Raw genomic sequence first — 42,408 nt, 5'->3', positions numbered from 1 at the left:
GCGGTGAAGAAGGTTTCTGGGTACCAAACTACCTTGTTGAACAGTACCCAGAGCTTACAACCATTGAAGGTGTGATTAAAAACGCAAAGCTGTTTGAACACCCAGAAGATGATGAGAAGTTTGCGTTTTATAGCTGCCCTGCGGGTTGGACTTGTCAGATTACCTCCGGTCACCTGTTCGATGCGCTTAAGTTAGAAGATCACAATTTTGAAATGGTTGATCCCGGCTCAGGCGCCGCTTTAGCAGGTACGATAGCGAAAGCTTACGAACGCAAAAAAGCATGGTTTGGATATTACTGGTCGCCTACGCCTGTGCTAGGTAAGTATGAAATGGTGAAGGTTGATTTCGGAAGTGGTACTGACATTGAGGAATTCCGTAACTGTACGACACAACCTGATTGTGAATCTCCTAAAGTGACCATGTATCCACCAGCACCGGTTCACACAATCACCACAGAAGCCTTTGCTAATAACGAACCTCTTGCCTACCAATACTTTGAAAAGCGTGGTTTTACCAATAAACAAATGAGTGAGTTGCTGGCCTGGATGGAAGACAACCAAGCCGACGCCGAAGAAGCCATGTATTACTTTCTAGAAAGCTCACCACAGGTATGGAAGCCTTGGGTGTCTGAAGACATCGCAAGTAAGGTTCAACAAGCCCTTTAGAGTGAAGATTCAAAGTCAGAGGCCTAGCCTCTGTTTTCGCATCTAAAGCAAGTTCTTACCGGACAGTAAATAGATGGAGTTTGAGAAAGGTTACTAAAAATTAAAGAAATGCGTTTAGCTTAAACTCTATGCAGATACAAAAAGACCACGCTAGGCGTGGTCTATTGCTTGGCTACTTCTCGATTTTAATATTTTCGACACGGGCCTTTAGTTTTTGTCCCGGTCTAAAAGTAACAACACGTCGAGCAGAAATTGGAATGTCTTCACCAGTTTTCGGGTTACGACCAGGTCGCTCGTTTTTCTCGCGAAGATCAAAATTACCAAAACCAGACAGTTTTACCTGTTCGCCATTTTCGAGCGCTTTACGAACTTCTTCGAAAAACACTTCCACCGTTTCCTTGGCATCCCGCTTGCTGTATCCGAGTGTCTCAAACAGGTTCTCAGCCAAATCGGCCTTCGTGAGTGCCATAAAACTTTCCTCAAAGCTATGTTAAACATTGCTACCATCGCCAGTAGCGCCAAAGCATTTACCCTATTCAATCAATGAGATAAGGTCATTTACAAGGAAAGTGTATGCCAAGCTTCTGATTTTCGCCAACTTTTTTATCTTAACTATTTAATTATTCTTTCAAATCAGAAAGATAACTCGCTTCAAATTTCACATATATAGCTAAAAACCATCTACTCAACAGTAACGAAATGGAGTTATATCCCATACAAACAACCATTAATAGAATTTAAAACTTTAGCGAACTAAATAATAATTTTTGAGACTTTTCTCCGATACCCAATAAAATCAGCCACTTGATTTGATATGGGACTCAACAAAGGTTACTAAATAAGCGTTATTAAATATAAGGTTTGTATCATTTCAGAATTTAATTCGAATTCACTTATAAAAGCCTATGTTCCTTTGAGGTTTTCGGTTACAACTTAACAGAGGATGGCTTGACGGAATCAGAACTCGATGAGTGTATCGAAATCAGAATAGAAATGATCGGTCTAGAAATAGAATATGATCTTGAGAGCCAGTTACTTGCGTGTATGGTTAGTTGATTGCTTAGTAAGTTGGTTATTTAAATAACTTCACTTCTTCGACATAGAATAAGACCTCACAAGTGCGAGGTCTTATTTGTCATTCAAAGCTGCTCATGCAATATCAGCTTTCTTCAATCATTTTTGTTCAGCAAGTGTTTGTGTCGCTTTGGTATTCGTTACATTCGCAGGTTTCACAATCAAACCAATCCCGACAAGAAACAGTATTGATGCAACAACCTGAGCCACAGACAGCACCTCATCATACATAAAGTAACCGCTAATCAATGCGAAGATAGGCACTAACAAGGTTAACGGCGCGGTCGTGCTTAAAGGGTATTGGATTAGCAGCTTATTCCATACCCAATAACCAAATAGCGTGGTTGGGTAAGCTTGAAACAGCACCGCAATCGTCGTGTTCCAATCCCATTGTTCGATGCCCTGGCAGATTATTTGGTCACCGTGTAACATCACGGAAAATAACACTAATGGCACTGGAGCAAACAGCATCCCCCAGACATTGAACGCAAAAGCTTGAGTGGTTTTCGATGCCTTAACAATCACGCCCATCAAGGTCCAACTGCACGCCGCAATCATAATCAAGATCACGCCATTAACGGTGACATTACCCGTAGCTGCAGATACCAATACCGCCAATGCACACATAGCTAGCATCGCACCCAATAATTTACGAATAGAAGCACTCTCCTTGAACAACCACACGCCAACCGCCATGCCGATTAATACGTTGGTTGAAAGCAAGACCGATGAAAGCCCAGACGATAAACCAGCAGTGATCGACCATGAAGCCATACCCCAGATACCCACACCGAACACAAAGCCATAACTGACTAAGTAGCGCCAAGCAACAGGCGATCAGCATGTCGACCGTGGTGAGCTGCTACCAAAAACTGGAATCACAAGGTTGGATTCATTCTCGACCGCAAGCGGGATATTTGTTTCTCCTCATAAACCTGCTCACTCAACCCCAGAGTGGGCACAGTTTGAGAGTAAGATATCGAGTGTTAAGCAAACCTCTTCGACCCACAACTCAATCAGCGGACCTTTAGGGGTTTCGAGCACCACCAATGATGAGCAGTCGATCGTAGAATTGGAACGAAGTTTTCGTCGCGCTATTAAACGGATGGGAAGTAGGCTCAACCATTACCCAGATACACAAGGCGAGCCGATTTTACGACAGGCATTATCCACTCATTTTGCCAAGCTCGATGTGCACTTTTCACCTGAAGAGATGGTGATTACGGCTGGCTGTATGTCTGCGATTAAGGCCGCACTTGAATCTTGCACTAAAGAAGGCGACACCATCGCTATTAGCTCGCCATGTTTCAACGGTATTCTGGAATTGCTCGGACAAATGTCGCGAAAAATCATCGAGATCCCGTCTCTAGATGATGGTGTCGACTTGCAACAACTGGAAGCGCATTTGAAAAATAAACAAGTCGATGCCGCGATCTTTTGTACCTCTCATATGAACCCTCAAGGGATCAACATGTCAGCCACTCAAAAGCAGAAACTGGCTGAATTAGCGAATCACTATCGAGTGCCGATCATTGAAGATGATGTGTATCTGGAACTGTCCTACTCCTCACACACGCCGCTCCCCGCGAAATACTACGACAAAGGCGGTTTTGTCTTATGGTGTGGATCAGTATCGAAAAGTTTGTCACCGAGTTACCGTTTAGGATGGTGCTTGCCGGGCAGGTTTATCAACGAATACAAGGCTCAGTTCTCAGCTGCGAGCTACGGCGTTGCCCTGCCCACTCAGCTTGCGGTTGCTGACTTTATTGGATCTGGTCAATACGCTAAGCACGTGAGGAGAAGATGCACTCAGATCTTGTCTTTGCGCCAACAATACCTAAGTTATTTGGCTCAGCACCTTCCTCAAGATGTGAAGATAAGTAATCCACAAGGTGGCATGGTGCTTTGGCTGCAAATCCCAAACTTAAACCAAGCAACCTTTGCTCAGGCAGTTGCCGACCAGAACATTGATATTAGGCTTGGACACCTGTTCAGCACTCTCGACCTTTACAGCAATTGCTTACGCATCAATATTGGGTATTCGTTAGAGGGTGGAGCCAAGCAGCAATTGGATGCCTTAATCGAGCTTATCCATATTCACAGCTAACAGCACGTAGCACGTAGCACGTAGCCTTTCAAAATCCGCTTTTTTAAATGCCTTCGAACACCGAATTTTAATAGCCTTTTATCATAAAAAAGAAGGCTATTATTCCCATCTGAACTAGGTTAAAGCCCCGAACCGTAAGGAAAATCACTCGCCTCAAAACCCTTAAATACTGAGTTTGCAAGCACGCACAAAAATATGCAACTTGGCTAATGACACCTCACTTTTAATCGTCAATATACAGCCGTCAGCGCTGGCGTTTTCCTGTATTTGAAGAGAACTATTATGAGTGATAAAACAAAAACCAAACCACTACCTTCCTTTATCGAAGAACGCTTGAACTTCTATATTCAAGACCTAATTACCCAGAACCAAAGCCAGAAGCATTTAGTATTGGGTAAACGCCCCCAGCGTAATTCCGTTGTGATGCAGAGCAATGATTACTTAGCGCTGTCACACAACAAACAGATCCAACAAGCCCATCAAGCGGCGATCTGTGAGCACGATGACAACGTGGTGATGTCTGCCATTTTCTTACAAGATGATCAGTCTAAACCTGCGTTCGAAACTGAGCTTGCGAACTATGTTGGAATGGAGAGCTGTTTGCTTTCTCAATCGGGCTGGGCGGCCAATATTGGGCTATTGCAAACCATCTGCCCACCGGGCACACCTGTGTATATTGATTTCCTTGCACACATGTCGCTATGGGAAGGGATTCGGGCTGCCGGCGCAGTTGCCCATCCGTTTATGCATAACAATATGAATCACCTACGCAAACAGTTAGAGCGCCACGGCTCAGGTGTCATTGTTGTCGACTCTGTTTACAGCACAATAGGCACCATTGCCCCACTACGCGACATCTACGAAATGGCGCAAGAGTTTGATTGTGCGGTCGTCGTTGATGAATCCCATTCACTGGGTACACATGGAGAAAATGGTGCAGGCTTAGTACAAGCATTAGGGCTCACCAACCAAGTAGACTTCATCACCGTTAGCTTGGCAAAAACCTTTGCTTATCGCGCCGGGGCAATCCTTGGTCCTAAACAACTGTCTAGAACCTTGCCGTTTGTCGCGTACCCTGCGATTTTTAGCTCGACGGTGTTACCACAAGAGGTGGTTCGTTTAGAGAAAACGTTGGAGGTGATCAAAGGTGCGGAAGACAAACGAGAAGCCTTATTCAATCGGGCAAAATCGCTGACTACGGGGCTAAAGCGAATTGGCTTTAATATCCGCAGTGAGTCTCAAATTGTAGCGCTAGAGTGCGGCAATGAAAGAAACACTGAACGTGTGCGTGACTTCCTAGAGCAGCGTGATGTGTTCGGTGCAGTATTCTGCCGCCCTGCGACTGGCAAGAACAAAAACATCATCCGTTTTTCAGTGAATGCCGATATGACACCAAGAGACATTGACCATGTGCTCACGGTTTGTCACGAAGCGTACCATCACCCCGAGTTAGAGTTCGTGTAACCTTGTTCAAACCATATTTATAACCAACACCAACGGCAGGACTGAATGGACGCTATCATGTCGCGATACAAAAAGAGCCCAGCAATTCGCTGAGCTCTTTCTTGAATCTATGTCTACCCAATGGCCGTGAACTTCAGACTATTACACCCGCTAAATCCAGTGAGCAATTTTATCAAACAGTCGGTTTTTATCGGCAGGTTTAACAATAAAGTCTGACATGCCTGACGATTCCATTTTCTCTAAAGTGACTGGCGAGCTGTCACCCGTGTGAGCAATAATTGGCACTGAAGAGTATGCTTTGTTAGCGCTTCGAATTCGACGAGAAGCTTCAACACCGTCCATGATTGGCATCTCGATATCCATCAGAATTAAATCAATATCATCGCTATCCAACGCGTCTAAGGCTTGTTGCCCATCTTCTTTCTGTACGACATCAAAACCCTGCTTTTCCAATAACATCGCGGTAAATCGGCGCAGAGATTCGTTATCATCGACCACCATGATCGTGCGCTTATTGGTAGCCTCTAACGGTTTTACAGAAACTGATGGCATCACATAGTTGGAGTCGAAAAGTAAGCGTTCGATGGTCGCCTTGGTATTCAGTAGCCAAACTTGTGTTTCCACCCAAATAGGTTCAAAAGCAACGTTTCGGACACGTTTAATTGGGTGATGTTCATACAAATAGATGATTCGAGCTTCAGTGAATGAAAGTAAAGATTCAACCCTATCGAGGCAACTTGCTCTTAAATCCAAGCTCTCCATGTCAACGAATATCAAGTCGAATTCGAACTGGTATTCCTTATTTTTAAGCGCTGATGCTACATCCAACACCGTGAGCTCAAACCCCATAAAACGGGCTACCTCAGTCATTTTATTGGTGAGAACTTTCTGGTCACTCACCATTAGCACAGTCTTAAGTTTAGTCAGTTCATTCTTGATTTCTTTCACCGAATGGGAAGACAAAGACGGAAAAGTCATCGTGAACTGTGTCCATTGATCCACTTCAGACTGACATTTAATTTCACCACCAAACGAGCGCATTACCTTCTGACAAAATGGCAAACCTAAGCCGTAATTACCCGATTGGCCAGTAGTATAAAAGTCCTGAAAAATGCGTCGAATCACATCATTTGAGATGCCTGATCCGTTATCGGTAACCATTATTTGATTGGCCACTTCATCACTACACATGGTGACATGAATATGAAAATCTTCAGGGCTGCGATGGTGGAATGCGTTCTTGAACAAGTTATACATCACGTACTTCAACAAAGTGTCGCTACCCAAGAAATCAAAGTTACTCTGTACGTCTAAAGAGATTGCTGATTTATCAGCAGAGCGCTTGTAATTGAAACTGTCTATCGCATCCTCAACCACCGCTTGCGCTGAATGCTTCTTAAACGTAGATCGAGAGACTCGGTTTTCATCAATTGAAGTCAGTAACAGATCTATCGTTTCGTTACCGGAATGAATGATCTCCATCGCTTCATCGCCCACTTCACGCAACTGAATCACTTCTTCATTGCTTAACGCATATTGCCCTTTTTGATCGCCACTTTTAGGGTTCGGCAATATGGACTGCATGACATCAATAGAGGTAAGTAATCCGCTTAGAGGGTTTCGCATCTCATGGGCAATACCCGCACCAAAAGACTTCGCCAATGACACCTTGTTTTCATGTTCCACCTGATTGCGGAAGTAGAACAAGTTGCCGAATAAGTAGATAAACAAAAAGATTGGCACATGCGTCCAATCCATTGTGAGTTCGAGGTAGAAGCCTTGTGCAATCCAAGCGCACAAGGTAGCAATCCCAATACCGGCAAAGGTTTGTGCAAACATCACTCTCGTCACGTGCACCAATAAAATATGGAGGAAAATAGCCGACATGAATGACATAACCCAAACGTTGGACCAATTATTCATTAGCAGCATGTAGAAGAAGAAACCTGGCAAACAGATAGTTACGGCAACTTGATAATAAGCCGGAAGGTATTTTCGCCATTCAAATGGGACGCGATTGCGAAATATAATGCCAAAGAACAATACCGAGCAAAACAGGCGAAGCGCTAAGTTTTCGTAGGGTTGCGGGAACAAAAACTCCCACACAATGTAGTAAATTGGGAAGCCGACAAAGCCCATCCAACCCACGAGGGTTAAATTCGGTTCTGCGTACTGGTAAACTTTACGAATCGCGTTCATACGAAATACTTTGCTCTCTAAGCCCTGACGTTTATTAATTCTATGATTTGGTTTTTATACTTATATTTTGGCGCCGATTATATTACACATCACGTCCGAGCAGTGAGGTTTCAATCAAATATGTACCAACGCATTTGTTTTTATTATTAAGCGTAGATGAATGATGCACCCTGCTGACGCTTAAATTTAAGTACGAGTGCTTGGTTCAGGGATGGGCATGCGCGGTGTTCTTTTGATAACTGTGTTCAGCTTACTGCTATGTCACTGTTACTCGATGCATTTTTCTTGGAGTATCCCCGTAATCTATCACTGCGTAATGTTGCGTTACCCTGTTATCCCAGATCGCCATTGAGCCGTTGTCCCATTTGAAACGAACTTGAAACTCAGGGCGCCTCGCAATTTCAAACAGTTGGCTGAGTAAAACATCACTCTCTTTGCGGTCGAGTTCGTTGATATAACGAGTAAACTGTTCATTGATACAGAGCGTTTCTTTATCCGTTTCAGGATGAACTTGAACAACAGAGTGAACCACTGGCGGATTCTCCTGTGCTGTTTTAATCAAGGATTTGTGCCAATCGAGATCAATGTCTTCTGATTCTATACCTTCAAAGGCCACAAGCGAATGAGTCGCCGACAACCCTCTCAACTTAGCTTTCATATCTTCATGTAGAGATTCAAAAACCGCAGTCATAGAACACCAGATAGTGTCACCACCAATGCTTGGAATGTGTTGAGCATGCAACAGGGAAGCTTTCGACGGCAAGCTGCGCCACGTTAAGTCGGTATGCCAATAACTTTCCTTTGGCGCATTGCCACGGGTTGTTTCAATCACACTCACCTGTGGCGCACTTTCCACGTGAGGGAAGAAAGGATGTGCAGGTTCTAACGTTCCAAAGCGCTGTGCAATCATCAAGTGTTGTTCTGGAGACAAAGTCTGCCCGTCGAGAAAGATCACTTGATGGGCAATAAGTGCCTGATACACCTTATCGAGTTCATCAGCACTGCATGTAGAAAGCTCTAGTTCGTGAATACGAGCGCCGATGTGAGGAGTAATGGGTTATATTTTCAACATACTTTCGCTTATTGGTGATATTGAGTTGCAGGGCGGATCTGGCTACTAGGCTAATCTGACTACTAACAGTAAACCGGGTAAATGCTGATTTTCTTTCTCACTTGAAATAGAAAGTCGTCTCTCCGAAACAAAAAAAGAGCTCCTAAGCTGGAGCTCTTTTCGTTTTTTGATACTTCCTGTATCCATAGACAAGTCCAATCTGTAGTACTTTCACTGAAAGCCAGATCATCGATATCTCCAGTTGTGTATCACCAATAAATCTAGCATACAATCTTCAGACTGTTCTGGGACACAACCGAGATAATCAACTCTAGTGCCAAGCCATCTCGCCGCTTAGCACTTTCGCGCCAAGTTCTAAATCGCCTTCCGTAGCCTCAAATTTCGGGTAGGCTTTCTTCATGTAATCACTGATCTCGACCGATGTTGGATTACTTTTGCTCGCCAACGCTTTTTCAATATCAGCCACATAATCCTTCGTGAAGTGAACTGCATTTATTCCTGTTGGCATTTCACCTAAATAGTGACCCGGAATTACAACCTCTGGCTCTAGTGCTTTCATACGCTCCAACGATTGTGACCACTGGCTACGAATCTCTTTCGATGCAGTATCTGCCATCCATACATGCACACCGCTATACACCGACACGCCACCAAACACCGTTTTTTCAGACGGAACCCATAGGTAAGCTTGGTGTGTATTTATCTCTTTCACTTCGATGGTTTCACCTTCGATGCTTAATGTTGTGTCGTTCATCACCATTGGAACAATCACCTTAGAGGGTGCGTTGCCTTCTAATATAGGCCCCCAGTATTCAAGCTTTGCATCTTTGGTGCGTTTGATATGCGCGACAACGGCTTCACTGGCAACGACTTTAACGTTAGGAAATGCCGAAACTATCGGTTCCAAACCAAAGTAGTAATCTGGGTCGCCGCTACTGATGTAAATCATCGATAATTTTTTGCCAGTCGCTTTGATTTGCTCCACCAAATTTTGTCCATCAGCCACACTAAATTGCGCATCAAACAGAATCACTTCTTTCTCACCCGAGACCAATACCGAGCTTGCCGGGAATATCGCGTTCTCGCCGGGGTTATAGTGAGTAATGTTCAGTTCTGTCGCTAGCGCAACACTTGATGCCAGCACGGTTCCTAGGCTTATGGTTCCTAAAAGCATGCTTTTTGATAACAGGGTTTTCGATAACGTATTCATGGCTTTATTCCGATATTTGGAGTTGAACACCTGCCAACTCGCTGAATGTCCAAATATCTTATTTGATTGTTTTTAGATGAAATAGACATCAAATTAACTTTAACTGTTGCAGTTTTCGGACATATACTGAGGTCGGTTTAATTCTCTAGGCAATAAAACAATGGATAAACTCGAGGCAATGAATGTCTTTGTCACCATAGTGGAACGTGGCAGTTTAAGCGCAGCGGCAGAGCACCTTGATCTCTCACGAACCAAGGTCACTCGTTATTTGGGTGAGTTAGAAGCATGGATGGACACACGCTTGCTTCACAGAACAACACGAAGCTTGAGTTTAACCAGCGCAGGTAAAGAAACACTTGAGGTCGCCAGAGAACTTTTGGCACTGGAAACATCCCTAGCTGGGATCAGAAACCAAAACCGAGAGCATTTAAAAGGTCAGCTGCGTATTACTGCGAGCTACTCGATTGTCGATAGCTTCTTGATGGAATCAATTAGTCGCTTCATCGCCAAATGGCCAGAGGTTTCTATCGACATTATCTCGACTGATCAGACCGTCAACCTGGTTGAGTCACGCATCGATTTGGCCATTCGCATAACCAACGAACTGACGCCCAATATTGTCGCGAAGCAGATCGGTGAATGCCGCTCCGTGATTTGCGCATCGCCTCAATATCTAAAAGAGAAAGGCACACCCACAGAAGCCCAAGATCTAGCGCACCACAACTGTTTATCGTTCAGTTACTTTGGCAAAACCGCTTGGACGTTCAATGGCCCCAATGGGCTCGAATCGGTTCCGATTAAAGGGAATATCAGTGCAAACACCTCAGAGGTTCTGCTTTCTGCCACACTCAAAGGCAACGGTATCTGTTTACTGCCCTTCCCTTCAGTGGAAACCTTGATGCGTGATGGTCTATTAGTGCCACTGCTTTCTGAATGGCAACCTAAAACGCTCGGTGTTCATGCTATTTATGGAACGCGTAAACAAGTCACACCGCTGTTAAGAGCCTTTATCGACCATTTATCTGACGAGATGGAACAATCGACAAGTTGGTAGAAGTACGATGCCATCACTAAGGAGGAAAACTTGCCATTAGTAAAACTGATGCAGAATTAAAATCATTAATTTTACTTAACTGTCAGTTGCTTCTATCGTGACTGCATACATCATCAATTAGCTTATTAACGCAGGGAAACTGACTATGACTGCCATTACCGATTTAGACATTTTGTTAAAGTCCATGTCACCAGAACTCATTGAAGGCAACTATGTTTTCTGTACTGTCGACGGAGCGTTAACAGACTATGTTCAGCTCAATCCAATCTCAACTTTTCGTGAGAAAGAAGGTTTAACGCTGGTTCTGGAAGAAGACGTTGCGACCAAAGCTCAGCTAAACTTCGACGGTGTATTTAGCCTTATCACTTTATCGGTACATTCGAGCCTTGAAGCGGTTGGATTAACGGCGGCGTTTGCGACAAAGCTTGGCTCTTACGGCATTAGCGCTAACGTGGTTGCGGGCTACTATCACGACCACATCTTCGTTCAAAAAGACAAAGCAGAAGCTGCAATGAGTGCGCTGAAAGAGTTTTCAGAAGTAGATTAGTAAAGAATTCGATTACTCACAAATACAAAAAAAGCGACGTAATCTACGTCGCTTTGGCTTATTGCTTAACGTGCACTCACTGATCAGGCATCAGTGAGCGAACCTGTTAAGCAAGCTTAAAAGTCGCCACTTTGTCACTTAAGCCAGCGGCTTGGCTCTTAAGTTCGTTCGACTCAGTTAAGCTGTCCTGTGCGCCCACAACTAGGTGGTCGGTAACATCTTTAATGGTCGTCACGTTCTGGGTAATTTCACCCGTCACATGTGTTTGCTCTTCAGCAGCCGTCGCGATTTGAGTCGCCATATCGCTGATCAAAGCAACCGCCGTGTTGATCTCTTCAAGCGCATGCGAAGCTCGATCGGCATCTTCTACTGAATGTATTGCCAACTTAGAACTGCTCTCCATCAGCTCTACCGCTTGCGCCGTTGTACGCTGCAGGATATCAATTGTTGATTTGATCTCTTCCGTTGAAGAGTGGGTACGCTGTGAAAGCACACGTACTTCATCCGCTACCACAGCAAATCCACGACCTTGTTCACCAGCACGAGCCGCTTCAATCGCTGCATTCAAAGCAAGTAAGTTGGTTTGTTCTGCAATGCCTTGAATCGTTGCGAGTACAGTCGAGATCTCTTGAGCATGCTTGTTAAGTTCGCTAATCACACTACCCGCTTCATTAACTTCATTGGCTAGGTTATTGATTGAACCTTTGGTATCCACAACCAGAGCGTGACCACTGTTAGTGCTTGTCGCTGAATCTTGCGCCGCTTTTGCTGTTTGCTCGGCATGCGATGCTATCTCTTGCGTGGCGCTCGCCATTTCAGTTACGGCCGTCGCGACCATAGTGATTTCTTGCTGCTGATGATTAAGCTCATCCACCGAACGGTTCGCACGCTGAGCACTTTGCTCTGACTGGCTGTTTAGCTGTTCTGACTGCCCACGGATATGGCCAATCAACTGCTGTAAGCTTCCAACAAAGGTATTGAAGTTATGAGCCAACTCGCCCACTTCATCTTGGTTTTCAACATGAATGCGTTGAGTTAAATCACCACTACCATTCGCGATTTGCGCCAGTGCTTGAGAAACGTGGTTCAACGGGCGGAATAGAATCGTACACAACAGGTTAAACAGTATGGTACATACGATCACCACAAGTAGCGTCACCAACACTTGACCAATCACTGCATCAAATAGTGGCGCAACCAGAGAGTCATGGTTAACAACGCTCACAGTAATCAGGCTCGTTCCATCAATCGCACGTGCGTACAGAACATAGTCGCTGCCATTCAACTCGATAGAAGTGTCTTTACCGCTAGTCAGCGCCTTTTGTACGTCCGCAAAATCTAACCCAAGTGAGCTGATGTTTTTGTTCAGTAACTTGGTGTCAGGGTGCGTATAAACCGTGCCTTTATTGGTCGCGATGAACATGTAACCTTCACCTGGAAGAATCACCTGCTCTAGACTGTTTAAGATGTCTGTAATTTCTACATCAGCACCCAACACAACCTGTTGCCCATGCAGTTGCATTGCTGTTCCTAATGAAACAACGTTCGCCCCAGTTGCTGCAGCAACCGTAGGGTTATCCATGAACACCTTACTAGGGTTTGCTACCGCGTTGGTGTACCAACCCCATACGCGTGGATCATCATTGCCCGGTGGCAACACAACACCGTTCGCGTTCTTTTGCGAACCATCAGGAAATGCCAAGAAGACATTATCAAAAGAGGCTGAGTCACGAACCTGTTTTAGATGAGTCACCAAGCTTTCTTGTTTGGACTCTTTCGAAAGAGAAGTAAGCGCACGCTCTTTGGATAAGATCCAATCCGATACATATTGATTGTACGAAGCCGATGCGCCCTCTAAGCGCTGTTCAACTTCAATATCCAACCTTTGCAGTGAAGCACGAAAAGACAATGCCTCGACCAAAATCCCCCCCAGGATAATGGCCATACTGGCTGAAATCGCCAGCTTATTTTTAAGCGAGAGTTTCTTGAACATAGGAAACCTATAATTTGGAAGTAATAAACCGTGGCGAACAAATTGATTGCCAAAGCGGTTTGCAAGCGGGATATATTTTACGCTTTAAAATAAATTAAGAAACCGATGAGGAACTGAAATATTGATATATGTGAGTAAGTGCACGCATCGTAACCCATTGATTTAGAGAATGGTAAACTCTAAATTTTGAATTAATGTGCTAAACATGGTCAGCTGATGAGTGTCTCTGTTTGAGAATAATAACGGCACAGATCGCGCTATACCGTTAGATCATTAGGAAGGTATTTAAACGTGTTGAACGTCTGAATAGAAACAGGTTGCGGACAAAGTAGTCAAAAGTTGATCAACCAAAGTCCAACGTTAACAGCAATCGTGTTTCGTCAGATGAAGTGACTGGTGAACGGTGAACAAGGCCTCTATTCTCATTGCCACTCCAACGCTCCCCTTTTAATAACGCAACATCACCACTAGCCATTTTCTGGATGTCAGATTCGTCGTTGTACAGGCCTGAAACAGAATCAGGCTGTCCGTTAGCCCCTAGCCCTAGCTTAGAACGGTCGACTAAGTCGTTTGGTAACCATTGAGTCGCAACACCATGATAAGTTGTCACCAAGCGGCAAGGCACTTGATCAAAATGGAAACGTGGGCACATCGCTTGATTCAGAACGGCTAAACGCAACCCGACTTCTTCAAGCTCAAACAAACAACAGAACATATCCACCAGCTCTGCCATGTTTTCTAACAGCGCTTTAGAGGCGGTGCCATCGGTGGCAAATTCCAACTTATCGAAAGCATTTTCAGGTGACACGCTAACAGACTTACTAAAGTTTGGATTCAAGGCGATAAATTCACTAATTGCCGTCGTTAAGCCTTCATCAAACTGTCGCTGCCATACCGCTATATTAATATCACTTTGGTAGATATCCGCAAATACCGTTGGCTGCTCAGAAGCACTCAAGCTTGGCTTGTGATTTGCCTTATCCTGAATACTCACAGCTGAACTAATGTTGAGTGGCTGGCTGCTATTGGTAGCCAAAGGCTTGGTTAACACGGCATTCATTACGTCGTCTCCTTGATACATGCTCATCGCTTCCCTTTTACCAACAGAATAATTATTCTTGGCAAGAGTAATTTCGGTTATGTTATAACATAGCTAAAAATAAACAAGTCACTTCGTCGATCATGATTCCAGTAATACAGCGACGCTCTTCTTTTCCTGCGGTAATTTTTCGAATGCTGAACTAAGCTTCTCTCAATCACTCTTTCCAAAAAGTCATTTTAAAAACGTACGACTCAAGAACGTAAACCTGTGAATTCATCAATCTGGTGACAACTTATGAAAAAACTAATCTCTACATTCGGCCTCCTATGCACCGTTATCTCCGCTCAATCTTTCGCGGAGTCGGGCTACACATTAGATCCGAAGTTATCGAACATCACATTCGCGACCATTAAAAAGCAGTTTGTTGTCGAGCCCGCATCCATCAAACCTATGTCTGGAGGACTTACCGAAGAGGGTCAGTTTTCAATAGTATTGGACTTGAAAAGCGTGAGCACCGGAGTCGCTATTCGTGACCAGAGACTGAATGAACTCTACTTTGAATCGATGACTTTTCCTGAAGTGAAGATCTCTGGGAAGGTTGAACCGTCGATGCTATCTGGTGATCCAAAAAGAACAACAGTAGCAGCGGAAGTTACTTTACACGGCGTAACCAAAACGATCGACTTCCCAGTTGTGGTGGTTCCATCCTCAGGGTTTGTCATGGTTAGCTCAGCTTCGACAATCATCGTCAACGGCGCTGATTTTGGGATCTCGACAGAGAATCTAAACAAACTTTCAGCGACCGTGGGTGGATTAGCGATTTCCGACCAAATCCCTTTAAGCTTTAACCTACTTTTCGACCAATAATGGACTTATAACTATTCCTTTCTATTCTCCCTCATTTCACATTCATCGATCGTTTGAGAGCGGTGAATGTGAGTAAGAGTACGCGACAACGCAATAAACTGAATTAGGTTTGAATAAACTAAACCAAAATTTCCACTCGATTTCCCCAAGTCGGCCAGATAAACATCCCTCACAAAGTATTAAATTGAGCGTTATATAGGCTCAGAGATGTCGTTGATGTCACATGTCGTTACACAGCATGACGCCTTAAGGCTTTACATCTTGGGCGAGGTAAACAACAATCCCTGAGAACAAATCCATAACATAATGTATTTAGAAATTATGAGTAACACAGAAAACAAAAAATCGAGTCCTCTTTTCGAAGTCGTGTTTAACGTCTTTCTTCCTTCATTCATTTTAATGAAGTTCAGTGGAGATGAGCATCTCGGAACAGGCTTAGCTTTGCTTGTTGCCCTTGCCTTCCCTATTGCTTATGGTGGCATGGAGTTAATCCGCAATAAGAAGTTCAACTTCATCGCTGCGCTCGGCTTTGTAAGCGTGCTATTGACGGGCGGTATTGGTTTCTTTGAGCTAGACACTCGTTGGTTAGCACTAAAAGAAGCATTAATCCCTGGTCTAATTGGTTTGGCGGTTCTTGGCTCAACCTTCACCCGCTACCCGTTTATCCAGAAAGTTATCTTCACACCGGCCCTGTTAAATATCTCTCTTATTGAAGAGCGCCTAAAGCAGTTCGGTAACCAAGCAAAGTTTGATCGTTGTCTAATGACATCCAACTACCTATTCGCGAGTACTTTCGCATTTTCTTCAGCTATGAACTACTTCCTAGCGACTTGGATTGTGACTAGCCCTGCTGGCACCGCTGCCTTTAATGAAGAACTTGGCAAGCTGACACTTTACAGCTACCCAGCAATCGCTATCCCAAGCATGCTGATGATGTTAGGTATTTTCTACTACATTTGGCGTCAAGTTCGCACGATGACATCACTAGAAACAGAACAAATTTTTATTACTAAATAGTTCTGAATTAACAAATCGCTCTGACTGCACAACAAAGAAGCCCAGCAATTAAGCTGGGCTTCTTTGTTTTTGCAGTTTCGTTTGTCAACGTGATAGATGACAGCTTCGATTTGGATTATGAATCGAACGGGCAACCCTAATGCTCTTTTCTCAAGTAAATTTGGGCAACATGTCTATAAACCAATAATAATCAATGAATTGCATTGATTGAACCGACAGATGCTTTTATAGTCAATTCTGTTGGTTACTTTACAAAGCTCTACCCGCTCACTGACATTATTTCAATTGCTGTTGATAAGATCGCATAAGCTAGGTGCTAAAGGTAGACGCCAGCCGTACTCAATAAGGAATATAGATAATGAACAAATCTCAATTAGTTGAACACATCGCGACTTCTGCAGACATCTCAAAAGACCAAGCAGGCACAGCACTAAATGCGCTAGTTGAAGGTATCTCTACTTCGCTTGCGAACGGTGATGACGTATCGATCCTTGGATTTGGTAGCTTTAAAGTTAACTCTCGAGCTGCTCGCACTGGTCGTAACCCGCGAACCGGAGAAGAGATTCAGATTGCCGCATCAAAGACGCCAGCATTTAAAGCGGGCAAGGCACTAAAAGAGACGTGCAACCTGTAACACAAAAAACACAAGGAAGATTACGATGACGACTAAGGAAAAAGCGAAAACGAGCCGAAGCAAAAAAGCAGGCAAGTCGACTAAAGCGCAAGCCGAAACGCCTAAGACTCGTCAACGCATTGAAGAGCTTCTCGAAGAGCGTGAACTGGCTAAACTGTTAGAACTTTAGTTTATATAAGAACTAATGTTTAGGTTTAAGCAAGGTGATAGTTTGTTATCGTTCTAATGCCACTGCAGATTTGTAGTGGCATTTTTGATTTAGGAGCAAGCGCCTCTAATAAATAACATTGATACCCCTCCCCACTAAAGCGACAAACACATCTGTCCAAAATCTGAACGCTAAGTAACTGATTGAGTTACATAGCTATACATATCCATACTTACCCAAATCACCTTTTTCACTATCATCATTTTCTTGTTATTGGTGAGATTATTGGAAGGGTTCATGACACGACTATGTTCGAGCAATCCTTCTTCTTTGAGGTGATTATGAATGTCGTTCGCATGGGGATTGAAGCAAATACCCATAAAAATAAGGGTAAGTACAAAGCGATAGTTAAGTTTACTATTCGAGCCCTGTTTTATTATTCAGCTACTCGAAAAATGAGTAATAATTTCAACTCTGAAGAGAGAAAGTTATTATTTATCAAGCAACCCAACTTCCTTTCTAAATTTGTGACTCCCTACTTATGTACTGGCTTTAGCAATAAAGAAAAGACCGATATCTTATCCAAACACTACGACTGGTTTGAAAACACCTTCGCAACAGAAGCTAGACACCAAATCTATAACGAAAGGCTCAATCTTTTAAAACTTGAGATAGATGACAACGTTTATCTGGTTAATCTCAGCTTCGAAAGAAACGCGAGAAAAGAAGGTGAACTGACAATTTCATTGACCAACTCTCAACTCGAAAAAATGTATACCATTTCGTTTACTGTTTTCGACAACAACATCTACATCGGCGGTATACAGGGTGGCGCCAATGACAATGGATTTAGTCGCACATTCACCAAAGCTTTTTACGGTTTAAGACCTAAATCCTTCATGGTAGAAACACTACGACTGCTCGCTATTAACTTGGGTATCGACAATATCTATGCGGTAAAAGAGTCTGGTCATGTCTCGAACTCATTACGCTACGGTAAGAAAAACAAAGACATCAGCCTTAAATACGACAGTCTGTGGGAAGAGCACGATGGACAGGTGCATGATAACTATTTCTATCGTCTCCCGACAAACCCGAACAGGAAAGATCTTGAAGCTCTAAAACGTCAAAAGCGTAAGTTGTATCGCGAGCGTTATGCCTGGCTAGATCTGTATGAACAAGATCTGAAGAACGTAATCAGTCAGCACATCCGTGATCCTGTTCATTATGCTCATGACAGTTAATTTGGCTAACCTGTACTCGACTCGCTAACGCGTATTACCTTTACTAGCGTGCTTTAGTCTAATCACAGCCCTTGGACCAAACGCTCAATCCCGAGGTGATAGCTTCAAAATAAATATTAGACAATGCTAATTTACATCTTTATAGTATCTAGGTATTTCGAAAACTACTCAATCGCCGGCGACCAGCCAGTACTGATCATTAAGAAGATACAAGCTCTATGCTCGGCAATTTGTATAGTTAAACTTAGAGACAGTAATAGGTAAACGTATGACTAAAATTGTAATCATCGGTGGCGTAGCTGGAGGTGCATCCGCCGCCGCGCGGGCTCGTCGCTTGAATGAAGATGCCGAAATCATCATGTTCGAAAGAGGAAGTTTCGTCTCGTTCGCCAATTGCGGCTTGCCATACCACATAGGTGGCGACATTAAGGACAGAAGCAAGCTCCTCCTGCAAACTCCGGAAAGCTTCTTAGCTCGATTTAACGTTGATGTTCGTGTGATGAACGAAGTCATCTCCATTGATCGACACAACAAGCAGGTTACTGTTAAGAACCTATTGGATAATAGCGAGTATACTGAAAGCTACGACTTCTTGCTCCTTAGCCCAGGCGCAGGTCCTATCGTACCGCCAATCCCTGGTATTGATAACCCACTAACCCATTCGCTACGTAACATTCCAGACATGGATCGTATCATTCAAACGATCCAGATGAACAAGCCAGAACACGCAACGGTTGTCGGTGGTGGATTCATCGGTCTAGAAATGATGGAAGCCTTCCACCAATTGGGAATTAAAACCACGCTAATTGAGATGGCAGATCAGGTGATGACACCTGTCGACCGTGAAATGGCTGGTTTTGCTCACGCTGAAATTCGCGAGAAAGGTATTGACCTTAAACTAGGCGTTGCTCTTCAAGCGATCGAGTACATGCCGAATGAGCAGATAGCCAGCATCGGCTCTGGTGAAGATACTGAACATCAGCATATTGAAGGTGAACTAAATCTTACTCTCAGCAATGGTGAATCGCTAACCACTGATATCTTAATCATGGCTATCGGTGTGCGCCCTGAGACTAAGTTGGCCAAAGAAGCAGGACTTCAAATTGGTGAACTAGGTGGTATCTACACCAATGAAATGATGCAGACCAGCGATTCTAGCATCTACGCTGTGGGTGATGCGGTGGAAGAAAAAGACTTTGTAACAGGTGCACAAACTCTAGTTCCGCTTGCTGGCCCTGCTAACCGTCAAGGTCGTATGGCTGCCGACAATATGCTTGGACGCAGTGAAACCTATCAAGGTACACAAGGCACGGCTATCTGTAAGATTTTTGACCTCGCCGTTGCCTCAACAGGGAAAAATGAAAAACAGTTGAAGCGCGAATGCGTAGACTATGAAAAAGTCTATGTGCATACCGCAAGCCACGCTAGCTACTATCCTGGCGCTGAGATTGTCTCGTTCAAGATGTTGTTCGATCCAAAAACAGGCAAAATCTTTGGTGCGCAAGCAGTGGGCAAAGATGGTGTCGATAAACGAATTGATGTGATGGCTGTTGCCCAACGTGCAGGCATGACTGTAGAGCAGCTTCAACACCTTGAGCTCACTTACGCGCCGCCGTATGGCAGTGCCAAAGATGTGATCAACCAAGCCGCATTTGTTGCCAACAATATTATTAAAGGTGACGCGACACCTATTCATTTCGATGAGATTGCAACATTAAGCGACAACCAACTCCTACTCGATGTTCGTAACCCTAGCGAACTAGAAAATGGTGGCTTTATTGAAGGCGCAATCAACATTCCTGTCGACCAACTGCGTGATCGAATGAGTGAGCTCCCAGCAGACAAAGAGATTGTAATCTACTGCCAAGTCGGGTTACGTGGTAACGTGGCTTATCGCCAACTCGTCAACAACGGCTTTAAAGCACGCAACTTAATCGGTGGTTATAGAACACTCATGTATGCAAAAGCTTAAGGATTAATACTTAGTCGCCGGTAATGGTGCGCGGACACTTACGGGCTAGTTGCTAGTTGCTGAGAGAAAGTCGCTCATAAATAGATGCGAGTAGTTAATAGTAAACATTGAAAAACCGAGCTTGGCATTTAAGTAAGTGCCAAGCTCTTTTATTATTCGTAGGAGTCAATAAAAGCTTGCAGTGCTCGCTGATCGACAATTTCTAACCCTTGATCTCCTTTTCTGATGAAACCCTTGTCTAATAGGTCTTTAACCGCTCTTCGATACACTCTGCTCGATGTGCCAAAACGTTCCGCTTCTTGATTCACTTTATCGAAACCGCCTAACACAGTATTTGTCTGACTTTGAACCAATAAGTCGTAGGCAATGTTGTAGGTAATTGAGTGTAAAAGACGATTAGTGTAAATGCCCATAGAGTCTTGATAATCTTCCGCTAATGCAGAGGCGAAAAAGAACATCATCTCCGGATTTTCATGTAGCGCTTCTGATAGTTTCTGGATACAAATAACATCAACTTGCATGTGTTCATCAGCCACTACGTTCCACTGACAAGGGGTCTGCGTGAAAAACTCCATCTCACCGAAGATATGGTAATCACAATTAACTTCGCCCAATTGAAAGCGTCGCCCATTAGCCGCGGAAATACTCATAGAGACTCTTCCTGCGGGCACTACATAAAGATACTGAAGCTGCTCACCTTGACGTAGGATTTCATCATTTTGATTGAAGTAACGAGAGTTAACTTGGTGTTGGTAGATGAGATCTCTAAATTCAGAGCTTTTTTGTTCTAAGTAGTTTTTAAAGCGTCCGCTTGAGTATGGTGCAATCTTCATACTTACTCTCTCATTGCATTACTGCTGTTTATATTCAAACGATTGTAACCACTTAAACCACAGGAGAGAACCCAATAAAAGCGACGGTCTCCCGTCGCTTTTATTGTTGTTTTTCGCCAGAACCTTATTGTGCAATTAATGCTTCCAGTGCCGCTAAAGATGCTAGCCGCTCTCCTTGCATCATTACCTCTGCCTCATCGACATATTGCCCAACGCCCTCCTTTACATCTTGTTCGTACAAGACAACATTGTTCAAGATAGAAGCGACATTAAGCCCTCTCAAGCGTCCCACGGTAAACAGCGCGGATGTTTCCATGTCTGCACCTAAAATGCCTTTGCCATTCCAGTACTGACAAAGCGCCTGCTCGTCATCGGTATAAAAACTGTCGTGTGAGCGTACCGTGCCCAAATAGTAAGGTGTTGTTTGCTGCTGCAAGAACTTGTCTAGCTCTTTAAGCAGAGAGAAGCTTGCATAGGCGGGATACGACGGCTTAACGTAAGCGGTAGAACCACCCTCATCGCGAACCGCGCCCTCTGCAATAATTAGCTCACCAAGCCCGATATGTGACTGCATCGCACCTGCAGACCCTACTCTGATGATATGAGTCACACCACAAAACTTAAGTTCTTCTACCGCAATGATCATTGAAGGTGCGCCAATACCAGTGCTGCAAACTGATATCGCTTTCCCTTGATATTGACCAGTGAAGATTCGATATTCACGGTTTTCAGAGACCAGTTCAGCATGTTCAAGCAAGTTAGCGATTCGATTCGCTCTATCTGGCTCACCACAAACAATAACTAACGGAGCAATTTGCGTTTCATCAACGCAGATATGAGGTTGCTTTGCCATCTTCACTCCTAAGAAGCCGTTGCTTGAGTTAACGATTTATCACTGTTTCGTTTAGCCGTGCGTGCCCACTCACGAGTACCGTTTGCCGCAATAAACATTAAGATTGCGTATTGAACAGACATTGCGTACACACCCTGCGTCGCATAAATACCAACGCTGATAATGTTAATCACAATCCACAGTATCCAGTTTTCAACATACTTACGTGTCATAAGAACTTGAGCAACAATAGATAGAATGGTCATCGTGGCATCCCAGAATGGGAACGCATCCGGTTCAAGCACTGGCTCCGCTAAATCCGCACCAAATAGATTCAGGCTATCTACCGCGATGTTTGCTAGCGCAAAAAAGAATGGGTCGATGTACATAGTTAACAAAGCAATAGAAATCGCACACGCTACGGCCGTTGCTACTAGTTTATTTTGGCTCAACCAACGAACTTCTAGCGTTTCACCTTGCTCATTAGGACGTGTCCATGCGTACCAACCGTAAATGTTGGCGCAAAAGAAAAAGAGTTGTAGAAGTAACAGTCCGTATAACTGAATTTGGAAAAAGATAACCGCGAATAAGGTGACATTCAGCAATCCGAACAGGTAGTTAATGGTTTTTTCTTGGCTTGCAAACCAAATACACAACAAACCAAACACGGTGCCGAATGCTTCAATCCAGCTCATTGCGTAGCCATCCCCTATTGGGATATTGACTAAAGTATTGTTGATATCAAGTAGAGCGAATAGGTCCATAGATGTGTCCTTTATTATTTGTTTTAGTGGCACCTATTTTATTGCGCCTCTCCAAATAAAAAGGAGGACATTTGTCCCCCCTAGAATGCATGCGGTCATAAATCAGAATATTAAATCCGGAAAATCAATTTCACGGGAAGATGTCATAGCCCTCCCACAGTCTCGAACTCGAAACTCCAGCACCAGAACAGCCCCCTTCCAAAAACGAAATTTTAGCTTACTGGCTTAACGCCGATATCGCATTGACGGTTACGTTTGAGAAGCGCATGATTTTATTTCGAGCAGAATCGTTGTCTGGCGTGTTAACCGTGTAATCGCCCCAAAACTCGTTCTGTGCAACGTACTCAATTGAATGGCAGGTCACATGAATAAAGTAATTATGTTAGTAATGGGGCTGCTTTTTACCAGTCGATTGTTTGCCAGTATTGTTCCTCATGTTGGTCAACTTGAGCATGATGCGCCTATTCTCCTTCGCTCGGCATTGATTGTAGGGGTTGCGGCTTACGCGGTTTGGAGTGCATTTAAATACTTCAAAAAGATCAAGGCCTCAGATTCAGATCAACTGTAACGGCGAAAGTCCAAAAGCTTTTGAATAAGCCTCTAATTTCGATTACTGATCTGCGAAATAATCGACCAAGATTTTACGCCACTTTCGTGACTCACGAATCTTCGACAGGGCGCGGTTAATCTCTTCTTCGTACACGTTATTTTCAGTGATTATGAAACCGTAGTTGGACTTTTATAACTGATAAAACAACACCGCTATACCAAGCTTAAGTTTGATAGCTAGAAACTGACATAAACTGACTTTGTGCCGACGAACATAACTTTCCGCACTGAGTAATTTGGCTTTCTAGGAAGTAGATATTACGTCTACTTTTCACCCACTGGGCACGAACTTCCAGTTCTTGACCAATCAAAATCGGATGATGAAAACGAGAGGTTAAACTCACCGTCATCGCCTTGATATCATTCTGAAATAGACAATGCAACATCGCGCTGTCATGCAGTGTAGTGACAATGCCACCTTGCATGATGCCATCGTAGCCCTCAGCTTTATCTGTTGGTACAATCTTGGCTCTGGTTTTATATTTAGCTACTGCCTCATGCTTAGTTAAAGTGTCATGCTCGCCAATAGCTTCAAAACAAATGGCGCTGTCGTTGAAAAAACCTTGGCTGCACACTTGGCAACGCCGATGATTGTGTGGAATGAAAACCTTCATACTTACCTTTACCCATAGATTGCTAGAGATTGATATGGCTCGACCAAAAAAACATCGCCAGTTGTGTACCCGTACGGCTTACTCTTGTTTTAAGCCCAATGGTGTTCCTATGGATGAGCTTCATAAAGAAGAATTGCTATTGGAAGAGCTCGAAGCCTTGCGCTTGGCTGATCAAGAAGGCCTGAGCCAGCTTGAAGCCGCTGAACAAATGCAGGTGTCTCGCCAAACGTTCGGCAACATTATCAAGCGTGCACGAGCTAAAGTCGCCAAGTGCATCGTCAATGGTCACGCGTTGGTGATTCAAAGTAGTTAATTAACGTGTTAGCCAGAAGTTATTTAACTCAGTGAGCGAGAACTCTGATGCTTACTTCGATACTTAGCTTGATGGCTCAGTAATCTGATACAGCTTTTTGCTTTGCCCTTCACACACATCCTTGCAATTGCATTCACGCTCAATATCTAACTGCGCCAATCCTCCACAGCTGCCTTTGATTGGCTTGCGCGAAAAAATCACGCCTATCGCCATCAATGTAACGACTCCGACAAACCCCAATAGCGTCAACAAAAAGGTCATTGTCGGAACCCTCGAATAGCACCTAGCTGATTAGGCTGTACCATTAGAATCGAAGCTTGTTTTTTGTGCCCGTTTTCGCCGCACGTTTTATTGCCACACCCACTATTTCTCGGCTCGCGACCATAATCGAGATCGGTCACTTCCCGTAGATTGTCGAAATCCAAAGCCCCGATTTCTGCCTTACCTGTCGATGCCAAGACTCGAATATCGTTATTGAACAAGTGCGCCAGCATCTTCTTACCAATATAACGAACCACCACAGATTTCACATCGTAAGAACGGAGAACCGAAATCCATTGCTTCTTTTTATTGCAAGAGGTGTCGGAGTCAATCAAAGGAACAATCTGTTTTATCTGTCGTTGTTCATCGACAATCGCGATCTGTGGGGAACGAGCAAAGTGGTTGCCAACATGAAGGTCGCGACAAGGTACTGCGTATAACATAGTAACTTCCTGTTATTGATGATCAGGAGTTCAGCATACGCCCCATTATTGGCATATGCCAATAACTATCATGTGAAAAATAAGATTTACTGGATCGATAACTAAGATCACAAGCACCCAAACTTAGCGTCATCTTCAGCCTATCTCAGTTACCTTTCAAATAACCATATATACTAGGGGGTAGTATTTTTACTGGGGGTATTTTTTGCGTTGTTAATGCCTGTTATCAAGAGCCAAGCTCAAACCCATTACAAAAAGGCCTCGCACAACCGAGAGCTTAATCGACTATTCAACGTCACACACTAGTCTGAATAATGTCGAATTAGGGACCAATCAAAGATGTTTATAGGAAAAATAGGTTGGATTGAAAATCAAGAATTGCAGTCGGCTTCAATGTAAACAAGCTTATAATTTGAAGTGAACAACGCATCGGGTTGTTATAATATAACATCACACTAAATTACCATCATTTCTCATGAAACAGCCACTTATTCTAATCGATGTCATCAATCGCCTCTCCACACGCTATGTAAGCCGTTTCTCGACATGCTTTCGCTCTCTCAAGGGCTTGACTGTTGGCCTAGCATTATTGTGTTTTGCGCCAAATCTATATGCCCACCCTCACTCTTGGATAGAGATGAAAACTCATATTGAGGGAGAGAATGGCATGATCACCGGTCTCTCTATGGAGTGGTCTTTTGATGCAATGACCTCGATGTACATGTTGGATGGAGAAGACGTCTCTGCCGATACAGAAACTGAAACATTCAAAAAGCTCGCTGCGTCTGTAATCGAAAACATTATGTACGAGCACTACTTCACGTACTTTTATGATGGTGAAGAGCCCATCAAATATCAGGTGGTTGAGAACGCAAAGTTTGAGCGTGATAAAGCCAAGATGGTTCTAACATTTGACCTACCACTTTCTAAACCTAAGCCTGTGACACGAAACTCGCTTCGCGTATTGATTTTTGACCCTAGTTACTTTGTCGACATGTCGTGGCTATCCAACAGCGACGTGACATTGTCACCTGAACTAGCAAGACAATGCCATTTAGAATTAATCGAGCCTAACCCGACGCCAGAGCAAATGAGTTATGCAATGTCTTTACCTGTCGATGCAGATCCAGATAACACGCTAGGCCAACTGTTTACACAATCGGTTGAGCTTCATTGTGCGGCGGTTCCCGCTTCTTAGTCGCAGTGATTCGTTTCAGCCTTTAAGTCAGCGTCTAGCTGATTAAGCATGGCAACTAATTAACAGAAAGATTTCAGATATAGGTTCTTGTTAAATGAAGAAAAATCAATCCAAAATCAATCACTACCTCATTGGTGCTGGCGCGTTCGTGCTTATTGCTATTGGTGCGTATCAACTGTGGTCCATGTGGCCATCGTTAGTTATCTCTAGCATTCAATGGCAAAGAGAAGTCAATTCAGAACTTGCAGACCTGCTCTATGAAGCTAAATCCAACCCTTGGGGCGCAGGCAGTTACCTTATCGGGTTCAGCTTTATCTATGGCATGCTTCATTCTTTGGGGCCTGGGCACGGCAAAGTTATCGTGTCGACTTACTTAGCGACTCACCCAACCAAAGCCAAGGCGAGTTTAGTGCTTACGGTCGTCTCCGCTTTTTTACAAGCATTGGTCGCAATCTTACTAGTAAGCGTGTTGCTGTGGGGCTTTAGTGCTTCCATGCGAGTAGTGAATGACAAAGCGAATATGTTTGTTTCATTAAGCTTTGCCTTAGTCGCGGTCGTCGGCGCGCTTATATGTTGGAAGGCTTTGAAAAACATCTACACCGCTATGCGTAAGCCTAAGCTGAAAGTGAAAGCCATCACTACACTCGCAACAGACACAGCTGCGACAATTTCAGCGCGTTCGCCAATGGCACTTCGTTCATCAATATCAGCCCCTTCTCCGATAATCGACGCTACTAGCACAATGCAAGCCGCAGCTAACACTCATGCAGATCATTCTCATGCCGACTGTGGGTGCGGCCACCAGCATGTAGCCGATGCAGACGCAATCAACAAAGCCTCAACGCTCCGAGAATATGTTGGAATTATAGTGGAGATTGGCGTAAGACCGTGCACCGGAGCCATCATGGTACTGCTTTTCGCAAACATGGTTGGCCTATATTGGATGGGTGTTGTCAGTGCTTTTGCCATGGCGATTGGTACTGCTTTCACAACCTCGACGATTGCTATAATGACACTAACAGGCAAGAACTTGGTAAAACGCTATTTGGCAGCAGGTAACAAGAATAACAGTGCTTCACTAAAAGCCGCAGGTCATTATTTACAGCTATTCGGTGGTGTTTTACTTGTCTTAATTGGCTTGTTGCTAATGAGTGGACAAGACAGCGGTATGTCGCCTGTTTTCACTATGTAGCGAACGATGTAATAACAAACCTCAGTTTATTGCGACCTTTACCATTTTTACTAAAAAACACTAGCCCTTATCTCTCAAATCTGAATTAACAGCCACATAATTTCTACTAACCTAACTTTGCACAGCCAGTTAGGTTAGTAGTCAGCCATTCAGAACAGCGCGCTCTATGTAGTTCTGTAACAAACCTACATCCAACTTTGATTTTCCTATTCTTAGCTACTCTTTCATAAACTAACTTAGATTGTTCTAACAATATTAGAGCACTATCCCCCTCCTTTTGAAAATAAGGACATAACTTCCGCAATCCAGAAACTGCGATCGCACTCTTCCTATTTTGAAAAAAAATAGAGCAGCAGTTTTATCAATTGAGTAACAAGCCGAAATTATACCCAATAAATTTCACATCAAACTCCAAGCCTTTACCTTACAACTACAGATAGAGCTTTCTTCAACCAAATTCTTGGATAACCTATACTCAAAGGTAAACAAATGAAACTATACATTCCGAGCGCCACGCTCAGTGTTTTGTTACTTTCTCCGAGTTTCGCGAGTGCCGAAGATATACCTGATTCATACGAATTGCGTAATTTTTCGATGCGCTCACAAAGCTCTGGGATAGCCCCACCGCAAGAAGAACTCGGCGTTTATGTTGTGAATTCGGGTCCTGGTCTGGATACCGGTTGTACCTATGCTTCTGGCGGACCTCTACTTATCTCTTTACCTGTTCCTATGGTCGTCAGCCCCAACGTTTTACAAAGTGACGGGAGAATTGCTCCGAGTAAACTGGGCGATATGCAGCAAAAAGGCGTTATCGGTTCTAACGCAAGGATCAGCATGCCGGTCTTCGACATAGACTCCAATGCCAACGTCAGTAATATTGCTCCAGAAATAGATATCGTATCTTTTAACGGAAAGTCTTTAGGTACGCTGCAAGGCGCTGATAACCGTTGGACGGATACTAACCTTCAAGTCGATATCAGTGATGTCAAGTTCGGCCAAAACAATGAGATTCGCGTCGATATTGATACTGGCAATACGGGAGACAACTGGTGTATGTCTGTCGATTGGGTCTCAATCGAGTTTGATGTTGCCATTCCTGTGATTCTTGCTCATGGCATTGCTGCACAATCAGACACTTGGGATGATGATACGGCTCCAGGCGTGCTTTCTACACTTGATGACTATGGCATTCGTTATACTCGTTTCTCTGCTGACAAAAATGGAACCACAGCGACTAACGCTAATATCTTGAACAACAAAATTCAGGGTTTTCTCGATGAGTTGAAATCCGACAAAGTTCACGTCATTGCACACAGTAAAGGCGGGCTAGATACCCAAAACCTCAAAGCACTTAGCCCTTCCTTTGAGATAACCTCCCTTTCTACTTTCTCCACACCTCACCTTGGTAGCGTCGCAGCAGATTTGTCGGTGATAAAAATGGACCACTACGCCGATATCTACAGTAACGTCAGTACCGATCCAAATAATTACGCTGGCAAGTACATGCAACTCCCAAATATTCCGTTTGCGGGTCCTAAAATGCCTGGTATCCGTGATCTAACAACGGATACAGCATCAAACGCGATCCAAATGCGTACTCGCGGCAATATTGCAAATACATTTTCTATTGGGGCAAATGCCGATCTCAACCAAGACGGTGTTATTGAGAAAGATCCTGATATCGTTGGCCTATTCCCATGGGGATCGCGTTGGGCAGGCGTTACCGCTTGGCAGGCGCTAAGAAGCTTTAGTTCTGCGGCCTACCTCGATACTCAAACTCAACCGGTCACAATGCCAAGTGTGCATGGACCACAAGCTCATCCAATCACCATAGTCAGTTACCAAGCCATTCAAACAGTACCGCAAGAAAATGATGTTGTTGTGACCTTGGCAAGCGCTAACCCAAGTTATACCAATGCATTGGGTAACGTATTGGCTAACCACTCAACAATGAAAACGGGACAAAACGTTGAACGTTTTCTACAACAAATTATTTCAATGCGCTAAGGAGTGGCCACAATGAAATTCATCAAGCAATTAGTGATGGTGTTCAGTCTTTTCTGTACCTTCATCACACCGGCTATCGCCAGTAATGCAATACCCGTTGGGATGAGTACAAACACGACACTATCTCAACCAGTGACTAGTAACGATAACGAAGTCACAATGCTATTTACCATCGACAAAGCGGAAGCCCTAAAAGCAGAAATCATCGTGCCGTTGGATGATGCAACCGTATATTTAGTCAAGCCTAACGGGCAAGTCGCAACATCATCCAATGATGTGCAAGCGAACATACTTTCAGGTGACACACAAAGTCCGCCGCTACCGGGCAGCTATTTATTTTTGCCTGAAGTAACTAACCCTGAACCTGGCGAATGGAAGATCGTCGTTGATTTTCCAAACCCAAGTTACAACACAGTAATTATTGCTCAGGTTGCGATCCAATCCCCTATTGCGTTTGGCATGGCGATAGCTGCAAACCAATTTGTGGTCGGTGAACCAGTTCCCGTTTCTGCATTACTGACAAACAAAGGGAATCCAATCACAGGTGCCCAAACCAGCGCAGTGATCATTGATGAAGCTGGAATAAAAACACGCCTGACGCTTAAAGATGAGGGTGTCAATTTCGATGCTATTGCTAAAGATGGTGTCTACAGCAATATTTTCGTTCCACCCGCTGAAGGGGATTATCTAATTGAAGGCATAACGTCTTTTGAAGAATATGGAACAACTATCACTCGCCAGACAAGTAAAAAAATCCACGTACTACCCTCTGACATTGAATTTGTCAGCCTCTCACTCGCTCCACTGTTTTCCTCTGAAGGCTGTGTTATTGCCTTAGAGCAGCGCTTGGAACTTGATGTTAAATCCGCGGGGGATTTTGCCATTCATGGTTACCTCACCGATGGAATTGACGAGCTGAACACAAGCAAACGTCTGCAACTCAAACCTGCGAAGCAAATCGTCACTCTACAGTACTCAACTGAAGATATTTTTGGCGCGTTTGATTCAGCGTCTACTTTGACCTCCAACCCGACGATCATCTACGCAATCACTCAAGATGACATACGAATTTCAGCCCCTCGAATTCAGTTTGAAGAATTTATTGATTTAGCATCTTTTGAGCGTTGCCGCGAACCGATTGAAGTCACGGGGAGTTTAGTCACCACACCGACTATGTCGCAAGATGGAACCTACATTGATTCGCTGAGTTTTGAGTTTCCTATCCATGTTACGCGCAGTGGAACTTACACAGGTTCGGTAAATATCGTTGGTGCAGCCGGAGAGTATTTAGAGCTAGTGAGTTTCCAAGAACCGCTTGAGGCTGGCGAAAACACCATCAAGTTTACCGTTCCTGGTGACACGTTTAAGCAAGCCGATGGTCCTTATGAACTGAACGCACTGCTAATCTACAGTGGCGTTGACTCCTATCGACAAGGAGTTCTCGGTCAAACTCCACCATACCAAACCTCTGATTTCAGTCCGCCAGTGAATGTGACCCTCCCCTCTAACCTATTCGGTTTGGAAAGAGAAAACTGGCAAGCAACCCCGGCAACACAAGTTACGCAACATCGTGTCGGTGGTTACTTGAGAGCGGGAGCTTCAATCCCATACGACTACGAAACACTAGCGAGTTTTGACTTAAGTGAGGTTCGAGGGAAAATCAAACAGGCTACGCTTATTGTTGACTTCGGAGATTCAACCCTTCAATTTCCATTCAACAATGTGACTGCGCATATCGTTAATCAAACTTGGTCTCCAAACACACTGGATTACGACACGTTCTGTGAGTCTTTTACAATATGTGCAGCATGGAGTAATCCACTCACTACATTCAACAACGTAGAAGCAGGTCAAACGCTTAGGTTTACCAACTCTAAACTATTAGAAGCATTAAATGAGAAGAGAGTGTCTGGGTTGAACAAACTAGATATTGCTCTTACCTCTTCTCCCTATGAAAGAAGTTTCTTCATTAACGTTAAGCAGGTGTCATTATTCATCGAGTACTGATCCTAAAACTGAAATAGAATAAGGCCATGCCCAAGGTATCGCTTTGGGCATGGCCTCTCAGAGTGAACGGTGATGAACTTTGCAAGCTTCATATATTTATTCTGTTAGAGCACCCTCAACAGCAGTGATAAAGCACACTAATCACTATAGACTCCATCAACCAACAAAATGAGATCGAAGTTTTATCCAAAAATGCCAGTAGTCCCAACAACCGGGTGACTCCACAGGTCTATCCATCCCATCACCAATTTTTTAGGTGACTTTAAAGATGCCCCTACACTAGTCTGATAGCTAAAGTTAGAATAGACCCGTTAAGTATCATCGATTTACAAAACAGAGCCAAAATATCTAAATAAAAACAGTGAGAAGCGATACAATAATCAAGTTGCAAAATTGCAGCGTGGGACACCTGCCCACTGACAGCCCATTCACAGAGAACCATAAAGTAGCCTCACATGTCTAAAGAACCCGGTTTCACTACAGAATACAAACTCGACAAGACGTTTTTCGCGGAGTGTTATGATCAAACTAGCCTTCCGACTCAATTTCCAAAAGCCTACTTAAAAGGAATACTGTTTCTTATTTTTGGTGTGGTTCTACTGGAATTTGAACTATTACCTAACGGCTATGTAGGCTGGTTCTTTATTGTTTTGAGTGTGATTGAAGCATTCAGTGTGTACTGCAAAAGAACCTGGTGGTTATGGCGACAAAAAATCAGCTCAGGCGCAGGCAGCAAAATTGTCTTTCAAGGTGACGCTAACGGAGTAAGTTACAAAAACCACAAAGCGACCAACACCATCGCGTGGAGTGACATCGACCAACTTGAGCAGACCGATCTTGGTTTTATCCTGCATATCGGTAAACAGCGCCAATATGTGAGTAAATCTTGTTTAAACGATGAAGCTATTGCCTTCATGATTGAACACCACGCCGCATCAAAAGCGAAATAACACCAATAAATGCCTGCTGATTTAGCAGGCATTTTTCTATCACTTTTAATTCTACGTATCGAATTACCGGGCAATAACAATGAATACCGTGTACCAAATCAGTGATTGCCACCTTTCCGATGAATCCAGCTATGAGAACCTGCGCAGAGCACTGGAATACGTCAACAAAGACACGGCATGCAAGACCATCTTTCTGACTGGTGATATTTGTTGTAACCCTAAGTCTGGCGACTACGTTCGATTAGAGGCATTCATTAGGCAACACATTAGCGACCAATCCATTTACGTGATTGCGGGTAATCATGATGACTCTCGCTTAATGCGCACAGAGCTAAAAGGCTCGACGATTTATGTCACCGACAAAGCCACCATCGGTGAACGAGAGTTTGTGTTCCTAGACTCAAGCTTCAAGCCGCTAGACAGCCGCCACCCACTTGGTTCAGGGCGTATTGATAACCGCGGCATGGCTCAGCTAAAACAACAATTGAGAAAGGCCAATGATCCTATCGTGGTTGTTCACCACCCTGTCATTCCAGTCGGTGCAGATTGGATGAAAGCGATCCGCCTAGAGAACGATACTGATGTGATGAAAGTGCTTCGAAAATATCGCGTTCGTGACGTGTTCTGCGGTCATGGCCATGATGAAATAACAGCGACACAGCAAGGCATAACTCAATATATGGCCCCGTCGACAGCCTATGGCTTTGACCACTCGATCAATGAATACAATCGCAGCGAGAAGATAGGATTAAGTCGAATCTCGTTCTGTACTGATTCCATCAACTACCAAGCTGTCTATTTTTGAACCCTATCTTACTGTCTTAAACCTCATAGATTAGCTTTCAAATAAACCAAACTATATAGAGCTATGCCAATAGAAGAGGCTTGCGGCGATTCAATTTATCAATCTGTGATTGAAGCCCACAACCCAACTTCCACAACGGGTCAACGTTCAGTAGAAGAAATTACCTGGTTAGCACTGATGACTGTAAAACAAATGCACGATTTAGTTCGGCGCAATCTCGAAAACGAAGAGCTCGAAAACTAAAAGTTTGAAAAAGAATTATCTAGAAAACAGAAAGCTTGAAAGCTGAATACGTAGGATTATCGCCCCACTCTCACAAGTGACCAGAGCCTTGCAAACGTTATTACCCTAAGGTTTGCTAGCAAGGTCTTTGTGATTGATAATAAAAGCAATATAGGCGCAAGTTAGCGCTTTTTTATGGTTCATCGCGGCTTTCCGGGGAAAGCCGCTTTTATCTTCAAGAAGAAGTAGTCGGTATCTCGATACCCATACCCCATTCGCTTGATTAGCTTTATCTTGTTGTTTATCCCTTCTAGGGTGCAGGTGTTTAGCGGATAACGCCCTATACGACGCAAAATCTCAAGGGCGCGATTGCATTGTGGAGCGTTAAGCCGAGTTGTAAAACAGTGTAAATATTCTTCCATCACAAAACATGTTGGCTAAGATTCAAGAGGTTAAACACACACAACCAGTAAGGTTAGCAAGGATGCGCTTTTTCGGTTTGTTTTAGCGATAGCATTATTGGCGTAACTCCCTTAAAGCGACTCTAGAACTTCCCGCCATTTACCCATTCTGCTTTTGGTGGCACGGGCTCTTGGTTTACCCATATCTCTTTAATTTGACCTCCCTCAACTCGGAATAGATCAAAACGCGCAACCTCGAGACCATTATCAATAACTCGGCTGTAAGCTGCTACGAAGTTACCTTGACCGACAATCTTGAACACTTGGTCATAGCCACCAATATAGCTATCTAAAGGGCTCACATCTGAGGCTTGATAAACGGCTAGCTCTTCGTGCTGGAGATACTTTGATAGCTTGTCTTTCTGCCCTAGTACCATGACATCACATAAAAAATCACGGATAAGGTTCTTATTCTCCTCTGTTTTATCTAAGTCAGTATGATTGATTGGCCCTTGCAGTCGACCTTCCCCTTCCGTCAGTTGAGCTTCGAAGGCAGAAATCACATCCCAATGTTCAATAATTTTATCGTCATTATCGGTATCGAATAGATCCGTAGTCACCCACTTATATTCGCCATTATTAATATCTTGGAATGCTTGAACAAACACGAATTGGCCATCGACGATTGAACGTATGATCTTTATGTCTCTAACAGGGCAGCGTTTTAAGAACGGTTCGAAGAACTCAACAAAACCATCAATACCGTTGCGAACCCCAGTGCTATGTTGAGTATAACGTTGACCGGTGTACTTCGTTACCGCCTCTAATGCATGACCATCTCGGATACCTTCCATATACAGATTAGTCGCATTCGCTAGCTTATTGCTCATAGATAGTTTCTCCAAACTTAATAGTGCCAAAGTACGTTATTTGGCTCGTACACTGAAACTCAAAACTAGATTGTCTCAGGTGTCCTTTTAACTGTCGGATTGTTAAATAATAGGCTCTTCGCGTCGCTATTCAAAACCAAGTTAAGCTCGATATACGTCTACAGCATATCGAGCCTTTACAACCTAATTGGTCACTGTGGTTACTGTTTGGCGTGATAAGCTTTAGATACTGCGTAGCTATCCTCAAACCAGTTCCAACTCTTCACTTTGCCATCTTCAACCTGAACTCGAACCGCCCAGCTGAATTTACCCGTGTCTACACCAGATTCATTCGCAATGGCACTCATGCTGCCCATGAATACTGCTTGGTCGCCGTTTACAAAACTATAGTCTGTTGACCAGCTTGTGACTTTCAAACCTGCGCCAAATAGAGGAAAGAAAGTGTTGAGCACTTTTTCTTTTGACTCCCAGTTACCGATCCAAGGGATGTCGGCGTCACCTTCGTTGTGCCAGACAAAATCATCGGCCATTAATGACTCGAGTTTTGCCATATCACCTGAGCCTGCCGCCCATAAGAATGCTTGAGCCGTTTCTAGTGTCTTTGCTGAATCGACTGCTTTTGTTTCATCTGCAAAGGCTGGAGTGAATTGAAAGAAAGCCAGAAGACTCGCTAGACCGATAAGTAGATTTTTCTTTAACATTTTCTTTCTCCTGATTGTCAATTTTGAAGCTCAATGCGTGGGAGATTAAAAGTGCCATCAGTGCATGCTTTGAACTTCAGTTCTGTTTGTTGCCTTGTTGAGATAACTATAGCTGTGCTAAATTTTTGGTAAACTCACTAATTGAACACATTGGATATGCGCAAATGCACAACATAAGATGGGATGACCTACAATATGTTCTAACAGTGGCGAATGAAGGATCCCTGTCGGCCGCGGCAAGAGCACTTGGTGTAAACCACAGCACCGTTTTACGTCGTATTGACACCTTTGAGTATCGTCACAAATTACGAATTTTCCACAAACTTCCTACCGGATACAAACTAACGGTTGAAGGACAAAAGCTTCTGGAGTCAGCTCTCGCTATCGAATCCACAGTAAGAGAATTGGAACACAAGGTTTTTGGACAGGAATTGAAGCTAGAAGGAACGCTAAGAATAACGACGACCGACGCCTTATCTCGTCTCATTCTGGGTACTCATTTGGCTGCTTTTCATCGGCTTTATCCAAAAATTCAGTTAGAACTCAGCCTCACATCTCGTCAATTGGATATTTCGCACCTAGATGCAGATATCGCGATTCGCCCGGCAAATGAGTTGCCAGCCCATTTGGTTGGGACCAAGTTAAGTAAAATTGCGTTTGGTGTTTACGGATCGCCAGAATATATAAATGGCCTTAAGAGTAAGCACCCCTTAAAGTCTGCTTCTTGGTTAATGATGCATAGAGGCAGTGCTTCGCTACAGGTTTCTGAACTGATTTCAGAAGACAAAATTGTCATGAAAGCCGACTCTTTTGAGCCCCTGATCATCGCCGCTGAAAATCAGATGGGGTTAGCCTACTTACCCTGCTTTTTAGGTAACAGTGAGGGAACTCTGCAAAGAGTAGATATGGAAGTGATGCACCAAAATACAGACCTATGGATGATGACTCATAAAGATTTAGAAGATTCAGCCAGAGTAAAAGCATTTTTTAATTTTATGAAAGGCGCAATCAAATCAGACCATAATCGGTTGGCCGGATTTGATTATTAGAGAACGAGTGCCGGCTCTTCACCATTAGGCTTACGAACAAAATGACACAAAGCCCACAGCACAAACAAAGTCACAGTCAGCTCCCAAGCGCGTAGGAAGGTACTTTCCAACCCCAAATTACTACTGGTCATGTACAACTGAATCGGCAGCATGGTCGCTAATAACGCATCGGCATGAACGTCTCTGGCTGAACCTTTCGCTTTGGCCATTGATGCGGTGATCATAAAGGCAAATAAACCCAACACTATGGTGTAGTAACCGAATGTAGACTGATGCCCTGCCATCAACAAGGTGAACACCGCGGCTACTGCACAGCCGCCTACTTGAGTTTGAAAACGGCGGTCAACCACGTCGATAAAGCTTTTGTGTGTGGTTTGGGTTGCAGCAGCAATCACTGGCACCATGCAGAACGTTGCAGAGATGATGTCGACAATCATCAAGAATGCCAAACCAAGACCAATCAACGTGAGTGAAATTGCTCTGTTCTCAAATGTGACAGGCTGTTCTTTAAATACAGGAGGCTTGCTTCCTTGCTCAACAGGGAACAGAGCCACCATGGTTTTTGCTACTACCATGGTAATCAACATGGATAACAAAATTTCATGAATACGCATCGGCATATCCATGGTGGTGTGCTGAGCAAACACGACAATCAAAATCCAGTTGAAAGTTGGCATCAACATTTGACCTTTCTTTGCCGGTGTAGTAGCTCGACGACGCATAAAATCGAAGAAGAACAGGCTAATGGTCCACACCACAAACGGATGCTGTGAAAATACCTCAGTCACCACCAGCGCTGTACTTGCAGCCAATAAAGTGGGTGACAAAGTACGGATCAGGCCAAGCCAAGAGTAATCTTTATTCTTGGTCATGATGATGGTTGGATACAACGCCAGATAAACGGGAGAGTCTAGGTTTAGTAGCTTTCCCAACACCATACAAATCGTCACAGTAAGTGCGACGCGCAGCGCTTCATTACGTTGAGACTGACCCTGTGCAGTGTTTTCGAATGTCCACATAGTCATCTCCTACTAATAGATGTAGCGAAATGTTGAAGCCAAGTGAATCCAAGCCGAGCCAATAACGTGCATTATTGGGTTACCGCTTTCAACAATCACACTCGCTCGTGAACCTGAGATCATCGAAGGATCCAGTTCGTTAACGGTAATGCGGGTACGTACTTTCTGTTGCTCACGGATCCAACGCGTATCATTAGTCACGCTAGACAGCTTGCCATTGGCATTATTGGTGTCGTAAATCGCACGCTCTTGGCTACTCACTTCACCCGTAAAGACTTTGCCCGGTAGCGCATCAAAAGAGACCAAAACTTCGCGGCCATTAGTAAGCTTATCAATGCCTTTCTCATTGAAGTCTGCACTGATCCACGCATGAGCTTCGTCCACCAGCAGCAATGATGAAGTGCCTTGAGTGATATAACTACCCGATTGCAATTGCAAGTTGGTCACGACGCCTTCCGTTTGCGCGACGACTTGAGTGTGGCCTAAATCCAGTTCCGCACTGGCAAGTTTTGCTTCTGCCAATTCAATGGCCGCTGTGCGGTCTTGGGTCGATAACTCAACCTCAATGCGTTTCACTTCCGCGTTCGCAGCTTCAACCGCACTACTCGCAACTTGTGTATTGGTGATTGCATCATCAAGATCTTGTTCCGTCGCGAGCCCTTTGTTACGCAGTTTTTGGTTACGTGCGAGTTTCTGTTTCGCGTTGTGATATTCGAATTCTCGTTGGCTTTGTGTTTGTTTCGCTGCTGCTAATTGCTGCCATTTCGCTGAGTCAGAATCACGCGCTTGATGCAGTTCGGCTTGCGCTTGTGCCACTTTCAATTGGTAGCTGCTGGCATCGATAGCAAATAATGGTTGACCTTTTTCAACCAACTCGCCATTACTAACCATGACGTCGGTAATTACGCCGGACACTTCTGGCGCAATGGTCGCGACGTTACGATACAAAGTCGCTTGAGTGGTAAAAGGGGAAACATTATCTGAGGTGACTAAAAAAGCGGAGAACAATGCTGCCGCTGAAAAAACAGTGTAAATCGCGTATCTATAAAAGTTTTCGTTCATGCTTGTACCTAGTTTTCATTCGTTATAAAGCGCCGCGCTCACGGCTTATTCGATTCTCTTTTCTACGAAAACTAGGTTATAACCATTCACAAATGGAAAACAGAGCCAATAAAAGAAGTGAGGATTCCACATTTGGAAAGGTTGATGATTTGTACCGATTTCGCTCAATGGTTGAACGAAAAGGTCAGATAAGGGTGTATTGAAACGTTCGCATTCAGTTCCTCCCCTTTCCTTCCCAGCGTTCAATAAGAGATTGAAGAAGTAAGACCACCCGACTTCATTCCATTGGATTGCTTAATTTTCGCTAGCTTCTTATGGTTAAAATGCCTATTGTACAAACCATAAAATTATAAAGACTCGCGGCCTTTGCCACAGAGACTCTCCATTTAAAGCGAAAAGACTTACTATGAATTTTGATATCAATGCACTGAAACACCACCAACTGGTCGAAGATGGTCAATTAGAAGGGTATTACATTCATCAGCCTGTGCAAGGCAGTCAACCAGATGACAAAGCCGTTTTAGAAGAGCGCCAAGCGCTGGAAAGCCAAGGATATAAGGTGGTTCAGGTTAAAGCGAAAGGCGGAACAACTACGTTTGCCGAGGCTATGCAAGAACTTGCGAAGAAGACAGGCCACCAGCCTAAATAGTAAGTGACTTGGTAAACCAATATGATCATCGAGAAAGCACCCTACCGACTATTGAGTCAGCTGGGTGCTTTTTTATTGACGGCCTTTAACTGACTAATCTTGTTAACTGACCTAAGTTACTGACTCAGCTGACTGAACTTCGGCAAGCTTTTCACAAACTTCTGGTGTACATCCATATAAGTTTGCATATAGATTTCATCGATATTGTCACCACTCGGGAAGCTGGATGAGAAATCTACGTGGTTGCGGTCAATCGACAATTTAGCCGCCTCGACAATATGAGCAATGAACATTCGAGGATCTTCCAAGCCAATAGAGATACGCATTGTCGTCGGTTTGATACCGGCTTCATTGAGCGCTTCATCACTGAGTTCTGAGTGCGTAGTCAGTGCTGGACACAGCGCCACTGTATTGGTTTGCCCTAAACTTACTTGCATGCCGATAGCGGGCTCAAGCATGTCGAAGAACTGTTTGAAGCCATCTCGATTGATTGGCGCACGGTCGCCATTGCCTTCCATATCGATAGTGAAAAGCGCCGCTGGTAGCCCCAAGTACATGTTGTTCTGGCAGTGTTCATAGTTATCACTATCTGGCAAAGCAGGACACGACACATTGATGTCTGGGTGAGCATCAAAGATCTTCGCGAGAGTCAGTGTATTAATCGTTTTTTGCACCACTCGCATCTCATACGTTTTCATACCATTGAGCACTTCAAACGCTTTGTCTGCGTCTAGGAATGCGCCCTTAATGTAGTACACATTCCAAAACAGCGTTTCGTTCCATGGAATGGTGACCTCATCGCCATTGGGTTTGGTGAAAATCACCTCATCTCCTTTTGGCACAAACATAGTCTCATTACGACCAATCACAACCCCAGCGGTTGTGGTGCCAGAACCCGCCAGTTCTTTGGTGTAGGAGTGAATCACATAATCTGGTCTTTCCATCACATCATCACGTTTTAGTACTGGATGCAGCAATGGCGTGCCTACTGTTGAGTCAACAATCACATCCCAACCACGAACGTGACCAGCTTTGCTGATACTAGCAACATCCAACACGTATCCATGCGGGTTACACGGTGACTCTAGGTAAACGTAGATTTTCTTACCCGCAGCGATGCGATCTGCGTATTTATCGGCAACCTCATCTAGGCGAGTCGCAAACTCATCACCTGAGTAACCATCCACCCACTCCACCGCGACATTTAGGTTAGACGGTTTCCCAAACCAATCTTCCAACAACTGGTAAGAACCGCCGTAGATATTACGTGAAGCTAAGACTATATCTTCATGCCCGAGCAAATGGCTCAACAACCCATCAATAGCCGCCATCCCCGAATTAAAGTTCCACGCAAGGTACTCGTTGGCTCTAGAGCCTGCCTCAATATCAACCATATGGTTAGCCAGTGAAATCGAGGTTGGGTTAAGCAGTCGAGAGTAAATATCGTGCAGCGGCTCTTTACCGTTAAACGCATCTTCAATCCATTCTGTACACGCAAACAAATAGGTCGCGGTGCGTGTAATGACAGGGCTGGCAGAGAAAATAGCAGCCACATTATCGAAGATAGGATACGCGCCTTTAGACGCAAAGTTGCCATTATTGGTGGCAATGGATTGGTAAGTGGCACGCATCGGGTTTTGCAGGTTATCGAGGATCTTAGCGATCTGGAATGACAGGAAACGTTTGGCGTTAAACCAGGCGATTCGGTCACTCTTGTCGAGTTCTGAAAGTCCATCAACGGTCAATGCCCAAAGGTCGTGAGTCTTGGTATTGGCTTTGTACAGCGTCGTCGCCAGTTCGATAAGCGTGACGCCGTAATCACTGTTTGGATCGATACCAAAGTGCTTTGCTTGCTCAATCGCAAGGGCTTCTGCTTGTTCGTGTTTGGTGGTTTTACGCAGCGGGCTAAGTTGAGTTGAAGTATTCATAATTCCTAAGTCATTCCATGCTTGTTGTTCCTCCTTTAATTTTAGTTTTGTGCTGATGTTAAAAATTGCTATTTGCGAAGTAAGACATACACTTTGAGCAATAATATTGCCAAACTAAACTCAATATTGATGGAATATGCCAATGGACGAGATCGACAAGAAAATACTGGCTGAACTGCAAAGCAACGCTCGGCTCACCAATCAAGAGTTGGCCGATCGAGTGGCGCTGTCGCCCTCTCCTTGCTTACGCCGAGTTCGAGCATTAGAGAAACAAGGGATAATTCGTGGTTACCACGCCAGTGTCGACCAAGAAGCGTGTGGCCTGCCAGTCAATGTGTTTGTGTTGGTGAAACTTGAAAAGCCGACAGAAGAGAACATGCGAGACTTTGAACAGCACATCGAAGTGATTGACGAGGTGTTAGAGTGCTTTCTAATGACGGGCAATCACGACTACCTATTGCATGTAGTCAGTGAATCACTCAAAAGCTACGAGCAGTTCATCCGTAAGCAATTAACTCGCCTACCCAATATCGCTTCTATAGAATCGAGCTTCGCCTTTGGTCAAGTAAAAACTAAGACCAAGTTGCCAGTGAGATAATTAGAAACGACTTAGTTGAACTGTGCAGAAGGCATTGGATAGTCATCTCCAATCATACAGACAAGTGCGCCACCAAAAGCTTTTTCGTAACGTATATTTCCTGTCGCATCTGAGCTTTCTATGCTCGAACTGCCGTCCACAATCTGATTAATTTCTTGTGCGACTTTTGTTGGTACCAACCAGATACAAGCTGCAACAGAGCAAGTGTCTGATCAATGTACTGATCACCACCTAACCATGTATTGGAAGTGATTGGGAATGGATCTAACTAAAGCCTTAAGTGGCCAATACAGAAACGCAAAGTGCAACATCAGTCCCCGGACAATTACAAAACCATAGAGACAGTGGCAAATTGTCCAGAAACACTTTCAGCTAAAAACAACTGTACGATTGAGGAACGCGTTTTTCTTCATCCCAGCCTAATAGCTCAATATTGATCAATGACTTGCGCTTCTCATTACACAGTGAAGCGATATTGATGATAGGCAGTTGGCTACGAAACTGCGCTGTAAGGATGACCTTTTTACTTTCGTTAAGGCTGCTTCGACATTGCGCCAAAACCGCTTCAGTATCTAGTTGGTGTGCGTTCTCGATAATTTGGATATCAGCATTCTCTTGATAGCAATCTATCAACCAAGATACAGCAGGCTCTTCTATGCTGGTGAGCACGATGACATCTTTTGTTGTGACCAATTCTTTGAGTTCAGATAGTTTGAGTTCAGTTTCCATAGTTAGGGCGTGTTGATCTTTCG

General features: G+C 44.0%; 39 protein-coding genes and 6 pseudogenes. 23 read left to right on the top strand and 22 right to left on the bottom strand.

The window, feature by feature from the left end:
- Positions 1 to 665 (top strand): glycine betaine ABC transporter substrate-binding protein (locus AB4375_RS18355; protein ID WP_372052226.1); only part of this gene is annotated, 665 nt, incomplete at its 5' end.
- A 172-nt stretch (positions 666 to 837) separates the two neighbouring features.
- Here the strand turns inward: AB4375_RS18355 and ihfA are convergent.
- Positions 838 to 1,134, bottom strand: a complete 297-nt coding sequence (gene ihfA / locus AB4375_RS18350; RefSeq protein WP_004734853.1) for an integration host factor subunit alpha — start codon at positions 1,132 to 1,134, stop codon at positions 838 to 840.
- A 449-nt stretch (positions 1,135 to 1,583) separates the two neighbouring features.
- Here ihfA and AB4375_RS18345 point away from each other — a divergent pair.
- A pseudogene (locus AB4375_RS18345) lies at positions 1,584 to 1,721 on the top strand (GTP-binding protein); the annotation flags it as partial.
- 117 nt (positions 1,722 to 1,838) lie between these two features.
- On the opposite strand, the pseudogene AB4375_RS18340 reads toward AB4375_RS18345, so the two are convergent.
- Positions 1,839 to 2,570 (bottom strand): annotated as a pseudogene (locus AB4375_RS18340) (DMT family transporter); the annotation flags it as partial.
- Between AB4375_RS18340 and AB4375_RS18335 the strand changes: the two are divergent.
- Together AB4375_RS18335 and cqsA are read left to right on the top strand one after the other, a co-directional pair.
- Positions 2,561 to 3,846, top strand: a pseudogene (locus AB4375_RS18335) (PLP-dependent aminotransferase family protein); the annotation flags it as partial. The pseudogenes AB4375_RS18340 and AB4375_RS18335 sit on opposite strands and share 10 nt — an antisense overlap.
- 282 nt (positions 3,847 to 4,128) lie before the next feature.
- Positions 4,129 to 5,310, top strand: a complete 1,182-nt coding sequence (gene cqsA / locus AB4375_RS18330) for an alpha-hydroxyketone-type quorum-sensing autoinducer synthase (protein ID WP_017069831.1) — start codon at positions 4,129 to 4,131, stop codon at positions 5,308 to 5,310.
- A gap of 150 nt (positions 5,311 to 5,460) precedes the next feature.
- Here cqsA and AB4375_RS18325 read toward each other — a convergent pair whose 3' ends face one another.
- The 3 genes from AB4375_RS18325 to AB4375_RS18315 all read right to left on the bottom strand — a co-directional run bounded on the left by AB4375_RS18325 (position 5,461) and on the right by AB4375_RS18315 (position 9,791).
- Positions 5,461 to 7,509, bottom strand: coding sequence for a response regulator (locus AB4375_RS18325; protein ID WP_017069832.1), 2,049 nt, complete (start codon positions 7,507 to 7,509; stop codon positions 5,461 to 5,463).
- A gap of 256 nt (positions 7,510 to 7,765) precedes the next feature.
- On the bottom strand, positions 7,766 to 8,563 hold the full coding sequence (locus AB4375_RS18320; RefSeq protein ID WP_241823399.1) for a TauD/TfdA family dioxygenase: 798 nt from the start codon (positions 8,561 to 8,563) through the stop codon (positions 7,766 to 7,768).
- A gap of 328 nt (positions 8,564 to 8,891) precedes the next feature.
- Positions 8,892 to 9,791 carry a Vmh family MBL fold metallo-hydrolase gene (locus AB4375_RS18315; RefSeq protein ID WP_017066263.1) on the bottom strand — a complete coding sequence of 300 codons (900 nt, stop codon included), beginning with the start codon at positions 9,789 to 9,791 and terminating at the stop codon, positions 8,892 to 8,894.
- A 160-nt stretch (positions 9,792 to 9,951) separates the two neighbouring features.
- On the opposite strand from AB4375_RS18315, the gene AB4375_RS18310 reads away from it, so the two are divergent.
- Positions 9,952 to 10,845: a LysR family transcriptional regulator gene (locus tag AB4375_RS18310; protein WP_017069834.1), complete on the top strand. Its 894-nt coding sequence runs from the start codon at positions 9,952 to 9,954 to the stop codon at positions 10,843 to 10,845.
- A 145-nt stretch (positions 10,846 to 10,990) separates the two neighbouring features.
- Positions 10,991 to 11,392 (top strand): ACT domain-containing protein, encoded by a 402-nt coding sequence (locus tag AB4375_RS18305; protein WP_017069835.1) that lies wholly within the window; start codon positions 10,991 to 10,993, stop codon positions 11,390 to 11,392.
- A 106-nt stretch (positions 11,393 to 11,498) separates the two neighbouring features.
- Here the strand turns inward: AB4375_RS18305 and AB4375_RS18300 are convergent, their stop codons facing one another.
- Together AB4375_RS18300 and AB4375_RS18295 are read right to left on the bottom strand one after the other, a co-directional pair.
- Positions 11,499 to 13,385 carry a methyl-accepting chemotaxis protein gene (locus AB4375_RS18300; protein WP_017069836.1) on the bottom strand — a complete coding sequence of 629 codons (1,887 nt, stop codon included), beginning with the start codon at positions 13,383 to 13,385 and terminating at the stop codon, positions 11,499 to 11,501.
- Positions 13,386 to 13,728: 343 nt separating this feature from the next.
- Complete coding sequence (locus AB4375_RS18295; protein ID WP_372052229.1) at positions 13,729 to 14,445, bottom strand: DUF1826 domain-containing protein; 717 nt, start codon at positions 14,443 to 14,445, stop codon at positions 13,729 to 13,731.
- A 276-nt stretch (positions 14,446 to 14,721) separates the two neighbouring features.
- Here AB4375_RS18295 and AB4375_RS18290 point away from each other — a divergent pair, with 276 nt between their 5' ends.
- The 6 genes from AB4375_RS18290 (at position 14,722) to AB4375_RS18265 (ending at position 20,309) form a co-directional block, all read left to right on the top strand.
- A complete protein-coding gene (locus AB4375_RS18290; RefSeq protein WP_017069838.1) occupies positions 14,722 to 15,294 on the top strand; it encodes a YceI family protein in 573 nt (190 codons plus the stop codon).
- Between the two features lie 321 nt (positions 15,295 to 15,615).
- The gene (locus tag AB4375_RS18285; RefSeq protein ID WP_017059114.1) at positions 15,616 to 16,311 is read left to right on the top strand and encodes a VC0807 family protein; all 696 of its coding nucleotides are present in this window, start codon (positions 15,616 to 15,618) and stop codon (positions 16,309 to 16,311) included.
- Between the two features lie 358 nt (positions 16,312 to 16,669).
- Positions 16,670 to 16,945 carry an HU family DNA-binding protein gene (locus AB4375_RS18280; protein ID WP_017059113.1) on the top strand — a complete coding sequence of 92 codons (276 nt, stop codon included), beginning with the start codon at positions 16,670 to 16,672 and terminating at the stop codon, positions 16,943 to 16,945.
- A gap of 25 nt (positions 16,946 to 16,970) precedes the next feature.
- Positions 16,971 to 17,114, top strand: coding sequence for a hypothetical protein (locus tag AB4375_RS18275; protein ID WP_017059112.1), 144 nt, complete (start codon positions 16,971 to 16,973; stop codon positions 17,112 to 17,114).
- Positions 17,115 to 17,434: 320 nt separating this feature from the next.
- Positions 17,435 to 18,337: a VirK/YbjX family protein gene (locus AB4375_RS18270; RefSeq protein ID WP_136974869.1), complete on the top strand. Its 903-nt coding sequence runs from the start codon at positions 17,435 to 17,437 to the stop codon at positions 18,335 to 18,337.
- 268 nt (positions 18,338 to 18,605) lie between these two features.
- Positions 18,606 to 20,309: an FAD-dependent oxidoreductase gene (locus tag AB4375_RS18265; RefSeq protein WP_372052225.1), complete on the top strand. Its 1,704-nt coding sequence runs from the start codon at positions 18,606 to 18,608 to the stop codon at positions 20,307 to 20,309.
- A gap of 152 nt (positions 20,310 to 20,461) precedes the next feature.
- Here AB4375_RS18265 and AB4375_RS18260 read toward each other — a convergent pair whose 3' ends face one another.
- From AB4375_RS18260 to pnuC, 3 genes are all read right to left on the bottom strand, one after another.
- Positions 20,462 to 21,142, bottom strand: a complete 681-nt coding sequence (locus tag AB4375_RS18260) for a Crp/Fnr family transcriptional regulator (RefSeq protein WP_017072032.1) — start codon at positions 21,140 to 21,142, stop codon at positions 20,462 to 20,464.
- Positions 21,143 to 21,266: 124 nt separating this feature from the next.
- Complete coding sequence (locus AB4375_RS18255) at positions 21,267 to 21,995, bottom strand: nucleoside phosphorylase (RefSeq protein WP_372052224.1); 729 nt, start codon at positions 21,993 to 21,995, stop codon at positions 21,267 to 21,269.
- An 8-nt stretch (positions 21,996 to 22,003) separates the two neighbouring features.
- The gene (gene pnuC / locus AB4375_RS18250; protein WP_017069647.1) at positions 22,004 to 22,738 is read right to left on the bottom strand and encodes a nicotinamide riboside transporter PnuC; all 735 of its coding nucleotides are present in this window, start codon (positions 22,736 to 22,738) and stop codon (positions 22,004 to 22,006) included.
- A 364-nt stretch (positions 22,739 to 23,102) separates the two neighbouring features.
- Here pnuC and AB4375_RS18245 point away from each other — a divergent pair, with 364 nt between their 5' ends.
- Positions 23,103 to 23,306, top strand: coding sequence for a hypothetical protein (locus tag AB4375_RS18245; RefSeq protein WP_017059106.1), 204 nt, complete (start codon positions 23,103 to 23,105; stop codon positions 23,304 to 23,306).
- Between the two features lie 42 nt (positions 23,307 to 23,348).
- Here AB4375_RS18245 and AB4375_RS18240 read toward each other — a convergent pair.
- Positions 23,349 to 23,477, bottom strand: a pseudogene (locus AB4375_RS18240) (ABC transporter substrate-binding protein); the annotation flags it as partial.
- Between the two features lie 34 nt (positions 23,478 to 23,511).
- On the bottom strand, positions 23,512 to 23,961 hold the full coding sequence (locus tag AB4375_RS18235; protein WP_017065470.1) for a PaaI family thioesterase: 450 nt from the start codon (positions 23,959 to 23,961) through the stop codon (positions 23,512 to 23,514).
- A gap of 34 nt (positions 23,962 to 23,995) precedes the next feature.
- On the opposite strand from AB4375_RS18235, the gene AB4375_RS18230 reads away from it, so the two are divergent.
- On the top strand, positions 23,996 to 24,274 hold the full coding sequence (locus AB4375_RS18230; RefSeq protein WP_029235478.1) for a DUF134 domain-containing protein: 279 nt from the start codon (positions 23,996 to 23,998) through the stop codon (positions 24,272 to 24,274).
- 63 nt (positions 24,275 to 24,337) lie between these two features.
- Here AB4375_RS18230 and nqrM read toward each other — a convergent pair whose 3' ends face one another.
- Both nqrM and AB4375_RS18220 read right to left on the bottom strand, forming a co-directional pair.
- Positions 24,338 to 24,535: a (Na+)-NQR maturation NqrM gene (gene nqrM, locus AB4375_RS18225; protein WP_017059103.1), complete on the bottom strand. Its 198-nt coding sequence runs from the start codon at positions 24,533 to 24,535 to the stop codon at positions 24,338 to 24,340.
- Positions 24,532 to 24,978, bottom strand: a complete 447-nt coding sequence (locus AB4375_RS18220; protein ID WP_017059102.1) for a NifB/NifX family molybdenum-iron cluster-binding protein — start codon at positions 24,976 to 24,978, stop codon at positions 24,532 to 24,534. The genes nqrM and AB4375_RS18220 overlap by 4 nt, the downstream gene beginning before the upstream one ends.
- Before the next feature lie 475 nt (positions 24,979 to 25,453).
- On the opposite strand from AB4375_RS18220, the gene AB4375_RS18215 reads away from it, so the two are divergent.
- The 6 genes from AB4375_RS18215 (at position 25,454) to AB4375_RS18190 (ending at position 33,137) form a co-directional block, all read left to right on the top strand.
- Entirely contained in the window at positions 25,454 to 26,176 is a 723-nt protein-coding gene (locus tag AB4375_RS18215) for a DUF1007 family protein (protein WP_372052222.1), read from the top strand.
- A gap of 94 nt (positions 26,177 to 26,270) precedes the next feature.
- The gene (locus AB4375_RS18210; protein WP_372052221.1) at positions 26,271 to 27,368 is read left to right on the top strand and encodes a nickel/cobalt transporter; all 1,098 of its coding nucleotides are present in this window, start codon (positions 26,271 to 26,273) and stop codon (positions 27,366 to 27,368) included.
- Positions 27,369 to 27,857: 489 nt separating this feature from the next.
- Positions 27,858 to 29,375, top strand: a complete 1,518-nt coding sequence (locus AB4375_RS18205) for an esterase/lipase family protein (protein WP_372052219.1) — start codon at positions 27,858 to 27,860, stop codon at positions 29,373 to 29,375.
- 12 nt (positions 29,376 to 29,387) lie between these two features.
- Positions 29,388 to 31,382, top strand: coding sequence for a choice-of-anchor X domain-containing protein (locus AB4375_RS18200; protein WP_372052218.1), 1,995 nt, complete (start codon positions 29,388 to 29,390; stop codon positions 31,380 to 31,382).
- A gap of 455 nt (positions 31,383 to 31,837) precedes the next feature.
- Positions 31,838 to 32,332 carry a YcxB family protein gene (locus AB4375_RS18195; protein WP_017059097.1) on the top strand — a complete coding sequence of 165 codons (495 nt, stop codon included), beginning with the start codon at positions 31,838 to 31,840 and terminating at the stop codon, positions 32,330 to 32,332.
- 79 nt (positions 32,333 to 32,411) lie between these two features.
- Positions 32,412 to 33,137 carry a metallophosphoesterase gene (locus AB4375_RS18190; protein ID WP_029235480.1) on the top strand — a complete coding sequence of 242 codons (726 nt, stop codon included), beginning with the start codon at positions 32,412 to 32,414 and terminating at the stop codon, positions 33,135 to 33,137.
- A gap of 422 nt (positions 33,138 to 33,559) precedes the next feature.
- On the opposite strand, the pseudogene AB4375_RS18185 reads toward AB4375_RS18190, so the two are convergent.
- The 3 genes and pseudogenes from AB4375_RS18185 to AB4375_RS18175 form a co-directional block, all read right to left on the bottom strand.
- Positions 33,560 to 33,697: pseudogene (locus AB4375_RS18185) on the bottom strand (transposase); the annotation flags it as partial.
- 206 nt (positions 33,698 to 33,903) lie between these two features.
- Positions 33,904 to 34,650: a nuclear transport factor 2 family protein gene (locus tag AB4375_RS18180; protein ID WP_372052217.1), complete on the bottom strand. Its 747-nt coding sequence runs from the start codon at positions 34,648 to 34,650 to the stop codon at positions 33,904 to 33,906.
- A 200-nt stretch (positions 34,651 to 34,850) separates the two neighbouring features.
- Positions 34,851 to 35,351 (bottom strand): nuclear transport factor 2 family protein, encoded by a 501-nt coding sequence (locus AB4375_RS18175; protein WP_017068568.1) that lies wholly within the window; start codon positions 35,349 to 35,351, stop codon positions 34,851 to 34,853.
- 164 nt (positions 35,352 to 35,515) lie between these two features.
- On the opposite strand from AB4375_RS18175, the gene AB4375_RS18170 reads away from it, so the two are divergent.
- Positions 35,516 to 36,400: a LysR family transcriptional regulator gene (locus AB4375_RS18170; RefSeq protein ID WP_017068567.1), complete on the top strand. Its 885-nt coding sequence runs from the start codon at positions 35,516 to 35,518 to the stop codon at positions 36,398 to 36,400.
- Here the strand turns inward: AB4375_RS18170 and AB4375_RS18165 are convergent.
- Both AB4375_RS18165 and AB4375_RS18160 read right to left on the bottom strand, forming a co-directional pair.
- Complete coding sequence (locus AB4375_RS18165) at positions 36,397 to 37,419, bottom strand: DUF2955 domain-containing protein (RefSeq protein WP_372052214.1); 1,023 nt, start codon at positions 37,417 to 37,419, stop codon at positions 36,397 to 36,399. The two genes, AB4375_RS18170 and AB4375_RS18165, sit on opposite strands and share 4 nt — an antisense overlap.
- A gap of 12 nt (positions 37,420 to 37,431) precedes the next feature.
- On the bottom strand, positions 37,432 to 38,481 hold the full coding sequence (locus AB4375_RS18160; RefSeq protein WP_372052213.1) for an HlyD family secretion protein: 1,050 nt from the start codon (positions 38,479 to 38,481) through the stop codon (positions 37,432 to 37,434).
- Positions 38,482 to 38,887: 406 nt separating this feature from the next.
- Here AB4375_RS18160 and AB4375_RS18155 point away from each other — a divergent pair, with 406 nt between their 5' ends.
- On the top strand, positions 38,888 to 39,130 hold the full coding sequence (locus AB4375_RS18155; protein ID WP_017059085.1) for a hypothetical protein: 243 nt from the start codon (positions 38,888 to 38,890) through the stop codon (positions 39,128 to 39,130).
- Positions 39,131 to 39,246: 116 nt separating this feature from the next.
- Here the strand turns inward: AB4375_RS18155 and AB4375_RS18150 are convergent, their stop codons facing one another.
- Positions 39,247 to 41,058, bottom strand: a complete 1,812-nt coding sequence (locus tag AB4375_RS18150; RefSeq protein ID WP_372052211.1) for a PLP-dependent transferase — start codon at positions 41,056 to 41,058, stop codon at positions 39,247 to 39,249.
- A gap of 142 nt (positions 41,059 to 41,200) precedes the next feature.
- On the opposite strand from AB4375_RS18150, the gene AB4375_RS18145 reads away from it, so the two are divergent.
- On the top strand, positions 41,201 to 41,656 hold the full coding sequence (locus AB4375_RS18145; RefSeq protein ID WP_012604166.1) for an Lrp/AsnC family transcriptional regulator: 456 nt from the start codon (positions 41,201 to 41,203) through the stop codon (positions 41,654 to 41,656).
- A gap of 11 nt (positions 41,657 to 41,667) precedes the next feature.
- On the opposite strand, the pseudogene AB4375_RS18140 reads toward AB4375_RS18145, so the two are convergent.
- Both AB4375_RS18140 and AB4375_RS18135 read right to left on the bottom strand, forming a co-directional pair.
- A pseudogene (locus tag AB4375_RS18140) lies at positions 41,668 to 41,868 on the bottom strand (type II secretion system protein); the annotation flags it as partial.
- Positions 41,869 to 42,028: 160 nt separating this feature from the next.
- Positions 42,029 to 42,385, bottom strand: a complete 357-nt coding sequence (locus AB4375_RS18135; RefSeq protein WP_372052228.1) for a hypothetical protein — start codon at positions 42,383 to 42,385, stop codon at positions 42,029 to 42,031.
- Positions 42,386 to 42,408: the final 23 nt, after the last annotated feature.

The organism is Vibrio sp. 10N.261.51.C6 (assembly GCF_041471785.1).
Taxonomy (GTDB): Bacteria; Pseudomonadota; Gammaproteobacteria; order Enterobacterales; family Vibrionaceae; genus Vibrio; species Vibrio crassostreae_C.
The sequence above is the reverse complement of the archived record's forward strand: the minus strand, read 5'-3'. Positions and strand labels throughout refer to the sequence as shown.

What these genes read in the sequence shown, in the direction of transcription:
- AB4375_RS18290 (WP_017069838.1), top strand. Translation starts at nt 14,722, where the DNA reads ATGAAAAAACTAATCTCTACATTCGGCCTCCTATGCACCGTTATCTCC.
- AB4375_RS18295 (WP_372052229.1), bottom strand. Translation starts at nt 14,445, where the DNA reads ATGAATGCCGTGTTAACCAAGCCTTTGGCTACCAATAGCAGCCAGCCA.
- AB4375_RS18230 (WP_029235478.1), top strand. Translation starts at nt 23,996, where the DNA reads ATGGCTCGACCAAAAAAACATCGCCAGTTGTGTACCCGTACGGCTTAC.
- nqrM (WP_017059103.1), bottom strand. Translation starts at nt 24,535, where the DNA reads ATGACCTTTTTGTTGACGCTATTGGGGTTTGTCGGAGTCGTTACATTG.
- AB4375_RS18260 (WP_017072032.1), bottom strand. Translation starts at nt 21,142, where the DNA reads ATGAAGATTGCACCATACTCAAGCGGACGCTTTAAAAACTACTTAGAA.
- AB4375_RS18205 (WP_372052219.1), top strand. Translation starts at nt 27,858, where the DNA reads ATGAAACTATACATTCCGAGCGCCACGCTCAGTGTTTTGTTACTTTCT.
- AB4375_RS18200 (WP_372052218.1), top strand. Translation starts at nt 29,388, where the DNA reads ATGAAATTCATCAAGCAATTAGTGATGGTGTTCAGTCTTTTCTGTACC.
- AB4375_RS18280 (WP_017059113.1), top strand. Translation starts at nt 16,670, where the DNA reads ATGAACAAATCTCAATTAGTTGAACACATCGCGACTTCTGCAGACATC.
- AB4375_RS18270 (WP_136974869.1), top strand. Translation starts at nt 17,435, where the DNA reads ATGAATGTCGTTCGCATGGGGATTGAAGCAAATACCCATAAAAATAAG.
- AB4375_RS18305 (WP_017069835.1), top strand. Translation starts at nt 10,991, where the DNA reads ATGACTGCCATTACCGATTTAGACATTTTGTTAAAGTCCATGTCACCA.
- AB4375_RS18255 (WP_372052224.1), bottom strand. Translation starts at nt 21,995, where the DNA reads ATGGCAAAGCAACCTCATATCTGCGTTGATGAAACGCAAATTGCTCCG.
- AB4375_RS18195 (WP_017059097.1), top strand. Translation starts at nt 31,838, where the DNA reads ATGTCTAAAGAACCCGGTTTCACTACAGAATACAAACTCGACAAGACG.
- AB4375_RS18235 (WP_017065470.1), bottom strand. Translation starts at nt 23,961, where the DNA reads ATGAAGGTTTTCATTCCACACAATCATCGGCGTTGCCAAGTGTGCAGC.
- AB4375_RS18275 (WP_017059112.1), top strand. Translation starts at nt 16,971, where the DNA reads ATGACGACTAAGGAAAAAGCGAAAACGAGCCGAAGCAAAAAAGCAGGC.
- AB4375_RS18265 (WP_372052225.1), top strand. Translation starts at nt 18,606, where the DNA reads ATGACTAAAATTGTAATCATCGGTGGCGTAGCTGGAGGTGCATCCGCC.
- AB4375_RS18145 (WP_012604166.1), top strand. Translation starts at nt 41,201, where the DNA reads ATGGACGAGATCGACAAGAAAATACTGGCTGAACTGCAAAGCAACGCT.
- AB4375_RS18165 (WP_372052214.1), bottom strand. Translation starts at nt 37,419, where the DNA reads ATGTGGACATTCGAAAACACTGCACAGGGTCAGTCTCAACGTAATGAA.
- AB4375_RS18300 (WP_017069836.1), bottom strand. Translation starts at nt 13,385, where the DNA reads ATGTTCAAGAAACTCTCGCTTAAAAATAAGCTGGCGATTTCAGCCAGT.
- AB4375_RS18245 (WP_017059106.1), top strand. Translation starts at nt 23,103, where the DNA reads ATGAATAAAGTAATTATGTTAGTAATGGGGCTGCTTTTTACCAGTCGA.
- AB4375_RS18285 (WP_017059114.1), top strand. Translation starts at nt 15,616, where the DNA reads ATGAGTAACACAGAAAACAAAAAATCGAGTCCTCTTTTCGAAGTCGTG.
- AB4375_RS18310 (WP_017069834.1), top strand. Translation starts at nt 9,952, where the DNA reads ATGGATAAACTCGAGGCAATGAATGTCTTTGTCACCATAGTGGAACGT.
- AB4375_RS18215 (WP_372052222.1), top strand. Translation starts at nt 25,454, where the DNA reads ATGAAACAGCCACTTATTCTAATCGATGTCATCAATCGCCTCTCCACA.
- AB4375_RS18135 (WP_372052228.1), bottom strand. Translation starts at nt 42,385, where the DNA reads ATGGAAACTGAACTCAAACTATCTGAACTCAAAGAATTGGTCACAACA.
- AB4375_RS18180 (WP_372052217.1), bottom strand. Translation starts at nt 34,650, where the DNA reads ATGAGCAATAAGCTAGCGAATGCGACTAATCTGTATATGGAAGGTATC.
- AB4375_RS18190 (WP_029235480.1), top strand. Translation starts at nt 32,412, where the DNA reads ATGAATACCGTGTACCAAATCAGTGATTGCCACCTTTCCGATGAATCC.
- AB4375_RS18210 (WP_372052221.1), top strand. Translation starts at nt 26,271, where the DNA reads ATGAAGAAAAATCAATCCAAAATCAATCACTACCTCATTGGTGCTGGC.
- AB4375_RS18325 (WP_017069832.1), bottom strand. Translation starts at nt 7,509, where the DNA reads ATGAACGCGATTCGTAAAGTTTACCAGTACGCAGAACCGAATTTAACC.
- ihfA (WP_004734853.1), bottom strand. Translation starts at nt 1,134, where the DNA reads ATGGCACTCACGAAGGCCGATTTGGCTGAGAACCTGTTTGAGACACTC.
- pnuC (WP_017069647.1), bottom strand. Translation starts at nt 22,738, where the DNA reads ATGGACCTATTCGCTCTACTTGATATCAACAATACTTTAGTCAATATC.
- AB4375_RS18170 (WP_017068567.1), top strand. Translation starts at nt 35,516, where the DNA reads ATGCACAACATAAGATGGGATGACCTACAATATGTTCTAACAGTGGCG.
- AB4375_RS18220 (WP_017059102.1), bottom strand. Translation starts at nt 24,978, where the DNA reads ATGTTATACGCAGTACCTTGTCGCGACCTTCATGTTGGCAACCACTTT.
- AB4375_RS18155 (WP_017059085.1), top strand. Translation starts at nt 38,888, where the DNA reads ATGAATTTTGATATCAATGCACTGAAACACCACCAACTGGTCGAAGAT.
- AB4375_RS18150 (WP_372052211.1), bottom strand. Translation starts at nt 41,058, where the DNA reads ATGAATACTTCAACTCAACTTAGCCCGCTGCGTAAAACCACCAAACAC.
- AB4375_RS18315 (WP_017066263.1), bottom strand. Translation starts at nt 9,791, where the DNA reads ATGAATACGTTATCGAAAACCCTGTTATCAAAAAGCATGCTTTTAGGA.
- cqsA (WP_017069831.1), top strand. Translation starts at nt 4,129, where the DNA reads ATGAGTGATAAAACAAAAACCAAACCACTACCTTCCTTTATCGAAGAA.
- AB4375_RS18175 (WP_017068568.1), bottom strand. Translation starts at nt 35,351, where the DNA reads ATGTTAAAGAAAAATCTACTTATCGGTCTAGCGAGTCTTCTGGCTTTC.
- AB4375_RS18160 (WP_372052213.1), bottom strand. Translation starts at nt 38,481, where the DNA reads ATGAACGAAAACTTTTATAGATACGCGATTTACACTGTTTTTTCAGCG.